The sequence below is a fragment of the Salinivibrio sp. ML323 genome, from assembly GCF_001995745.1.
Lineage (GTDB): Bacteria > Pseudomonadota > Gammaproteobacteria > Enterobacterales > Vibrionaceae > Salinivibrio > Salinivibrio kushneri.
Map to the genome: position 1 here is coordinate 1 of NZ_MUES01000010.1, position 57,671 is coordinate 57,671.

Annotated in this window: 47 protein-coding genes, 1 tRNA gene and 1 pseudogene (1 of these 49 running past the window's edge); 31 read left to right on the forward strand and 18 right to left on the reverse strand. The window is 50.8% G+C overall.

Translation table 11 applies throughout. The features are described from left to right. Positions 1-244 precede the first annotated feature (244 nt). From BZG13_RS08350 to BZG13_RS08380, 7 genes are all read left to right on the forward strand, one after another. Positions 245-1,618, forward strand: coding sequence for a multidrug transporter (locus BZG13_RS08350; protein WP_077459155.1), 1,374 nt, complete (start codon positions 245-247; stop codon positions 1,616-1,618). Between the two features lie 338 nt (positions 1,619-1,956). Further along, positions 1,957-3,639 (forward strand): dihydroxy-acid dehydratase, encoded by a 1,683-nt coding sequence (gene ilvD, locus BZG13_RS08355; protein ID WP_198533043.1) that lies wholly within the window; start codon positions 1,957-1,959, stop codon positions 3,637-3,639. 285 nt (positions 3,640-3,924) lie between these two features. Continuing rightward, a complete protein-coding gene (locus BZG13_RS08360) occupies positions 3,925-4,278 on the forward strand; it encodes a DUF805 domain-containing protein (protein ID WP_069362591.1) in 354 nt (117 codons plus the stop codon). A 128-nt stretch (positions 4,279-4,406) separates the two neighbouring features. Further along, a complete protein-coding gene (locus BZG13_RS08365) occupies positions 4,407-4,925 on the forward strand; it encodes a GrpB family protein (protein WP_077486286.1) in 519 nt (172 codons plus the stop codon). A 164-nt stretch (positions 4,926-5,089) separates the two neighbouring features. Beyond that, positions 5,090-5,176, forward strand: a tRNA-Leu gene (locus tag BZG13_RS08370). A 210-nt stretch (positions 5,177-5,386) separates the two neighbouring features. Continuing rightward, entirely contained in the window at positions 5,387-6,265 is an 879-nt protein-coding gene (locus tag BZG13_RS08375; RefSeq protein ID WP_069590163.1) for a LysR family transcriptional regulator, read from the forward strand. 138 nt (positions 6,266-6,403) lie between these two features. Continuing rightward, the gene (locus BZG13_RS08380) at positions 6,404-7,330 is read left to right on the forward strand and encodes a YeiH family protein (RefSeq protein WP_077486287.1); all 927 of its coding nucleotides are present in this window, start codon (positions 6,404-6,406) and stop codon (positions 7,328-7,330) included. 20 nt (positions 7,331-7,350) lie between these two features. Here BZG13_RS08380 and BZG13_RS15285 read toward each other — a convergent pair whose 3' ends face one another. After that, a complete protein-coding gene (locus BZG13_RS15285; RefSeq protein WP_158011282.1) occupies positions 7,351-7,497 on the reverse strand; it encodes a hypothetical protein in 147 nt (48 codons plus the stop codon). Positions 7,498-7,767: 270 nt separating this feature from the next. Here BZG13_RS15285 and BZG13_RS08385 point away from each other — a divergent pair. Continuing rightward, positions 7,768-8,400, forward strand: a pseudogene (locus BZG13_RS08385) (cation transporter); the annotation flags it as partial. Between the two features lie 321 nt (positions 8,401-8,721). Continuing rightward, entirely contained in the window at positions 8,722-9,168 is a 447-nt protein-coding gene (locus BZG13_RS08390) for a GNAT family N-acetyltransferase (RefSeq protein WP_069590169.1), read from the forward strand. A gap of 116 nt (positions 9,169-9,284) precedes the next feature. Here BZG13_RS08390 and ubiT read toward each other — a convergent pair whose 3' ends face one another. Then, entirely contained in the window at positions 9,285-9,791 is a 507-nt protein-coding gene (gene ubiT, locus BZG13_RS08395) for a ubiquinone anaerobic biosynthesis accessory factor UbiT (RefSeq protein ID WP_158009969.1), read from the reverse strand. A gap of 219 nt (positions 9,792-10,010) precedes the next feature. Between ubiT and ubiU the strand changes: the two genes are divergently transcribed. The 7 genes from ubiU to yqfB all read left to right on the forward strand — a co-directional run bounded on the left by ubiU (position 10,011) and on the right by yqfB (position 17,241). Continuing rightward, complete coding sequence (gene ubiU / locus BZG13_RS08400) at positions 10,011-11,006, forward strand: ubiquinone anaerobic biosynthesis protein UbiU (protein WP_077486290.1); 996 nt, start codon at positions 10,011-10,013, stop codon at positions 11,004-11,006. A 9-nt stretch (positions 11,007-11,015) separates the two neighbouring features. Further along, positions 11,016-11,891 (forward strand): U32 family peptidase, encoded by an 876-nt coding sequence (locus BZG13_RS08405; RefSeq protein WP_077486291.1) that lies wholly within the window; start codon positions 11,016-11,018, stop codon positions 11,889-11,891. A gap of 143 nt (positions 11,892-12,034) precedes the next feature. Next, a complete protein-coding gene (locus BZG13_RS08410) occupies positions 12,035-12,526 on the forward strand; it encodes a GNAT family N-acetyltransferase (RefSeq protein WP_077486292.1) in 492 nt (163 codons plus the stop codon). After that, positions 12,523-12,921 (forward strand): VOC family protein, encoded by a 399-nt coding sequence (locus tag BZG13_RS08415; protein ID WP_077486293.1) that lies wholly within the window; start codon positions 12,523-12,525, stop codon positions 12,919-12,921. The genes BZG13_RS08410 and BZG13_RS08415 overlap by 4 nt, the downstream gene beginning before the upstream one ends. 186 nt (positions 12,922-13,107) lie before the next feature. Beyond that, positions 13,108-15,291 carry a catalase/peroxidase HPI gene (gene katG, locus BZG13_RS08420; protein ID WP_077486294.1) on the forward strand — a complete coding sequence of 728 codons (2,184 nt, stop codon included), beginning with the start codon at positions 13,108-13,110 and terminating at the stop codon, positions 15,289-15,291. Positions 15,292-15,465: 174 nt separating this feature from the next. After that, on the forward strand, positions 15,466-16,833 hold the full coding sequence (dcuC, locus tag BZG13_RS08425) for an anaerobic C4-dicarboxylate transporter DcuC (protein WP_077486295.1): 1,368 nt from the start codon (positions 15,466-15,468) through the stop codon (positions 16,831-16,833). A 93-nt stretch (positions 16,834-16,926) separates the two neighbouring features. Further along, positions 16,927-17,241 (forward strand): N(4)-acetylcytidine aminohydrolase, encoded by a 315-nt coding sequence (yqfB, locus tag BZG13_RS08430; protein ID WP_077486296.1) that lies wholly within the window; start codon positions 16,927-16,929, stop codon positions 17,239-17,241. Between the two features lie 78 nt (positions 17,242-17,319). On the opposite strand, the gene BZG13_RS08435 is transcribed toward yqfB, so the two are convergent. From BZG13_RS08435 to budA, 3 genes are read right to left on the reverse strand one after another with little or no spacing between them, the layout of a single operon-like run. Continuing rightward, positions 17,320-18,078 carry an SDR family NAD(P)-dependent oxidoreductase gene (locus BZG13_RS08435; protein WP_077486297.1) on the reverse strand — a complete coding sequence of 253 codons (759 nt, stop codon included), beginning with the start codon at positions 18,076-18,078 and terminating at the stop codon, positions 17,320-17,322. 26 nt (positions 18,079-18,104) lie between these two features. Beyond that, complete coding sequence (alsS, locus tag BZG13_RS08440; RefSeq protein WP_077486298.1) at positions 18,105-19,787, reverse strand: acetolactate synthase AlsS; 1,683 nt, start codon at positions 19,785-19,787, stop codon at positions 18,105-18,107. Positions 19,788-19,828: 41 nt separating this feature from the next. Continuing rightward, on the reverse strand, positions 19,829-20,605 hold the full coding sequence (gene budA / locus BZG13_RS08445) for an acetolactate decarboxylase (RefSeq protein ID WP_077486299.1): 777 nt from the start codon (positions 20,603-20,605) through the stop codon (positions 19,829-19,831). A gap of 180 nt (positions 20,606-20,785) precedes the next feature. On the opposite strand from budA, the gene BZG13_RS08450 reads away from it, so the two are divergent. Then, entirely contained in the window at positions 20,786-21,679 is an 894-nt protein-coding gene (locus tag BZG13_RS08450) for a LysR family transcriptional regulator (RefSeq protein WP_077486300.1), read from the forward strand. 28 nt (positions 21,680-21,707) lie between these two features. On the opposite strand, the gene BZG13_RS08455 is transcribed toward BZG13_RS08450, so the two are convergent. From BZG13_RS08455 to BZG13_RS08475, 5 genes are all read right to left on the reverse strand, one after another. Further along, complete coding sequence (locus BZG13_RS08455) at positions 21,708-22,760, reverse strand: hypothetical protein (RefSeq protein ID WP_077486301.1); 1,053 nt, start codon at positions 22,758-22,760, stop codon at positions 21,708-21,710. A 123-nt stretch (positions 22,761-22,883) separates the two neighbouring features. Beyond that, entirely contained in the window at positions 22,884-23,933 is a 1,050-nt protein-coding gene (locus BZG13_RS08460; RefSeq protein ID WP_077486302.1) for a hypothetical protein, read from the reverse strand. A 185-nt stretch (positions 23,934-24,118) separates the two neighbouring features. Next, positions 24,119-26,566 (reverse strand): M9 family metallopeptidase, encoded by a 2,448-nt coding sequence (locus BZG13_RS08465; protein ID WP_077486303.1) that lies wholly within the window; start codon positions 26,564-26,566, stop codon positions 24,119-24,121. A 121-nt stretch (positions 26,567-26,687) separates the two neighbouring features. Continuing rightward, entirely contained in the window at positions 26,688-28,490 is a 1,803-nt protein-coding gene (locus BZG13_RS08470; RefSeq protein WP_077486304.1) for a Na/Pi cotransporter family protein, read from the reverse strand. 192 nt (positions 28,491-28,682) lie between these two features. Beyond that, positions 28,683-30,689, reverse strand: a complete 2,007-nt coding sequence (locus BZG13_RS08475) for a M4 family metallopeptidase (RefSeq protein ID WP_077486305.1) — start codon at positions 30,687-30,689, stop codon at positions 28,683-28,685. A gap of 249 nt (positions 30,690-30,938) precedes the next feature. Here BZG13_RS08475 and BZG13_RS08480 point away from each other — a divergent pair, with 249 nt between their 5' ends. From BZG13_RS08480 to udp, 5 genes are all read left to right on the forward strand, one after another. Next, positions 30,939-31,733 (forward strand): DUF2927 domain-containing protein, encoded by a 795-nt coding sequence (locus BZG13_RS08480; RefSeq protein WP_158074876.1) that lies wholly within the window; start codon positions 30,939-30,941, stop codon positions 31,731-31,733. Between the two features lie 138 nt (positions 31,734-31,871). Next, complete coding sequence (locus tag BZG13_RS08485; protein ID WP_077486307.1) at positions 31,872-32,288, forward strand: CBS domain-containing protein; 417 nt, start codon at positions 31,872-31,874, stop codon at positions 32,286-32,288. 480 nt (positions 32,289-32,768) lie between these two features. Continuing rightward, positions 32,769-33,995: a sodium/glutamate symporter gene (gltS, locus tag BZG13_RS08490; protein ID WP_077486308.1), complete on the forward strand. Its 1,227-nt coding sequence runs from the start codon at positions 32,769-32,771 to the stop codon at positions 33,993-33,995. A gap of 165 nt (positions 33,996-34,160) precedes the next feature. Next, positions 34,161-36,467: a zinc/cadmium/mercury/lead-transporting ATPase gene (locus BZG13_RS08495; protein WP_108743873.1), complete on the forward strand. Its 2,307-nt coding sequence runs from the start codon at positions 34,161-34,163 to the stop codon at positions 36,465-36,467. A 227-nt stretch (positions 36,468-36,694) separates the two neighbouring features. Continuing rightward, positions 36,695-37,456, forward strand: a complete 762-nt coding sequence (udp, locus tag BZG13_RS08505) for a uridine phosphorylase (RefSeq protein ID WP_077486310.1) — start codon at positions 36,695-36,697, stop codon at positions 37,454-37,456. Between the two features lie 104 nt (positions 37,457-37,560). Here udp and BZG13_RS08510 read toward each other — a convergent pair whose 3' ends face one another. Both BZG13_RS08510 and yccS read right to left on the reverse strand, forming a co-directional pair. Continuing rightward, complete coding sequence (locus tag BZG13_RS08510) at positions 37,561-38,730, reverse strand: Card1-like endonuclease domain-containing protein (protein ID WP_077486311.1); 1,170 nt, start codon at positions 38,728-38,730, stop codon at positions 37,561-37,563. Positions 38,731-38,974: 244 nt separating this feature from the next. Then, positions 38,975-41,233, reverse strand: coding sequence for a YccS family putative transporter (gene yccS, locus BZG13_RS08515; protein ID WP_077486312.1), 2,259 nt, complete (start codon positions 41,231-41,233; stop codon positions 38,975-38,977). A gap of 244 nt (positions 41,234-41,477) precedes the next feature. On the opposite strand from yccS, the gene helD reads away from it, so the two are divergent. Then, entirely contained in the window at positions 41,478-43,553 is a 2,076-nt protein-coding gene (gene helD, locus BZG13_RS08520; RefSeq protein WP_077486313.1) for a DNA helicase IV, read from the forward strand. Positions 43,554-43,604: 51 nt separating this feature from the next. Here the strand turns inward: helD and BZG13_RS08525 are convergent, their stop codons facing one another. Beyond that, positions 43,605-44,060 carry a methylglyoxal synthase gene (locus tag BZG13_RS08525; protein WP_077486345.1) on the reverse strand — a complete coding sequence of 152 codons (456 nt, stop codon included), beginning with the start codon at positions 44,058-44,060 and terminating at the stop codon, positions 43,605-43,607. A 317-nt stretch (positions 44,061-44,377) separates the two neighbouring features. On the opposite strand from BZG13_RS08525, the gene BZG13_RS08530 reads away from it, so the two are divergent. Continuing rightward, on the forward strand, positions 44,378-44,863 hold the full coding sequence (locus tag BZG13_RS08530; RefSeq protein ID WP_069362819.1) for a hypothetical protein: 486 nt from the start codon (positions 44,378-44,380) through the stop codon (positions 44,861-44,863). Positions 44,864-44,892: 29 nt separating this feature from the next. Continuing rightward, on the forward strand, positions 44,893-46,008 hold the full coding sequence (locus tag BZG13_RS08535) for an endonuclease/exonuclease/phosphatase family protein (RefSeq protein ID WP_077486314.1): 1,116 nt from the start codon (positions 44,893-44,895) through the stop codon (positions 46,006-46,008). Here the strand turns inward: BZG13_RS08535 and BZG13_RS08540 are convergent. Further along, on the reverse strand, positions 46,005-46,877 hold the full coding sequence (locus BZG13_RS08540) for a (2Fe-2S)-binding protein (protein WP_077486315.1): 873 nt from the start codon (positions 46,875-46,877) through the stop codon (positions 46,005-46,007). The two genes, BZG13_RS08535 and BZG13_RS08540, sit on opposite strands and share 4 nt — an antisense overlap. Before the next feature lie 180 nt (positions 46,878-47,057). Continuing rightward, a complete protein-coding gene (locus tag BZG13_RS08545; protein ID WP_077486316.1) occupies positions 47,058-47,669 on the reverse strand; it encodes a YitT family protein in 612 nt (203 codons plus the stop codon). Positions 47,670-47,898: 229 nt separating this feature from the next. On the opposite strand from BZG13_RS08545, the gene BZG13_RS08550 reads away from it, so the two are divergent. The 5 genes from BZG13_RS08550 (at position 47,899) to BZG13_RS08570 (ending at position 54,263) form a co-directional block, all read left to right on the forward strand. Beyond that, entirely contained in the window at positions 47,899-48,612 is a 714-nt protein-coding gene (locus BZG13_RS08550) for a GntR family transcriptional regulator (RefSeq protein WP_077486317.1), read from the forward strand. Positions 48,613-48,683: 71 nt separating this feature from the next. Further along, complete coding sequence (gene prpB / locus BZG13_RS08555) at positions 48,684-49,553, forward strand: methylisocitrate lyase (protein ID WP_077486318.1); 870 nt, start codon at positions 48,684-48,686, stop codon at positions 49,551-49,553. Between the two features lie 114 nt (positions 49,554-49,667). Then, positions 49,668-50,819, forward strand: coding sequence for a bifunctional 2-methylcitrate synthase/citrate synthase (prpC, locus tag BZG13_RS08560; RefSeq protein WP_077486319.1), 1,152 nt, complete (start codon positions 49,668-49,670; stop codon positions 50,817-50,819). A gap of 43 nt (positions 50,820-50,862) precedes the next feature. Continuing rightward, positions 50,863-52,314: a bifunctional 2-methylcitrate dehydratase/aconitate hydratase gene (locus BZG13_RS08565; RefSeq protein WP_077486320.1), complete on the forward strand. Its 1,452-nt coding sequence runs from the start codon at positions 50,863-50,865 to the stop codon at positions 52,312-52,314. A gap of 65 nt (positions 52,315-52,379) precedes the next feature. Beyond that, the gene (locus BZG13_RS08570) at positions 52,380-54,263 is read left to right on the forward strand and encodes a propionyl-CoA synthetase (protein ID WP_077486321.1); all 1,884 of its coding nucleotides are present in this window, start codon (positions 52,380-52,382) and stop codon (positions 54,261-54,263) included. Between the two features lie 171 nt (positions 54,264-54,434). Here BZG13_RS08570 and BZG13_RS08575 read toward each other — a convergent pair whose 3' ends face one another. Both BZG13_RS08575 and BZG13_RS08580 read right to left on the reverse strand, forming a co-directional pair. Continuing rightward, a complete protein-coding gene (locus BZG13_RS08575) occupies positions 54,435-55,622 on the reverse strand; it encodes a class I SAM-dependent methyltransferase (protein ID WP_077486322.1) in 1,188 nt (395 codons plus the stop codon). 185 nt (positions 55,623-55,807) lie between these two features. Continuing rightward, positions 55,808-57,181, reverse strand: a complete 1,374-nt coding sequence (locus tag BZG13_RS08580; protein WP_077486323.1) for a methyl-accepting chemotaxis protein — start codon at positions 57,179-57,181, stop codon at positions 55,808-55,810. Positions 57,182-57,262: 81 nt separating this feature from the next. On the opposite strand from BZG13_RS08580, the gene yccX reads away from it, so the two are divergent. Next, complete coding sequence (gene yccX, locus BZG13_RS08585; RefSeq protein ID WP_069362831.1) at positions 57,263-57,535, forward strand: acylphosphatase; 273 nt, start codon at positions 57,263-57,265, stop codon at positions 57,533-57,535. A 124-nt stretch (positions 57,536-57,659) separates the two neighbouring features. On the opposite strand, the gene BZG13_RS08590 is transcribed toward yccX, so the two are convergent. Next, on the reverse strand, positions 57,660-57,671 hold the final stretch of the coding sequence (locus BZG13_RS08590) for a TusE/DsrC/DsvC family sulfur relay protein (protein ID WP_077486324.1). 318 nt of this gene lie beyond the right edge of the window; the window shows 12 of its 330 coding nt (coding positions 319-330); the start codon falls outside the window, past its right edge; the stop codon is at positions 57,660-57,662.

A 57,671-nucleotide genomic window follows, 5' to 3' on the forward strand; every position in this document is an offset into this window, starting at 1 on the left:
GAATAAGATCTATGTCATAAAAAGGTCAAAAACATGCTCTATGTCATATTATTCGTATTAAAAATTAAGTCGTGATTGATATTTTTCTCTGCGTAATTAGTCTGAGGATGTGGTTACACGAAATGTGTAAGCAGCGGGGGAAAGCTGAAATATATTTCTCAGTTTTCAAATCGGTTTTGCACTCGACAAAACTTAATAAATCAACGAGGCAAAGCCAGTATCTTGCAGATAGCAGGAGTCTTTCATGAATAAAATGTTTAGCGTATCGACATTAGCTGCAGCTGTTTTTAGTGCGGTGGTGGCGGCGCCAGCAATGTCACAAACATTATCCTCAGAGACATCACCTTTTTTTACTGAATCTACCTTAAGTGGGAATCTCAATTTTTGGATGCGATCCCGTGATCGCGCAGGTACAGATGCCAACGGCAACGATACGGCCAAAGAAACCAACCTTGACCATGGCTCTATCTATGCAAATCTTGCCTTTAACTCAGGCTATGCTGCGGAAGTGGTTGGACTTGATTTGATGGCCTTTAGTACCTTTGATATGTGGCAAAACGGTAGCCCGGACCACGAAATGAACTTTTGGGGCGTGAATAACCCCTTTGATAAAGAGCCAGATGATAGCGAATGCACGGGCGCATGGGACGATGTGTGCACGGATAATGGTGTATCTCTGGCTACTGCGGCGGCTAAGTTTAAATTTGGCGAAAACGTAACGGCGAAGCTGGGTTATTTTCAGCCTTCAGTACCAAGCACGATTGGTATTAACTGGTCGTTTGCGCCGGGCACTCATGTGGGTGGGGAGTTAGGTCTGAGTGTCGATAATCTTGATCTGGGCCTTGTGGTCTCCGAGCGCTATAAAGCGCCTTGGTTTAAAGAAACCTATGAATTTCAAACGACCGATGGTGAAGACGCTGGTACCGCCTATTCGTTAGGGGCGCGGTATACATTGGATAATGATGTTTCTATCGATGCGGCTTATGGGGCTTTAAGTGACGGTGACCGTTGGAATGCCCATCTCAAAGTCAAAGGCACCACTGAGGGTGGCGTGTATTGGTCGCCGCAACTTTATGTGGTCGATGATGATGAGCAATATGATAGCACGGCATTCCAGCTAGCGATGCTTACCAGTATGTCATCGGGGCAGTACTCATATCGTGCAGAGGCCACCTATACCGAAGCCGACTCCGGCGATCCTGCCAAGGTGCAAAATTTAGCGTATCGCTTGACGAGTCAATATGGTGGCTCGAACGGTACCTATGACATTTGGTGGAATAACCGCTCGGACTTTAACCACGATGAAGAATTGGCGGTATTTGGGTCGTTATCGCGTGATTTCTCGGATATTGGTGCAAAAGGCTTTAGTGCAGGCTTTAACGGCGCTTATGGCTTTGGCTCATCCGCCAAGGGATACGATGATCTAAAAGAATACTCTTATAGCCTGTTTGCGAATTACGCCATTCAAACGGGTGCACTTAAAGATGCGAAAGTAAGCTTCTACTTCACGCAGTACTTTAACGATACCGATGCGCCGAGCTGGAAAGGGTATACCAATCTCTTCCAAGACGAAGATGACTTTAAGCTAACGTTAGCGATTCCTTTCTCCATTAAGTAACGTCTTTTTTGGTACTGTCTTTTAGCTGGGCCTAGCGCTCAGCTTTTTTTATGTGCTGTGCAATCAAACTACATCAGGTTGCCAGCGCATTTGGGTGAATATCACTGGCTTTGGTTAATCGTGATCTCAAGTCAAAATGCTGCTAATTACTGGCAATGCCCACACAATATTCGACCCTTTATCTTTCCACCAAAAATCACTATGACAAAACAAGTAAAAAGTCGCACTAAGTCGCTTAACAGCATAGTATGTCGCTAGCATATTGATAGATTGGTCAGCCTTGGTAAAGTGACCCTATAATCACTAACAAATAAAACGTTGAATTAATGAGAGAGGGTATGATGAGTAAGAAGCGCCGCTATTCATCGGAAGTGGTTGATGGGGTGTCTAAAGCACCGGCTCGTGCCATGTTGCGCGCGACTGGCTTTGAAAAGCAGGATTTCTCAAAACCGCAAGTGGGCATTGCTTCGACTTGGAGCATGGTGACACCGTGCAATATGCATATCAACGAACTGGCCGATCATGCCTGCAGTGGTGTGGACGCTGATGGTGGCAAGGGCGTTATCTTTAATACCATTACCATTTCTGATGGTATTGCCAATGGTACGGAAGGTATGAAGTATTCTTTGGTCTCTCGTGAAGTGATCACGGACTCCATTGAAACGGTTGCGGCATGCCAAGGTTTTGATGGCTTGGTGACCATTGGTGGTTGCGATAAAAACATGCCCGCTTGCGTTATTGCCATGGCCCGACTTAACCGGCCTTCTATTTTTGTCTATGGCGGAACGATCAAACCGGGTGCAAATCATACCGATATCGTGTCTGTATTCGAGGCAGTGGGTCAGCATGCTAAAGGCGATATTGAATTAATAGATGTCGAAAAGATAGAGAAAACGGCCATTCCTGGCGCAGGTTCTTGTGGTGGTATGTACACCGCGAATACGATGGCATCCGCTATTGAAGCCTTGGGATTAAGTTTGCCGGGCAGTTCAGCTCAAGAAGCGATCTCACAAGATAAGCGTGCGGATTGCGAAGCGGCGGGTAAAGCGGTGGTGCGTTTAATCGAAGAGGGCATTCGCCCCTCAGACATTATGACGCGGGAAGCATTTGAAAATGCCATCACTGTGACCATTGCGCTTGGCGGTTCAACCAATGCGGTGCTGCATTTGTTGGCTATGGCGAATACGGTTAATGTAGATTTAAGCTTGGATGACTTTACACGCCTAGGGCAAAAAGTCCCTGTGCTTGCGGATTTGCGTCCAAGTGGTCAGTACATGATGTCAGAGCTTGTGGCCATTGGTGGTATTCAACCATTGATGAAGCGTCTATTGGACGCGGGTCTATTGCATGGTGATTGCTTAACGGTGACAGGAAAAACCTTGGCGGAGAACTTAGAGGAGGTTGAAGACTATCCTGATCACCAAGATATTATTCGTCCGTTTGATAATCCTATTAAGCAAACCAGTCACTTGGTGGTATTGAAAGGCAATGTCTCTCCGACGGGGGCCGTGGCAAAAATCTCGGGCAAAGAGGGTACGCAGTTTACTGGTCGTGCTCGCGTATTCCACTCTGAAGAAGAAGCCTTGCAAGCGATTTTAGATGGCAAGATCGTAAAAGGGGATGTGATTGTTATTCGCTACGAAGGACCCAAAGGGGGCCCAGGCATGCGCGAAATGTTGAGTCCAACTTCTGCCGTGATGGGGCGTGGCTTGGGTAACGACGTTGCACTGATCACGGATGGTCGCTTCTCTGGGGGGAGTCATGGTTTTGTCGTAGGCCATGTGACACCGGAAGCCATGGATGGTGGCCCCATCGCAATAATTGAAGATGGTGACACCATTTCTATTAATGCTGATGATATGTCGATTGATGTCGATTTAACGCAAGCCGAAATGAATCAGCGTTTAAGTCAGTGGCAACAGCCAGAGCCACGATACAAACGCGGCGTATTGGCAAAATATGCCAATACTGTGATTTCCGCAGCGGAAGGGGCGGTGACTGACCAAGATCTAAAACTATAAATCGTTGTTGAGTTTTACGGTTTATCACTTGGTTGCTCAGCCAGTCTTAGCGCTTCACCAAGGTTTGAATGTGCTGTGCAATCAAATTACATAAGGTTGCCAGCGCATTTTGGTGAGCAACACCGGTTTTGGTTAATCGCGCTCTCGAGTAAAAATGCTGTCAATCAGTGATAAGGCTCTCAAGCTGATGATAAAGCGGTCGGATGTCTTATCGTTGAAATAGTACTGGCTGGAGCCTCGTTCTATGATACACGCGAACACTTTTTAACTAAAACAGGGTTACGTATGGAATGGTATTTAAAAGTGCTGCGTAATTATGCCACTTTTTCAGGGCGCGCCCACCGTCGCGAGTATTGGATGTTCTTTCTGATTAACTTTTGTATCTCGTTGGCGCTTAACATTGTCGCTGAAGCAACGGGATTAGTGTTGCTGAGCATTGTGTATTCATTGGCGGTACTACTGCCAACCTTAGCGGTGACATCAAGACGTTTGCATGATACCGGGCGCTCAGCATGGTGGTTGCTCATCTCACTGATCCCTATTCTCGGAATGCTTGTATTGCTGGTGCTTTGCGCGTTGGAAGGGGATCAAAATAGCAACCAATACGGTTCTAACCCCCAGCTTGCGGAAGGTGTTTAGCACGATGGAGTGACTTGCTTGCATGAGAACGGCTGTTACGACAAACACCGAGTTTGATGACAGTCGATAGCCTGCTCATGGCGAGTGACTCGGTTTTTCAGCATTCCTCTTTCCAACTTAGGTGCTACATGATTATACTCGAGCCCTACCAATTAGTTGACGCTAGTTTTTCTCCGTGGCGTCCTATTTATTTAGACGTTGCTCAGGCCCTGTCTGATCGTATCTCGACACCTGATATTGAGGTACTGCATTTTGGCTCCACGTCAGCCAAAGTAGGAGGCAAGGGGATTATTGATTTATCCATTCTCTATCGTTCCGGCGAACGCGACCATGCTGTCGCTCATCTCTATGCACTCGGTTTTCAAGATCAGCATAGTGATCAGCCTTTTCCCGAACACCGTCCTCGCAAAGATGCTTCTGTAACCTATCAAGGTGAGCGGTTTCTGATCCATGCTCACGTGATTGAAAAAGACAGTGATGAGCATCATCGCCAAATGGCGTACAAACAGTATTTGCTCGATAACCCTAGTGTACGCATTGAATATGAAAACAAAAAGCGCGCCATACTCGCTCAAGGTGTGCGTGATCAAGATGTTTACGTTAAGCACAAAGCTCCTTTTGTAAAGGGGGTTTTGGCGGAACTTTAAAGGCGCATGTGCAGCATGATTCACCTCTATCGTTCTGCCTGCTTTTCAACCATCTGAATCAAAAAGAATAAAAGGGCTATTGACCTCGGGTTAAATTTCATTAAAGTACAGTCTCGTTCGCAGCGCAGTCTGCGGACCATGGTGCTACCACGCATAACTGCGTTGCCCTGGTGGTGGAATTGGTAGACACAAGGGATTTAAAATCCCTCGGCGTTCGCGCTGTGCCGGTTCAAGTCCGGCCCGGGGCACCATAGCACTTTCATAATCCCTATCTGTATTCTATCTCGAGTAAAATAGTCTCATTCTGTCGCGCCTCAAACACAGAGAGCTTGGCGTTTTCTGATACGCAGTAGGTCGCTACGAATAATTGCATAATCGCCGATAGTTTAAGGATGCTGACAAGCGGTAATAGCGCTTTGTGTCTTTGCCGCGCTCCGGTAGGATAGCGAGAGGAGGGCGGCATGAATCTAACCCAAATTGATGCGTTTTGTGCAGTCGCAGAGACTGGCTCAGTGTCTGAAGCTGCACGTCAGCTGGATGTGAATCGTTCACGATTGAGTATGGCGATTAAAGCGCTAGAACAATCACTTAACGCTGAATTGTTCTATCGCACCGGTAACCGTCTGACACTGTCGGAAATCGGCAAAGCCGTTTACAAAGATTTCGAGAGTATATCGGTCACCGCGGCCCGCATTCGTCGCACGTGCGAGCAAGCGAACGCGGGCTTTAATGCCGAAGTGTGGATCGCGCGTGATGATGCGATCCCCGATCAACTTTGGCAGGACTGGGCGCACCAGCTAAACAAGCGCTTTACGGCGACGTCCTTCAACCTCGTATTGGCGTCGAGCGGTGATCTGGCCAATTTGGTTGAAACGCAACAAGTCGATTTTGCCTTTGGAGTAGACTACGAACGGATTGACGATCCGCGCATCAACTATCAACCGCTGGGTAAAATTCGCATGATGTCGGTGTGCAACAGTGAGCATCCATTGAGTCGATTGCGTCGAGTCAGTGATGATCAATTGCGTAATGCCATGCAAGCGGTAATGGTCTATCTCAATGAAAAAGACAATCCCGAGCTGCAACCTTTCTCACGCCGCTACATTGGCTTTTCCAGTTTTGAATATATGCTCAATACCATCTTACAAGAAGAAGCGTGGGGCGTGTTGCCTGAGCCGCTGATCCGGCAATACTTACGAGAACAGCGCTTAGCAGTGATCAAACATACCTATGGTTTGACCCAAGAAGACTATTGTCTATTCACCGCCTCAGGGATGGCCGAGCATCCGGGAATCCAATGGCTGAGTGATAGCATTACTAACTACTTGTTTGATTTCTAAATACGCGGCTCGATAAGTGGTTTTTCAATAGGTTGCCATACAGGTTAAGCAAAACTTAACCTAGGTTAAAAAGTTTAAGATTTTCTGAACACCTACCGAGCGCTACAATGCCGTCACTGATTTTTACTGAGCATAATTATGACCGCATACACGCGTTATCTTCCTTTTTCATTGGCTGTGTTAGCCTGTTTAACCCCTTGGGTAAGCTCGCCGATCGCTCTGGTGCTGGGCTTTTTGTTAACCTCCTTGGGCTGGGTACCAAGCGCAATCCCCCTCACCAAAATCACCAAAAAATTGCTGGCTTATTCGATTGTGGGTCTAGGGTTTGGTATCCCACTGCAAGAGGCACTCGCCGTGACAGGCGATGGGATAGGGCTGATTATTGCCACCATTGCAGGCACGCTGGTTTTTGGCACATTACTGGCCAAACTGATGGGACTGGATAAAAAGACCGGTCACCTGATTGCCTCAGGCACTGCGATTTGTGGCGGCAGTGCAATCGCAGCTGTCTCGCCCGCTATCAACGCAGATGATAAAGAAATTGGTTTGGCGTTAGGCACGGTGTTTGTGTTGAATTCATTGGCGCTGTTTGTGTTTCCTATGGTAGGACATGCGCTGGGGCTAGATCAGCACACGTTTGGAACCTGGGCGGCAATCGCGATTCATGATACGTCATCGGTGGTGGGCGCGGCGTCCGCTTATGGTGAGCAAGCACTAACGACCGCGACCACCCTCAAACTTGCGCGCGCATTATGGATTGTGCCTGTGGCGTTTGTCAGTGCACTCATGTTTCGCAGTCACGCTAAAAAAATCACGATTCCGTACTTTATCGTTTTCTATTGTCTGGCGATTGGTATCAGTGATGTCTTTGTCCAAGCGCAACCTATCTATGAAGTGATTTTCGCCATTTCAAAGCAAGTATTAGTGGTGTGTTTATTCTTAATCGGCTGCAGTATTTCTGTTACCCAGCTACGCAAGGCAGGCCCTAAGCCTTTACTGTTTGGTGTTGCGCTGTGGGTGATTATCTCCTGTACATCGCTTGCTTGGCTGCTGCTCGCTGCCTAGTCTCCATCGTTGCCTCAGGTTCACTCATGCGGCGTGTCCTGAGGTAAACGTAATACCGCGACCAACAGAAACGCACTGAGTGCCGCACCAAACTGCCACCATCCTGTGCTGGTTATCGCGAGGAAAAGCTGCAAGCCAATTGCCGCGAGTAACACGCCTTTTCTCATCTTCTTAGTCCATAAAGAATCTAAATTTAGATTTAGTATGCGTAAAAGTTATATACAAGCAAAATGCGATTTAGCGCTATCTCATAACTAAAATTTGTTTAGAACACTCACTGTCAGAAATATTGACAGTTATTTTTTCTTGTAAGGAATTGAAATGACATGGATTTTATTGGAATATTTACAGAGTGATGAAAATGTCAGCAAGTTCGTGTTTGTAAAGCGGCGCAGTAGCACCAAGAATATGTGCGTGTTTTCTACTTTTGGTGTTTTATGTCTCCTCAAAACGTGATCAATGAAAAGTCAGTATTAGTGTTTTCAGCCCTTCTCGCATTGGGGTTTGCCATCGCCGGCCTTGCCGTTGGATGGATTGCTGGCTCTTTAGTGATTATGTTCGACGGTATCTACTCCTTGATTAGTCTAGTGTTAACTTTGTTGTCACTGGGAGCGTCATGGTATATCCACTCGCGTTACGCAAGGCCGATCACACGTGCGCTGCTGACACCGCTTGTTGTCGCCATTAAAGGCGCCGTGATTATGCTGCTTGTGAGTTATTCTCTGTATGAAGCGGTCTCTTCCTTGGTCGAAGGCGGACGTGCGGTTAACCCGTCATTGGCGGTACTGTTTGGTATTGTCAACGTGGTGGGTTGCGGTTACGGATGGTGGATGATTGCACGTAAAAACCGGGCAGGGCAAAGCCAGTTGGTGGAGGCGGAATCGCGCCAGTGGCAAATGGACACCTTATTAAGTCTGGCGGTCACCTTGGGCTTTCTAGGTGCTTGGTTAGTGGCGCATTCACCCTGGTCGGATTATGCGGTTTATGCAGATCCTATGATGATGGTGTTGATGTCGTTCTACTTCATCAAAGTGCCATTTGTCATGGTGCGTAACGCGTTAAAAGAGCTCGCGCCTGTTACAGTAAAGTGGTATCGCACCCGCTCAATGGCGTAATCAGAACACGCCGCAATACGGACCTACCCAAACGATCCTATATCCGTGCAGGGGTCGATAGATGCTGAGGCGGCGTTTAGCCGCCTTATTTATGTCACCTTATGCACTATAACTTTTTTGATTGGCTTTCATATCAACCTAGATACTGTGACCGATTTCAACGTAGTGTGACGGTATACATTTTGTTCTTTATGCTCGTCTGTTGAGGTGTTGACAGCAGAACGTCGCGACGGCGCTTACACTGAAAAGTAACCATAGCGCTGTAGTAGAGAGAGAATGTTGCATATAGCAAAAGCGGAGTTAAATAATCTAGACGCCCTCATGGTGTTATTTGACCAGTACCAGCGCTGGCTCGCGATTCGTCCTCCGCTCAGCCAAACAAGGGCGTTTACTGAGCAACGGTTGCGCGAGCAAGATACTTGTATATTGACCGCTTCTTACCAATCCTCCATGGTGGGATTTGTCCACCTAACACCTTTGTATTCATTGGCGAGGGCGCGCCGTGGCTTAATTATTAACGATTTGTACGTGCAGCCGGATTCACGGCGACAAGGTGTCGCGCGGGCGTTAATCTCGCACGCTCTCAAGGAGGCTCGTGCCCGCCAAGCCGCTTGCTTATTGCTACAAACCCATCAAAGCAACCATGCCGCTCATCATCTTTTTGAATCTTTTGGTTTTATTTGCGACGTTAGCCAGTACTATTTTCTGGACGTAACCGATTAACGGGTGACGAAAGGAGTAGCGAATGGCGTACGATTTTGATGCCCAGACGGTCTCACTCACGCAACCTTGGTTGGCGGGTAAGCACGCTGGGCAATGAGCTCGCAGCCGCTTGTGTACTACAATGCGAGTTTAGTGAGGTAGTGATGGCTTAACGTCAGTGAGCGTGCCAGTGGTTTGGGTAGGGTGTCGATTTCGAGGCTATCAAGCAGGTTTTTCACATGCAGCCCAAGTTCGGTATCACCACTGATACTGAGTTGGCGCTGGAAAAACAGCGTATCCGGATCGCAATAGTGGGTCGCCATTTTTAAAAACGCTAACCAATCTCCCTCGATACTGGCGTCTTCTTCCCCAGACAAGCGCACCAATAATTGGTTGTCTTCGTTCAGCGACACGAACCAATTGGCGTTGAGATCGCGCAAACCAATGCGAATGGTACGGCCAGCAAGAAAGTCGAACTCTTCCTCCGCCAGCGGCACGGCAAAAGCGGTATTCATCAATTTAGTCAACACCTGGGCCTGTAGCCCTTGTGGTAACTGAGTGATCGCTTTTAGCCCTGGTGTAATCAGGTTGGGCTGAGGCAGTGGCAGGGCAAGGGGTTGTTGGGTGATTGGGTTAACGAGCATTTGGCTTTCCTTTGGTGCCAATGGTTGAATGCTACTAGAGTAGCGAGGTAGGAGGCGCTGCCATTGGATCCGAGTCAAAAATAAGAGGAGTTTTTGTGCCAACAGCGTCATTTATCGCGATTCTTATCATCATGGATAAGTGAGCTTGATACATATCAACCCCCCACATTGGCAACGCCCTTATCTTAGCCGGACAATCATAAAATGGAATGCAATGTTATGGAGCTCCTTTGTCCGGCGGGCAATATTCCGGCGGTTAAAAAAGCGATCGAACATGGCGCCGATGCGGTGTATGTTGGCTTAAAAGACGATACCAATGCGCGCCATTTTGCGGGGCTGAACTTCACCGATAGCAAATTGCAGCGCGCCAGTCAGTATGTACATGACCACGGCAAAGACTTGCACGTTGCCATTAATACCTTTGCCCATCCTGATGGTTGGCGCCGTTGGCAATATGCGATTGATAGCGCCGCCGGAAATGGCGCTGATGCGCTGATCCTCGCTGACATGGCCTGTTTAGATTACGCCGCCAGCACCTATCCCGATTTGGATATACACCTTTCCGTGCAAGCATCCGCCACTAACGCTGGGGCGATCCGCTTCTATCAGCAGCAATATGGCGTTAAACGGGTGGTATTGCCGCGGGTGCTGTCTATTCATCAGGTTAAACAACTGGCACGCGATACCGATGTCGATTTAGAGGTATTTGCCTTCGGCAGCCTGTGCATTATGGCTGAAGGGCGCTGTTATTTATCGTCTTATCTTACCGGCCAATCGCCCAATACCGTGGGCGCTTGCTCACCGGCAGCATTCGTGCGCTGGCAAGATACTGAGCATGGGTTGGAGTCGCGCTTAAATGGCGTCTTGATTGATCGGTACCAAGCCGATGAAAAAGCGGGGTATCCCACCCTGTGCAAAGGTCGTTTCTGTGTCGATGGCAACCGCTATCACGCACTGGAAGAGCCCACCAGTTTGAACACCTTAAGTGTCCTGCCTGAGCTTTATCGCGCCGGGATCAAATCGGTCAAAATCGAAGGTCGTCAGCGCAGCCCTGCGTATGTGGAGCAAGTTGCACGGGTATGGCGTCAAGCGATTGATCGCTGTGTCGCAGACCCTGATGCGTTTGATATTGCACCGGATTGGGCTCATTCGCTCGATAGCCTTTCTGAAGGGGTGCAAACCAGTTTGGGTGCTTACCATCGCAAATGGCAATAAGGAATTATGATGCAATTTTCTCTCGGGCCAATCCTGTATTACTGGCCCAAGGCTGAGGTTGAAGCCTTTTATCAAGCGGCGGCAGACAGCCAAGCCGATGTGATTTATCTCGGCGAAACCGTCTGTGCTAAGCGGCGAGAGCTGAAAACCAAAGACTGGATCGGGCTCGCGCGTGAGCTGGCTGAGTCTGGTAAACAAGTGGTGCTCTCGACCATGGCGCTGATTGAAGCGCCCTCAGAGCTGACCATGCTAAAACGCTACTGTGACAATGATGATATTCGCATTGAAGCGAATGACGTGAGTGCGGTGCAATTTTTAAGCGAGCGTCGACAGCCCTTTGTGGTGGGGGCGGCCATCAATTGCTATAACCCGCAAACATTAAAGCAATTTGTCGACTTAGGCATGACACGCTGGGTGATGCCGGTGGAGCTTTCGCGCGATTGGTTGGTGAATATGTTGAACGGCTGTGATGCACTGGGTATTCGCGACCAGTTTGAGGTGGAGGTGACTGGCTATGGTTACTTACCACTGGCTTATTCGGCACGCTGTTTTACTGCACGCTCAGAAAACCGTGCCAAAGATGACTGCGAGCTGTGCTGCCTCAACTACCCCAATGGACGGTTAACGGAATCCCAAGAGGGTCAAGCCGTATTTGTGCTGAACGGCATTCAAACCCAGTCTGGGCAGTGCACCAATCTCATTAACGATTTACCGTCGATGCAAGGGCTGGTGGATGTGGTGCGGTTAAGCCCACTGTCGCTTGACACCTTGCACTGGGTAGACAAATTCCGTGCTAACCAAGCAGGCAATAATCCGCAACCGCTCAACCACGATTGCAACGGCTATTGGCACCACTTGGCAGGCATGACACAAATCATCGAGTAGTTGACGTTTCCTTTCAAGGGTGTGGGTAGAGTCACTGCATCAGTCTGATTTATCGGCCAGTATCTAGTGTTGTAGTTTGACTAAACAATTGCATCAGGCGGTTGAGAGCCAGAACACCCCAAGACTTGAAAAGGAACACAAGGATGCAAGTGAGACGTGCCTCGGTTGAGGACTTGGATGCCATCTTCGCCCTGAATGTACAAATTGGTGACATGCATCATCAACATGCGCCGCATCTGTTTGCAACGCCTGACCCAAGTGGTCGGGCGTTTTTGCAGCAAGCACTGCAAGAAGAGGATAAGTACTTCTGGGTGGCAGAGCATCAACACAACGTGATTGGCTTTTTGTCGGCAAGGCTGGAGTCGTTTGAACATATTCCTCATCTGGTCGACGATCCCATGTGTCATGTGAATACCATCGTGGTTGATCGTGATGCTCGTGGAACCGGGGCGGGCAAAGCGTTAATGGCTGCGTGTACCCAATGGGCGAAAGACAATCATGCCACTGTGATAAAACTAGAAGTGATGACGTTTAATCAGGATGCACAGGCGTTTTATCAAGCGCTGGGGTTTACCCCAGACTCTATCACCATGATGCAAAGATTGAATTGCAAGCCGGAGGAGCCAGCACAATGATTGATAAAGATACCGTGATGCGGGTGGCACGACCCACTGACAATTTGGCCGATATTACCAACATGTATTGTGATGGGCTGGGGTTTGAGCTATTGGCGACGTTTTCTGGCCATAATGATTTTGATGGTGCCATTATTGGTCACCCACACCACAACTATCATCTTGAATTTACGCATCATCGCGGCACGCATGTCGGTCCAGCGCCCTCACAAGAGAATTTACTGGTTTTTTATTTGCCGGATCACGCCGCATGGCAGGCTGCCTGTCAACAAATTGAAGCCGCTGGGTTTAAACCTGTGCCGAGCTACAATAGCTACTGGGATAAAGACGGCTGCACCTTTGAAGATCTGGATGGTTATCGTGTGGTGCTTCAAAATCGCGAATGGGCATGGTGAATGTGAGTTAGCGCGTCGCTCATAAGTTATTGGCTATTAACATTATTGGCATAACAGATTAGCGCTTTGTGTGATTATCTATTAACGTTACTCATGTTTAGTTAGCAATAACTAATGATAGCGTCAGTGCGGTCTAGTCWGGTGTTTTAGCGTTCGCACTGATGGATAAAACATAAGGAGAAAGCAATGTCTCAGCAACGCTCAACGTCGGGCGGTCAATGCCCCGTGATGCATGGTGGCGCAACATCGGAAGAGATGGCACACAAAACCTGGTGGCCCAACGCACTTAACCTCGACATTCTTCATCAGCACGACACAAAATCAACGCCGTTTGATAACGATTTTGATTACCCGTCAGCCCTAAAAACACTCGATATTGACGCACTTAAAAATGACGTTAAGTCGCTACTTACCGACAGTCAGTCATGGTGGCCTGCCGACTGGGGACATTATGGCGGTTTGATGATTCGCATGGCGTGGCACTCCGCGGGGAGCTATCGCATTGCCGACGGCCGCGGTGGCGGTGCGACCGGTAATCAACGTTTTGCGCCTTTAAACTCATGGCCGGATAACGCCAACCTCGATAAGGCCCGTCGCCTTCTATGGCCGATTAAGAAAAAATACGGCAACAAAATTAGTTGGGCAGATTTGATCTTGCTCGCGGGCACGCTGGCGTATGAATCGATGGGGCTAAAAACCTACGGGTTTGCGTTTGGGCGTGAAGACATTTGGCATCCAGAGAAGGATACTTATTGGGGCGCAGAAAAAGAATGGTTGGCCCCAAGTGATGCAGAGAACAGCCGTTACTCTGGCGCACGCGATCTCGAAAATCCACTTGCCGCAGTGATGATGGGGCTGATTTATGTTAACCCTGAAGGGGTAGATGGCAACCCAGATCCGCTCAAAACTGCCCATGATATGCGTGTCACGTTTGAGCGCATGGCGATGAATGATGAAGAAACCGTCGCGCTAACTGCCGGTGGCCATACCGTGGGTAAATGTCACGGCAATGGCGATGCGAGCGTATTAGGACCTGAGCCTGAAGCGGCCGACGTTGATGAGCAAGGCTTAGGCTGGAATAACCACCAAGCGCGCGGCATTGGTCGCGATACGGTCACCAGTGGCATTGAAGGGGCTTGGACTACCCATCCCACGCAATGGGATAACGGCTACTTTTATCTCCTGTTTAACTATGAGTGGGAATTGAAGAAAAGCCCTGCGGGTGCCTGGCAGTGGGAGCCTATCGACATCAAAGAAGAAGATAAACCTGTTGATGTTGAAGACCCCTCGATTCGTCGTAACCCCATCATGACCGATGCCGATATGGCACTCAAAATGGACCCGGCCTATCGCAAAATCTCTGAACGCTTTTATCAAGACCCTGACTACCTGGCAGACGTCTTTGCTAAAGCCTGGTTTAAACTCACGCACCGCGATATGGGGCCCAAGTCACGTTACATCGGCCCAGATGTGCCGAGTGAAGACTTGATTTGGCAAGATCCCGTGCCTGCAGGACGTACCGATTATGACGTGGCAGCGGTAAAAGCAGATATTGCCAATAGTGACCTGACGTTGGCAGAGAAAGTGACCACCGCATGGGATAGCGCACGGACTTATCGCCAATCCGATAAGCGGGGTGGGGCGAACGGCGCGCGGATCCGCCTAGCACCGCAAAAAGATTGGCTCGGGAACGAGCCGGAGCGTTTGGCGAAGGTAGTCAACGTGCTGAGCAATATTGCCCAGAAGCACCAGATTAGTTTGGCCGATACCATCGTGCTGGCAGGCAACCAAGGCATCGAAGAAGCGGCAAAASCGGCTGGCGTCCCCGTCGACGTCCCCTTCGCACCTGGCCGCGGTGATGCGACCATGGAGCAAACCGATATTGCTTCGTTTGAGGTGTTAGAACCGGTTGCAGATGGATTCCGTAACTGGTTGAAAAAGGACTACACCGTTCAGCCTGAAGAGTTACTGCTCGACCGTGCCCAATTGATGGGACTCACAGCCCCAGAAATGACGGTACTGCTGGGAGGGATGCGCGTGCTTGGCACCAATCATGGCGGTACGCAGGAAGGTGTGTTGACTGACCGTGTGGGTCAGCTAAGTCATGACTTTTTCGTCAACTTGACGGACATGGCGTACCAATGGAAACCTGTTGGCCGCAACCGCTATGAAATCATTGCACGCGATTCTGGCGCAGTGAAGTGGACGGCAAGTCGCGTCGACTTAGTGTTTGGCTCTAACGCCATTTTACGCGCCTATGCAGAGTTCTACGCGCAAGATGATAACCAAACCAAGTTTGTGCACGATTTTGTTGCAGCGTGGGTGAAGGTGATGAACGCTGATCGTTTTGATCTGGTCGCTAAGCAATGATTTAATCGTTACAAATTGTGATCACCAAGCCGCCTTTCATTGATAGGCGGCTTTTTATTTGTCTTAAATCAAGTCAGGGCTTGGTTGTTGTCGTGCTACAGGCAGGGTTTTAGTACAGTGAGCTGAGTAAATTCCATCCAATTCTTTTATCTTTACCATCTGGCGGAGTGAATTATGCTAGAGCTTCTCATTGGGCTAGTTGTAACCGTGGCTGTGGGTTACTTCATTGTCAAAGGTTATCGTCCTGCAAGCACTTTGCTGACTGCAGGGATTATATTGCTGATCATCACAGGGATATTAGGGCACAGTGTTCTGCCGGCTAAATTAACGTCGACGGGCAATCTTTTTACTGATTCGCTGGAATATGTGAAATACATGCTGCAATACCGTGGTGGCGGCCTCGGGATGCAAATCATGTTGCTGTGTGGTTTTGCRGCCTATATGTCGCATATTGGTGCCAACAACGTGGTGGTGAAGCAGTTCTCTAAGCCGTTGTCGGTGATCAAGTCGCCCTATGTGTTGTTGGTTGCAGCCTATATTGTCGCTTGTTTGATGTCACTGGCGGTCAGCTCTGCAACTGGCTTAGGTGTGCTTTTAATGGCTACCTTATTCCCGATGATGACTGCGATGGGCATTTCTCGTCCCGCCGCGACAGCAGTGTGCGCGTCTCCTGCAGCGATTATACTTTCACCCACCTCGGGCGATGTGGTGATTGCAGCGGAAAAAGCAGGCTTACCGCTCCACGTGTTTGCGGTCGAAACCGTATTGCCGGTCTCTATTTGTGCGATTATTGTGATGGCCGCCGCGGCGTACTTTTGGAATAAATACCTGGATAACAAAGAAAACACGCCGATGGAGCGTGTGGACGTCTCCGAGATAGAAACTCACGCGCCAGGTTATTACGCCGCCTTACCTTTTCTGCCTATCATTGGGGTGTTTTTATTTAACGGTGAAACCATTCCGGGTCTCTATCTAGATATCTACACCATTGTGGTGCTCTCTATCTTTTTAGGTGCGCTCGTCGACTTCGCCACCAAACGTTTTAATGGTCGCAAAACGTTAGAAGATCTGGACGCGTGTTATGAAGGGATGGCGGATGCCTTTAAAGGCGTGGTGATGCTGTTAGTCGCTGCAGGGGTATTTGCACAAGGCCTTATGTCAATTGGTGCGATTGACAACTTATTGGGCCTGGCGGAAAGTGCGGGCGCAGGCGGTATCGCGCTGATGTTGTTGCTAACCCTGCTCACTGTAGCGGCTGCGATTGCGACTGGATCAGGCAATGCGCCTTTCTATGCGTTTGTTGAATTAGCACCGTCTTTGGCAGCGAAAATGGGCCTCAATCCGGCATTTTTGATTATCCCTATGCTGCAAGCCTCTAACTTAGGCCGAACCATATCGCCGGTGTCTGGAGTGATCGTGGCGACCTCAGGGATGGCAAAACTCAGCCCGTTTGAGGTGGTTAAACGCACCTCGGTGCCGGTGCTTTGCGGGTTAATTACTGTGATTATTGGCACCCTTGTATTGGTGCCGATGATGGCGTAGCGTCGCAAGGCATGAAACGCTCGCGTGCAAGTGTTCGCGGGCGTTTTTAATCGTATCGCACCATAGACCAATACAGTTTTGGAAGAAAGCAACATGACTGCCCCGACCAAAATCACCTTTTTCTCCACCTTAACGCCCATGGTGGCCGCTGGTGTTAAAACCATCACCATTCGCGATGAGTCCGAAAGTCACTATCAACCTGGTTCGCGCGTCGCGGTACATCAGCTAGAAACTGATCATTATGTATGTGACATTATGATCGACAGCGTTGCTCCGCTAGCGTTCGAGGACATTAATGCCCGTCATGCTGAACAAGAGGGGATGTCACTTACCGAGCTGAAGGCGCTGATTTTGCAAATCTACCCAGCGCGTCCCCCGTTGTTTGTGATTGATTTCCACCTTGCTTAAACACCCGCTATTTTACTGAGCGGCTCGCCTATAAAAAACGCCCGATAATACGGGCGTTTGACTACTATGAGTGGTTGATTAAACAATTTTGGGTTGGCCGTCTGATGCTGTTGCACCACCGTCTACGGGCAAATTGACACCAGAGATAAACGACGCATCGTCACTGACTAGAAATGCCACGGCAGAAGCAACCTCTTCAGGTTCTGCTGGGCGTCCCAGAGCGATACGCTCATTAAACTTTTCTCGAACTGAGTCAGGCCAGCCATTGGTCATGTTGGTTTTAACCAAGCTTGGACAGACCGCATTGACACGTACTCCTTGTAAACCGTGGTCCAGTGCCATGGCACGCGTTAGATTCGCGACAGCGCCTTTTGCAGCACAGTAAAAAGCCGCGCCCCAATCACCGCCTAAACCCGATACGGAGGCCGTGTTTACCATAGAGCCTTTTGTTTTAATCAATTCAGGCATTGCATATTTTGCGCAAAAGACTACGCCATCAATATCAACACCAGACACTTTTTCCCAATCGGCTAGAGTGCCGTCAATCACCGAGCCAGGAGTATGCACCCCAGCGTTATTGATCAGCATATCTAACTGACCAAAGTGAGACACCACTTCTTGAATCATGGCTTCTACCGCTTTTGGATCTGACACATCGACAGAGAGTTTCAAGACGCGATCAGCATCGTATTTTGCTGCTGTGTCATCTAGAGCTGTCTTGTTCCAGTCTGCAATGGCCACTTTGGCGCCTTCTTGATAGAGGCGGTCGGTAATCGCTGCACCAATACCGTTGGCTGCGCCAGTAATTAACGCCACTTTTTGGTTAATACCTTTCATTGTGTTCTCCGTTTTTGTCTATTGAATTAAGCAAATACCGGATCCATGCTGCCGGCTTCTCGGGGGGCCATTAGCTTAAAGTTGTCGCTGTAGTCCACGGGAATAGCGATAACAGCTGGGCCTTGGGTATCCATGGCTTGTTTCAGTTGAGTGACTAAATCTTCTTGTCGTGTGACCGCAAAGCCTTTAGCGCCGAAGGACTCGGCATAGGCTTTAAAATCAATCGGGCCAAATTTCACACCGGAGAAGCGCTGATATTTTTTGACTTCTTGCATCTCTACCATGTTGTAGGCGTTGTCCACCCAGACAATGTGTAACAAGTTGCATTTGAGGCGGACTGCCGTTTCTAGCTCCATACTCGATTGCATAAATCCACCGTCTCCGGACACGGACACCACTTTACGGTCGGGGTTGAGCAAGCTCGCACCAATCCCCCAAGGAAGGGCGACGCCCATGGTTTGTTGACCGTTCGAGACCAACAATTGACGGGAACGGAAGCAGTTGAGGTAACGGGCAATCCAAATGTGGAAACTGCCCATGTCTAAGCACAAGGTGGTGTCTGGCGTGATCACATCCTGCATCGCCTTGATCAAATGCAGTGGATGCATGGCGAAATCTTGGTGTGAACGACTGTATGCTCGAATGGCTTGGCGCTGGTGGGCGACTTCTTCCAGCAGATCGACCGTCGAGGCGGGCATCAACCACTGATGGTCGAGCTGCTCGGTAAGCGCATTAAGGGTTGGCTCAATTTGGCCAACAAGCTCGACACTGGGGCGGTAATAGTGCTCAATTTCTGCAGGGGCCACATCAATATGGACAATATCGGTGTGTTGGGTGTTCCAAAGCTCTGGGTCATACTCAATCGGGCCAAAACCAATGGTGACGATCAGATCAGCGTTCGCTAACAAAAGATCGCCCGGTTGATTATTAAATAAGCCGACCCGACCCGCAAAGCGCTGATAGTAGGTGATGTCGACGGTGCCAGCGGCCTGGTAGGTCCCGATGACCGGAAGCTGAGTACGATTGAGTAGGGCGCGAATGGCTGCCGCATTTTCGGGGCGGCTGGCTTGCAAGCCGAGTAAAAATACTGGATTACGCGCCGCTTTGATTTTGTTTGCCGCTTCGCGGATAGAGCGTGTATCGGCCACGCCTAGCGGGGCAGGAAATGAGGGGGCGAGTACGCCACTGTCGACCGGTTGGTTAAGAATATCCATAGGTAAACTGACAAACGCGGCACCCGGGCGACCGCTTTCCGCTGCACGAAAAGCGTTGGCAAGGATTTCAGAGGTCGCTGAACCGGCTTGGACTTCGGCACTGTATTTGGTAACCGAATTGAAAATGCTGACGGTATCTAGGCTTTGGTGGGTTTGTTTTTGTTGATCGGCACGTTTCACCGCACCACCTAAAGCAACCACAGGATCGCCTTCAGAATTAGCAGTCGCCAGTCCAGTCACCAGGTTCGTGCAGCCCGGGCCGGACGTTGCCATGGTGACGCCCGCTTTACCGGTTAAGCGGCCAATAACACCGGCCATAAAGGCGCCATTCGCCTCATGGCGGACCGGGATCATTTTGATATTGGTATCTTCAATCGCATCAAAGAGGCGATCAATTTTTGCGCCCGGTATACCAAAAATATACTCGACGCCTTGGCGTTCTAAGTGGGTTGCGACCAGTTGTGCGCCTGTGTCCCAATGCGTTGTTGTTGTCATGTTGGGCTCCTCGTGAGGTTAGCTCCCTATGGGAGGTGATATTATTTTTCTGCTTGTTCGATAGCGGCGTGAATATTGTCTGGTGTTAAGTTCGCGCCCAAAAATTCCGCATTGGTGGGGAGGTCAATCACCAACTTGGAGACGCGGCCGATTTGCAAGGTGCCGCATGCCAACTCGTAGTCTTGGACATGGCCGCCGCCTGCGCGAGTGTCAGTGATAAAGTGCTCGTGATAGCCTGCAACATTGATGCCCTGGGTATATTGCGGGCTACGGAAACCAGCAATTACGCCATTAACGTGATCAAAACGAAATTCTGGTTGGGCATCGATGGCCTCGAGCATGGGCTTGTATGGTGGTGTTTGCTTGGGCACGGTGCGCGTACGCACATGCTCGAAGGCGCCATCAATTCGAACGGCACAGAACAGGTTGTCACTTGGCACCAGTGTGTCGATTACGTCGTGCAGCTCTTGGCGCGACATGGGATGATCAAACTGTTGTGTAATGTCTGGTTTGAAAAAGGTCATAACGGCGAATGGTGTTTTTTGCTCAGGATCCGCGCGCCTTGCCGAACCATCGCCGCGTAGTTGAAAAATCGTCTGATCAAAGGCGATGAGTTCACCGTCCAATTGGTTAAAGGTCCCTAGGCCAAAGTCGCCATGTTCGAGCAGGTCGGCCATGGTGGTCTCGCCCTCATACACGCCATCAATCAAGGCACTCATCAATGAGGTTTGATAAATCTCACCTTCTCCTGTTTGTTGGTGATGCTTGAGATAGGCGGCGGCGACATGTTCTGCACAGTGGCAGGTTTGGGTGCTCATAAAGCGTCCTTATAAACCGAAGTCAGTTAGGTTAAAACCGAATCTTGATGATGCGAGGTTGAAGAAAGAGACACCAATACAAATAACGTTGGTTTTGATATCTAAAAGATATGGCACATGGAAAACGTGGTAAGATATTGAATCCAAACAGTTAATAATGCGCAGCATTAAGGCATGACGATGGAGTTTAGGTATTTACGGTATTTCGTCACAGTGGCCGAGTGTCAGCACTTTACGCGCGCGGCTGAGAAACTGGGTATTGCTCAGCCGCCACTGAGCCAGCAAATTAAAAAGCTAGAACAAGAGATAGGTGTGCCCTTATTAGAGCGCCTACCGCGAGGTGTGTCGTTGACACCAGCAGGAGCGGTGCTTTATCAAGATGCGGTAAAAATTCTCAGTCAGTTAGATCAAGCCGTGCAGCGCACAAAGCAGGTTGCCCGCGGGGAACGTAATCAAATACGCCTCGGTTTTGCCAGCTCGACGGTCGTCAGCCAACAAGTGTTAGCGCTGGTGCGAGGGTTACAAGAACATCATCCCGATATCGACTTTCAGCCGGTCGAGCAGCCCATGCCATCATTAGTGGAGACACTTCGTCAACAAGAGGTGGATTTAGCTTTCTTACGTTTGCCTTGTTATGCCAGTGAACATGTGGCGCATACCGCCTTATTTGATGATCCCTTTAAACTGGTTGTCGCGGCTGACCATCCTCTCGCGACATGTCACAGCGTGACGTTGTCACAGCTCGGCAATGATCCGATCATTCTCTTCCCTCGTGATATCGGGCCTGGGCTCCATGACGCGTTATCTGATGCATTAAAAAGCGCAGGATTGACACCATCTTCTGCATCGCTTGCGCCACAACTCCATTCCGCAACCGCAATGGTATCCGCGGGTTTTGGCGTGGCCTTGGTTCCCGCTTCGCTAACCACCCAGTTGAGCGACCACGTGTCAGTGCTGTCGCTGGTACAGATGCCTTTGAGTAGCCAAGTGGTGCTGGCTTGGCAACGCACGAATACTGCCCAAGTGGTGCGTCGCTGTATTGCAACGGCACGCGAATGGGCGAATGCTCAATAAGCCACCCAGATCGTCATCGTGTTCAACGCTAACGCGCGGCGTGTTGTAAAAACTCGAGTTGCATCCGCTCTTGCTCGGACATTTGATAGGGCTCGTCGGATAATTGTCCGGTATCGAAAGTACCGAGTGAATAATAGTCTTGTGGGCTGATGCCAAATTGTGCCCGTTCACCGGGATAACCGGACATTCGCTCAATGACCACGTCTTTCAGTTGCCATTCATCGCCATAGCCACGCATTGCGGCTTTGAACGCGCGTAGCGCCAGAGTTTGCTCTCCTTCACTGAGGCGTGTCTTACTGGTTAATGCCGCAACGGGTTGATCGTCAGCAGTAAATAGATTGGCACGTACTCGGTAAATACCGCTTTTGTCGATATCCAAAACCAGTGGTATCACCATATCTGGCCCGCGGCCGAAAACCGGCTTCACCCCTTTCACTTCCGCAATAGGTTGATAAAGACGAAAGTCGGCAGTGAGCACGTCGTCGCCCCCATTAAAATTGAGAGCCGCTTTGAGGCGAAGCTCAATGGGCCAGTCAGCTTTGGGTTCAATGTTCCACTGTGTCTCTGTCACATTGAAGCGGGTCAATTCCCGATTAGCCTCGACATCAATGACTGACACAGTCGCGTGATTAAAAGAGGCCGGGGTGATCAGTGAGGCTTGAATGTTTTCCGGATAAAAGTAGCGGTATTGGTTGAGCTTTAATGCTGCTTTTACCGAGCCATCGAGGATCGGCATCGGCGTCGAGACATATCGATTCCAGTGTAGATAAGGGCTTTGCTTCGATGGAATAGGGATCGAATAGGAGGGGTGCTGGATTTGCTCTGCATAGTCGGCCGCAATGTAGCTCAGTGTCGGTGCCATCGAGGTTTGCTCGATATCGGGTTCTTCTGGACGATATTGCGCATTTCGAGGGGTAGACGCTGGCGTCGATGGCTCGTATTCGGCAACGTCGGGCGATGGCTGTTGAATGCTCTGTTCAGCAGTCATTTTGGTGGGCGGCGCGCCGGGAGTATCAAGCCATAGGTAGGCAGTAATGCCAATGGATACGACCAAGGTTACTGCGAGTAGCAGTCGAGTCATAGTAGCCCCTAATTAATGTGTTACAGGCACGGTAGCACAGGAAAGAAAAGCGAATCAGTCGTCCTACTGCCCTTGTATCGATGAAAGGGCAGCTTTGTTAATGACGTCACAGTGTATCCGAAATTATTGTGGAAGAGCATGGACCAGCTCTGACAAGGTGTCACGGTCTGAATCACGGACAAAGCGGTATTTCTTGCCGAACCAGCCATCTTCGTCAACGGTCTCGACGGCGATACGAGACTGATCGCCGAGCACAAGCTCTGGATCGGTTGCCGTCACTTTCCCCTTGTGCCAAGGGTTAAAGATAGTGAGATGGCTGTATTTGTCGCCCATCAACAGTGGATAGTGCGAGGGCATAAAACGTCTAACCCCTTTGTGGACATAATCTAACTGGCCGTCGAACTCAATCGCGGTCGAACAGCTATCAAATGCATCGGCATCGGCAGCGCCACAGGCGGAGTGTGCGGCAACCACTCCATCATCACTGCCTGGAATAAAGGGAGATGTCGCCCCCAAGAAGTCAGAGCCATTTCCGACAAAACGAATACGCGGTACGCGGTTATCAGGCCACATCGCGAGTTGTCGCGCGTTGGCCACTTTCAAGTCGTTCAGTACGCCGATATTGCCTTTGCTGGGGAGTTGTCCCATCCATAGTGACACGGCTTTTTTCATGGCATGATTGAGCCAACCGCCGCCTTCGGTAACATTCACCGCGATATTGGCCAACTCAACGCCGCCACCCGCACCGGCGAAGTCAAAGGTACCGACAATATTAAGAGGTTCGAGCCCTGCGTTGGTCAGCCAGTTTTCTTGATTATCTAACAGGTAGCGCGCGACCAAGTCGCCGGTAGAGTGGGTGACTAAAAGGCAGCCGGACAGACAGGTTTCTTGCTCTGAAAGCGTTTTTAATGCAGGCCATAGATAATCTGAGGCAATCTTTCCTTCGATGCGTTCGTGGGCGGGCCAATCGATACGGGCATCGGCGTACTGCAGCCAGTAATCTTGCCAGTAGTCTGAGCCATCTTGCGCGACCTGATCGTGATCGGGGCGGCTTTGCAGTTGATCAGGCTGAAAGCCGTGAATCAGTACCACCTTATACGAGCCGATCGCGGCGAAGGCCGAAGCGGAAAATATGGCCGCCAGCATGAGTAATGCGCGATATATATTTTTCATTGTTTTAGCCAACTTGTTTTGAGTAAACACTCAATATTATATAGCGTATTGTGCAATAAGTGCCATAATCATTAGGTCAATAATCACAAAGTTAAACGCAATCGTGTCGCAGTATATAAAAAAGCGCCACTCGGTGGTGGCGCTTGATACCATGGCGCTTAACGCTTAACGCTTAACGCTTAACGCTAACGAAAATAAACACGCACATCGGTTTGGCTTCGGCTTCCATCGCCCGTGAGCAGTAGGTGCAGACGTTGCTGATCACGTAAATCGACCTCGATATACTGGTTGCTGCCCGGCACGTCTGAAACGGCTTGATTTTGCGCTTGCGTTGGCCAGTAATCCTCGGCGGCGAATACGCTCAGATCGCCCGCGTCACCGTCCGCCATGACCCACACTTGCGCTTTGGTTGCGCCTTCAGGCACATCGGCATATAGGTAGCGACGTTGATAGACGCTGATGCTATTGGGACTCGCGGCGTTAAGCTGAGCCGGGCGCAAGTCATCGGTGCCAGCTGGCGTTTCAGGCTGTGGTTCTGGCGTTGGCTCGGGTTGCACTTGGCCTTCCGCATTCACTTTGACGGTGACATCGGTAAAGTCACCACGCCCGGTGACACTTAAGGTATAGCGGCCTGGCTCTACATCGTTAAGGGTCACGGTTTCATTACTTGTCTGGTTCCACTCGGTGGCGTCAAAATCGTAATAGTGCGCTTGACGATCTTTCGCCACGTAGAGATCGGCATTGCCCTGTCCTTCAATGCTAAATGTCAGCGCGCTAGCAGGTTGGGTAAGGTCAATTTGATACAGGTGCTCACTGTAGGCTTGTCCCCTAATGGTAACGGTTTGACCTAGAGACAGGGTTGTGACGTCTGATTGTTCTGGCTCTGGCTCTGGCTCGGGATCAGGATCTGGATGAGGCGGCTCGCCGCTATCTGAACTATCCAGCGTGGTCAGCCATTGTGAAAATGCGGGACCATACTGTTCACCATAATCCTTTACCAAGTTCGACCATTTTTCAAAGTGTCCAGCTCGGCCGGCTGCGAGCAACGCATTGACAGCTTCTGGGTGCTTTTCAAACAAGAAGCGTACCGCCAAATATCCCCAGCGATAAACGCGGTTCACATCGTGCTGATAGGTAGTGGCAAATACGTCACTGAGTGAATAGCGGCCTTCTTTGCCCAAGCGTATGGCGTCGGCATAGTCATCGCCATGGGCCATGTATTCAGCAAAGCCTTCTAGCCACCATACGGTGTGGCCGTGGCGAAGTACGTCGTTAAAGTCGCCATACATATTAAAGCGCCCATCGAGATAATGAACATACTCGTGCTCGAGGTTCCAAATCGAAAGCGATTGACCATTATCATTGCGGTAAGCGATAAAACGGGCTTGGTTGTCTGGATCGGCAGGATTTCCTTCTAGGTATTGGCCGCCATTATCGGTCGAGTTACCAAACAAAAAGGCTGAATAGGTTTTGTAGTCCGATGGGTTATCAAACACCACGACTTCAACGCTGTCGTTCAGATCGTCGGCGACCGCTTGATAACCTGAGTTCACGGTTTGATGAAAGGCCACTTCTTTATCGTGCAGGCTTTCACATGCCTGCTGCGATTGCGCTTGTGTCATGCTTTGTGAACGAATAATGGCCGGGCCGTCACATTGATGGCGATAAGGCACCACTTTGGCTTCCAGTGTTGCTTTGGCATCAGACAAACCTAATTCCGTCACCTTGTCGGGGGCGTAAGCATCCACCATTTCTGCCATGCCCACCCATACGGCGTCGTTTTTGCCGCCTAGCGGGAAACGCGGTAATAGGTCACGATAATGGCTAATCACACGATCTCGCACGCTGGCTTGGGGGGCCATCAATAGCCGTCCCATTTCGCGGACAGTGTTTGATACCAATAACGCCCCATGGTCGCTATTGGATAGCTGAGGATGATTGACAACGAACTGATAAAGGCGGTCAATCAAGGAGAGATCGGCGGCGAGCACATCGTAAAAGGCTTGACGAGACTGGTGACCCGCCATGGCGCGGAAAAGGTTGTTGAGCGCATCGGCGTAACGGCGGTCGTCTAGGCGGTCTGGGTTGAGGTTTTCCAGCAGTTGAATTTGTAGGTCCAAAGTTTGCGGTAAGCGCTTGATGCTGTCGGCCATCAGCGTTAAGCCATGCAAGGCATCGGCTTGGGCGCGACCTTTTGCCGTGGCGTAAGGCGAGCGTAAAAATGCATTGATGGTATCCGCGAGGCGATCGTCTAGCGCATCAGAAAAATCAGCGTTCGCTTTGTCACCGTAGAAGCGTACATAGTAGGCCGCGCGTACGTACTCGGCTAAATTAGCAATTTGGCGAGCTTGGCTGTCATCACCCTGATAATGGGTAATGGTCTGCGATAAACGCTGTGCCACTTTACCTACAAAGGCTTCTTGGTAGAGATTGTTATATCGAATAGACGCGGTGTCATACCAGCTGGTAAAGCAACCGCGTTCAGCACTCATAATCGCTTCGATAGGTGCATTACTGGCCGCCAAATCGGCAATATCACATTGAGCGCTAGCCCATGCACTGGTGCTGCTAAAGGCGGCAAGCGCAATGAGTGCCGATAGCGGTTTGGGTCGGGAAGGAAATAGTGTATACATTTCAAGCTCCTAGATGTTTTTAGGCGGAGCCGTTATAACTATTTTCCCGACACTATGGGCTTAATAAGCCTAAAAATTAGGGCTTGGTTCCGTTTTCTCTTAAAAATTTGCCAGTAATGTATCATTGCGAGTCTTTTTCGCGCAGGTGTAATTTGGCGATACGTTTTGTCACTGTATACACACGTTTCAAAGACTCAGTCCACTCCATCTCAATGCTGAATAGCTGTAGACGGTTGGCATCATGCTCGATCAAGCGCTCGGCTTGGTGAGCCAACACTTTATCTAATAGGGCGTTGAGCGCACGTTTGGTGTGCAGTACTTGTTTCGCGCGGTTATTATCGCCACGCCGAATGGCATTCACACTATCTAGCAGTGCGTGAGTGACTTTATCTTGAATCGTATCAAGGGTCTCCCGCATCTCATCGCTGATATCGATCTCGGCATGCAGTGATTTATCCATGATAGGAACCAAAGTGTCCTCAATCAGGTCAGCAATGCTCTCGAGTTTATCAGTCATGCTAATCAGGGTGATCTGTCGGTCACTCTGTGCTTGTGTGAGTGGCTCTTTACGCAATCGACCGAGATAAAAAAGCACATGTCCGTGCAAAATATCGACTTGATGCTCAAGCTCGTCGATTTTTTCTAATGCATGAGTCGCCGCATCTCGCTCTTGCTGGGAGGCTAATTGAGAAGTGAGAGGGGGGAGCGTATTCATCATATTGCAAACCCGGCGTCCGATGCGGCCAATTTCGAGCTGGGCTTGATCCATGGCGATATCGGGTGTCATCAGCAGCTCTTTAGAGAGATATTTGGGTGAAACACTCGGGCGTTCACTTGGGACAGGCTTAGGTTTTTTGGGGATGATTTTCTTGGCGAGCCAAACAAACCCGCCGACAAACGGCAACATGACCAATGTATTGACGACGTTGAATAGGGTGTTGGCATTGGCAATTTGGCGAGGCAATTCCGCGCCTAAGCGCTCAACCCCCGTGAGGTCAGGATGACTTGGCGACAGTGCGACGCTCCAATCACTCAACACACTGATCAATGGAAGCCATACCAACACCCCGATAATGTTAAACAGAATATGTACGCTGGCGGTTTGTTTAGCCTCTCGCGATTTCCCAATCGCGGCGAGAAGAGCGGTCACACAGGTGCCGACGTTGGCACCCATCGCTAATGCGATCCCGCCCTCAAGGGAGATAAAGCCTTGCCCCGCGAGGACGATGACAATCCCGGTTGTGGCAGATGAAGACTGCACTAGCGCGGTAAACAGGGCCGCCAGTAGAATGGCAAAAAAAGGATTGTGCATTTTCGCCATGGTATCAATAAACGGCTGATAATCGCGCAGCGGTGACATTGCCTCACTCATCACGTTCATCCCCGTAAAGATCAATCCCAACCCGAATAGCATTTTACCGTATTGCTTGGTTTTATCGGCCTTGGCGGTAAATTGAATAAAAAAGCCGGCGGCCACCATCAAATAGGCGGCTTGAGTGATTTTAAAGGCGACAATTTGGGCGGTAATGGTTGTCCCGATATTGGCACCCATGATCACGCCTGTTGCTTGCGCGAGCGACATTAACCCCGCAGAAATAAACCCGATGAGCAGCACAGTCGTGACAGAGGAAGACTGAATGGTTGCGGTCACCCCGGCCCCTGTGAAGACACCGGCGACTCGGTTAGTGGTGAGTTTGGCTAACAAGGCTTTAAGTCGGCTTCCAGCGGCGTTTTTTAGTGCTTTGGACATTTTATCCATGCCGTATAAAAACAGCGCCAGGCCACCGAGCAGCCCCATTAACATTGTGAGGGTATGGAGCGAAGACGCGTCCGTGTTCGCTGCCCATGTGAGGGAGGGCAGCAAAAATAAGAGGGTGGCCAAAAAGCGCCACTGCCAAGTATGACTCAACGCGGTTAGTCGCATTTATCGCCTCTACGTTGCTAGATTATGACCAATAATCATTAACATAGATGCAATAAAACTGTAATGCGAGTGGCGCAGTGACGTTAGGTGAGGCATTGACGGGAAGAATCGCTAGGGGATCACACTCTTAGAGTAACGTGAGACGGTGTTAACTCAAATAAAGCGGCCGACAAAAGGTCGGCCGCAGAGCACTTAGCTTTGGCAGCTGCCTTGATACTGCCAAACCCATTGGTTAGTGAAAGGGTCTATGCCCCAGTTGTCTTGCGTGGCCTGGAATAGATGCCCTTGATACTGAACGGTGACGCCTGCTGGATAATAGTTGTATCCACCCCAAGTCGGCATATTGGTACAGCGGTTGGTCTCAACCCCGCGATCGTCAAGGCGTGCTAATACGTTGGTCGCATAGTCACGCGCCCCCACCACTGTGACGTACAGATCCATGCCCTGAATTTGGCTAAAGCCACAGTACTCTTCGTTGCCTGCATTGGTTGAGGCGCAATCGTTGTCATTGACAGTTGCAGGGCGACCTACCGCGGCATATAAGTCTACTTCGCCGTGACCACGATAGGTTTGTAGCCAAACGGTGCCGCGAGGCGCATTTTTTACCACGAACTGGTAACCAGCGCCCGCACGCCCTTGGATTTGCACGGGCTGATCGAGCGTCAGCGGCAAAATCTCTGGTTCAGGTTGTGGTTCTGGGTCTGGCTTAGGGTTTCCTTCCGTCCCTTGGCAGCCCTGAGTTTGAATGCCCACTTCGGCAAAGGCCTGACTCACTGCACCCGCTGGGTAGTTAAGATCTTTAGCGGCTTCGCAAACCCCATTCGCACCTTGTTGGAAACTGGAATTCGGACGCCAATAAAGCTGATTCGCTGTCGCAAATGCTTTAAAGGCCTTTTTGATATTCCATTGGTCGCTGGTGGCGAGATGGTAAAACGCTTTGTTGTAAATCCCCGAGCTTAAGTGGACATCAATGCCTTGATAGTAACGGTCAACGTGACCAATAGAGCGACCGTCTTTACTGGGGTTAATGAAATAACGCATGGCTTCGCTATGCTTCATCACGTCTTCACCCATTTTCCAGTTAAACTCACCAAACACGTACTGTCCCAGAGCCGCTGCGGCGACATCCGAGAATGATTCATTCATCCCACCGGACATACCGCGATATTCGAGCCCTGAATTTTGTTCAGTAAAACCGTGGCTGACCTCATGGGCAATAACATCCCAAGTAGTAAGCGGATACATGCTGCGATTACCGTCACCAAAGGTCATTTGTCGTCCGTCCCAAAAGGCATTACCGTAACCTTGACCGTAGTGGACGCGCATAGTGAGTTTCTGTTGAATCGGACGTACACCGAGCCAGTCTTGGTACATATCAAATACTTTCTGACCAAAAAACTGCGCATCATTCATTGGCGCATAAGCACCGTTGACTTGACGGTAGGTGTTTTGTGGGCAATTAAACTGATGAACCTCTCCGCCCCATTCGCGGTTATTCATGTTTAATGTCACCACGTTGGGGCTATCCATTTGGCAGTAGCGGTTGACCTCAAAACTGCCTAGCTGGGTATTGGGACCGAAATTAAATCGGCCGCTCTTTTGGTTACCGCCGGGGCCACCCGCCTCTAGGTGCGCGATGCCCTCCCAGCTGTCAAGGATATCGCCAGACTTCGCATCAATAATTTTGATTGGACGCGATGGGTGACCATCGTCGCTGGCGAGGTAGTCGACTTTGTAGACCAGGCGGGCTGTTTGTTGTTTATCCAGCCAGACCAAAAGCTCTGTGTTTGCATCCGCTTGGTGAAAATGCTGACTGCCTTGGTGAGTCTGGCCTTGTGCAATCGCGATAGCCTGCTGTTGATTAATCATGGGGAGTGTACCACCGATATCTTGTTCGATATCAGTGACAACGTCACCTTTAACGCTGGGCGCAAAGCCGCGTGCGGCGGTATTTTCAACCACCGAATAACCGTAAACGGGAACGCCATGATGTAGCTGCTGCTTGCGCACTAAGGCTTTGTTGCCCACTTGTAGGCGTGACTTTTCACGAAAGCTTAATGCTGGCGATGAGGCCACCATCGTGCGAGGTTGATCATCATTTAATGCCGCGCTCAAATCTAAGCTTGAGGCGTCGACCACATTGGCAGCCTGAGCAGGTATCGCTAATGGAAGGGTTAAAGCGAGTAGCGTTTTACGCATAGTGTCCTCTTCATACTACAACGAGTTAAAAATCCTTGGTTACTATCCATCGTGTGCGTCTCAAGCGGGTTTTTGAGCGGTGATAATGAGGATTTGGTTCAAAAAGTGTCTAGAAAAGTGGAACTGKTGTTCGATTTTTACGTTATGTGCATAAAATAAAAGACAGCGCTAGCGTGTGTTAAAAAATGATTTAAGCGTTGTAATTTCGTGACTATGCTAGCTAGGGGATTCGATATTGGGAGTAATGCTGTGAGTCACTTATACTCGCGCCTTTTTCTGCGGGCAGTATTATTAGGCTTTTGCCTAACCGTGACGCCTGTGATGGCAAACCAACAGGCTTGGCAGTCGCCTGATTATATTGTTGAGGCATTTTATCGTATCGCATTTCAGAGCGAGTATGTGCAAGGTGAACAAGGCGTCCGCAAGTGGGATGGCCCGATCCGCTATCATGTGGCGCATCCGATCAGTGCGAGCCAGTTACACGACGACCTTGTCACATATCATGTTGCACATCTGGAGACGCTAACCGGGATCGACTTTATCCCAACGCCGACTTCGCAGCGTGCCAATCTAACGATTATGTTCACCAATCATGAACGYTTTTTAGATGATGCGCGCAAACAGTTTAACAATGCCGATGTCTCACCATTACATGATGCCGTGTGTGCGGCTAACTTTCGAATCAATCAAGATGGCGCGATTCATCATGCAGCGGTTGTTATTCCCGTTGATTTAGCACGCTCCAAAGGGAAACTCGTGGCCTGTGTGGTGGAGGAGCTGACACAAATTATGGGGCTGCCTAATGACGATGATCGGGTTTTCCCATCGATTTTTAATGACCGCACGCCACAACAGCTTTTGACTGGGCTAGATGGCTTATTGCTCAGGCTGTTATACCTCGACGAAATAGAAGCCGGGCAAGATTGGCAGACGGCACAGACCATCATTCAGCCAGTCGTTGAACAGTGGGCAAGTGACGGCACCATTGACAATGCACACCGCAGTGTCAAAACCGGTGAGCTTTATCGTTTACTGGGCTGGTAGCCGAGCGATTAACGCTATTCGTTTTCCATTGATTTGCTCAATAACACAAATTGTTTAAAGTGATTTAGACATTTCGCCATCTTCGACAACACTTAAAGGACAGGACAGCAAATTGTCATGACGGTCAAGGGAGGCGACATGGAGTCGATCACTGTTAAAGATTATATGAACAAACGCCCGGTAACCTTTTCACCGGATATGCCGCTTTCTAGTGCACTGGAAAAACTGCTTCGTAGTCAGCAAACGGGTGGGCCTGTGGTAGATGCCAATAAGCGGTTGGTCGGGTTTATCTCCGAGCAAGACATGCTGCAGCAGTTGCTACGTGACAGCTATCATTGCCAAGATTCACACGCCGTGGCGGATTGTATGACCAGCAACGCGTTGGCGGTTGAACCCGAGGACAGTATTATTAAGCTTGCGGAAATGATGGCACCCACCAAGCCTAAACTGTACCCGGTGGTCGACGAGGGCAAGTTGGTGGGTATTATCACCCGTCGAGATGTCTTAAGAGCGATCAGTATGCAAATGGGTGAATGTCTGACCCATCCAGTCTGAGGTTTTTCATTACGCGCACCTTACTATTTGGGTAAGGGGCGCTTATTTGCTATCGCCACCAACATGGCATCACCTTTCTTGTTTCCCCTCCCATACTGACGGCTGTCCTTCCGCGCGTTGTGGCTGGCCGCGTACAAAGATCGAACGAATTGTGGTTATTTTTCATTCAGTTTTATGTGCTGGTCAATCAATTTTAATCCTGCTTATTTAAGTAGTTACTTGCCACGGGGCAACATATAGTTCGATTATTAGTGCTTGTTTTGCGTTTTTCTGCTATTGTGCCGCCCGTTGGTAGCGGGCAGTTATCGCGAGGTTGAGGCGTACAAAAGCCCAAGCGCGGCAGCAAAACGATAAGCAGGATGCTGGAGTATCGTGACGTGTGGCTAACCCGTATTGACGTCAATGTGAATGTAAATGAGGTAACACAAAGGTCAAATTAAACAATCAGGGAGGATGAGGTGAGAGAAACAAAGAGGTTATATGTATCAACTCAATTCAATTGGTGCGCTAGAATCATTCCTGATTGCCATCGGTGTCCTTTTTTTAGGCCATTTTGTTAATTCAAAAACGCCCGCATTAAGAAAATTTAATATCCCAGAGCCGATTGTGGGCGGGTTAATTATTGCGTGTGTTATTTCTATATTACACTACAACGGTATTGATTTTAAATTTAGCTTGCCGTTAAAAGATACGTTTATGCTGATGTTTTTTGCGACCGTTGGTCTGGCAGCAAATTATAAACAATTAGTAAAAGGCGGCTTAAAGGTATTTTGGTTTCTTGCCATCGCTTCTGTGTACATCATTATACAAAACGCTATTGGTGTCAGTTTTGCGTCGATGCTTGGTTTAGATCCATTGATGGGGCTGGTCGCTGGATCGATTACCCTGTCTGGCGGGCACGGAACCGGCGCGGCTTGGGCCCAGATCTTGACCGATGAATATGGTATTCAAAGTACCCTGGAAATTGCAATGGCGTCGGCAACACTCGGTCTGGTGATTGGTGGTATTATTGGTAGCCCAGTTGCCCAGCGTTTGATTAATAAACATCAGCTTGAGTCTGAATATGGACGTGGTACCACAACACACGAAAAATATCCCGAGCTTGTCACGTACAATGAAAATGAAGAAGATAAAGTGACAGCGAAGAAAGTCATTGAAGTCTTATTTATTTTACTGCTGTGTATTACGGGGGCTCGCCATTTATCTGAATGGGTGTGCGGGTTTAATATTGAATGGCTAATGGTGCCTGACTTTGTTTATGCTCTCTTCTTGGGTGTAATAGTCACCAATACGCTTGAGGTTTTTAAACTCAGAAAGCTAGAGTCAGAAACCGTGGATATGGTCGGCACTGTCTCTCTCTCATTATTTCTAGCGATGGCGCTAATGACGTTGAAGCTATGGAACATTCTCGATTTAGCAGTCCCATTTTTAATTATTCTGGCGATTCAATCGGTGGTTATCGGCTTATTTAGTTACTACGTCACGTTCAAGTTGATGGGGAGTAATTATACAGGGGCCGTGATTGCTGGTGGACATTGTGGTTTTGGCCTCGGCGCTACCCCGACCGCGGTGATGAATATGGGCTCAATCGTGAATCGTTTCGGCCCCGCGCCTCAAGCCTTTATGGTGGTGCCGATTGTGGGGGCTTTCTTTATCGATATCGTCAACCTGCTAATTTTACAGGGCTATATTTTTATTATCCAATAGGATCATTGCGCTCAGCTATCATTGCTGAGCGCATTTTTTCTGCTGTCGCGCAGCGTTTGGCAAACTCAATGAGCGTTGTTTTTATAAGCGCTTGACTCTGGAGTGGGCTCCAACCCTTATACTGACCACAAGTTAATGACACACCGACCAAAGAAGGAGTCGATTATGTGTAAGCATTGTGGACATCACCACTGTCATCAACCGCATCACCAAACGGTGTCTCCGTCTACGCAAACGGTAACGAATACCTGCCAAGCGTCGAGCTGCTGTTCCAGTCACCAAGAGGGTGAGGGTAGTGCGGGCGATGATGACCCCGACAGGCGACAAACCTCGTGTCACCATACCTGCCAGAGTGCGCCCTCGGCGTCATCTCCTCAGTTATCCTCCATCACCCATGAGTGGGTGGTTACGGGCATGGATTGCCCAAGCTGTGCCGCTAAACTTGAAAAAGCAATTCATGCCACGCCGGGTGTAGAGAGCGCACAAGTGCTGTTTGCCACTGAAAAGCTACGAGTCGCTTTAGCGCACGATGCCTCAACGGAGACGCAATCGGCCATTGAGCAAGCGGCTAAAAAAGCCGGTTTTCCGCTCGTCACCTTGGATCAAACCGCCACTGTGCCTTCTGGTTGGCAAGAATGGCGCGATGACGCCCTGCTGTTTGGTTTAATTGGCATTATGCTGGTCGCTTGGGGGCTGCATTATTGGTCGGCTTCTTTATCCGATTGGCTGTTTACTGCTGCGACTGTAGTTGGTCTCGCTCCCATCGTGCTTAAAGCGGGTCGATTGGCGCGTCAAGTATCGCCGTTTTCGATAGAAACCTTGATGAGTATTGCGGCCATCGGTGCGTTATATCTTGGAGAGACCACCGAAGCGGCAATGGTATTAGTGTTGTTTCTCATTGGCGAGCGGTTAGAAGGGTATGCCTCTACACGTGCCCGCGATGGCATTCAGTCGCTGATGGCATTGGTGCCAGAAACTGTGACGCGAATTGATAGCGACGGTTCACGTGAGACCGTGGCGGCCAGTGATCTACAGCCAGGTGACCGGATTGAAATTAGTGCTGGTGAGCGACTCCCCGCGGATGGGCAGCTAATGGACGCTGCGGCGAGCTTTGATCAGAGTGCACTGACAGGCGAACCGATCCCTGTCGATATCGAAGCGGGTGATACCGTGATGGCGGGCAGCCTTGCAACCGATAAAACCGTACAGCTGACCGTGACATCCGCACAGGGCGAAAATGCCATTGACCGTATTTTGCGCCTTATTGAGCAGGCCGAGTCGAAAAAAGCGCCGATAGAACGGTTTATCGATAAATTCAGCCGCTGGTACACGCCGGCAATGATTGGGCTAGCCGCGCTAGTTGTGGTGATTCCCCCCCTGTTCTTTGCCGCCAGCTGGCAAGAGTGGTTATATCGAGGCTTAGCACTGTTATTGATCGCCTGTCCATGTGCGCTCGTGATTTCGACACCTGCGGCGATTACCTCTGGACTGGCCACCGCAGCCCGCCGTGGCGCTTTGATCAAAGGTGGGGCAGCACTGGAAACACTGGCGAGCGTCAATGCCGTCTCTTTGGATAAAACCGGCACGCTCACTGAGGGTAAACCAATGGTGACCGATGTGCGCGCGTGGCAGGGTGAGGAAACGGCGCTACTGGAAGCGGCGACCGCCATCGAGCGTGGTAGCCATCACCCATTGGCAAAATCTTTGGTCATGTATAGTGCCGAGCGCGGCCTATCAGTGCCGGATGCCTCGCATATCCAGGCGAATGCCGGTCGCGGTGTGCAAGGCGTGGTTGAGGGACAAGCCGTCCGGCTGGTTGCGTTAGACAAGGTGGGTGAGTCGACGTTAAATCATGCGCAATATCAAGAGGCCAAATCGGTGGCCGAGCGCGGGGTGACGGTTGCGGTTGTGCTGATTGACGAGCAACCACAAGGGATGATCGGCTGGCGAGATACACTGCGACAGGATGCGCGAGAAGCCATCGAGCAATTGCGTGCGATGGGTATTCAGCCTGTGATGCTGACGGGTGATAACCCGACCTCGGCGGCGGAAATAGCCAATGAGTTGGGCATTGATTACCGCGCGGGACTATTGCCGGAGAATAAGGTTGAGGCGGTAGAAACGCTGGCGGAGCAATACCGCATCGCAATGGTTGGTGATGGCATCAATGATGCACCGGCCATGAAAGCATCGCACGTCGGGGTGGCAATGGGAAGTGGTACCGATGTGGCGTTAGAAACGGCCGAGGCGGCATTGAGTCATAACCGACTGGTCGAGTTACCCAGAGTCCTGCAACTGGCGCGCGCGACCCAAGCGAATGTGCGGCAAAACATCACCATTGCATTAGGGCTTAAAGGGGTGTTTTTAGTGACCAGTGTACTCGGTATCACGGGACTTTGGGTCGCGGTGCTGGCTGACAGCGGTGCTACCGCGCTGGTCACGCTGAATGCGCTACGTTTACTTCGTGACTAGCGCTTAAAAACAGGGCAAAGGCTGTCTGCTTTTGCCTTTATAAAGTGATAGCGATCTCTAAATTCTGAAATCTGTAATATCCAATATAGTAATAGGTCGATGATGGTCACACAAAAGGTGGCAAATTTGGGTATCCTAAACGCATAACCAATAACGAGTTCGGGCCTCATCAGCAAGGCCCACATTAATTCTAATGCGGATAAATGCATCCAGCGAGGAGACGAATGATGTCTGATACCCCTGTATTTCACCTTGGCGTAACAAAAGCGGATCTTCAAGGCGCAACCACGGCGATTATTCCTGGCGACCCGGCGCGCGTTGAAAAAATTGCTAACTTGATGGAAAACCCAACGTTTCTCGCCTCGCAGCGTGAATATGCCTTGTATCTTGGTTGGCTCGATGGCAAATCAGTGGTGGTTTGCTCAACGGGTATCGGTGGCCCATCGACCTCTATCGCGGTTGAAGAGTTGGCACAACTTGGTGTGGGCACCTTCTTGCGTGTAGGCACCACCGGGGCGATTCAGCCGGACATTAATGTCGGCGATATGATTGTCACCACCGGCTCTGTACGCCTTGACGGCGCAAGCAGCCACTTTGCGCCAATGGAATTCCCAGCGGTGGCTGATTTTGACGTCGCTACGGCCATGAAAGCCGCCGTTGATGACGACGGCGCCACGGTTCACACAGGCGTGACGGCATCCAGTGATACCTTCTACCCAGGTCAAGAGCGTTACGATACCTTTAGCGGCCGTGTAGTGCGTCGCTTCCAGGGTTCAATGCAAGAATGGCAAGACATGGGTGTGCTGAATTTTGAGATGGAATCAGCCACCTTGCTGACCATGTGTGCTAGCTCTGGCTTGCGTGCAGGTTGTGTGGCCGGTGTGATTATCAACCGTACACAAAAAGAGACCCCAGATCACGCGACCTTGAAAGAGACGGAAGCGCGCTCAATTAAAGTGGTGGTTGAGGCAGCACGTAAGCTCCTGTAAACAAGCGAGACATCGTTATCCTACTAAAACGCGGTGCCCGAGGGCACCGCGTTTTTTATTGCCGACAAGGTTGTCGAACGTGTCGTATCGCCTTGCGTAAGCGATTAACTTGTTCTTACTTCGATAGTACCGCCAGCCGCAATAAACCAATCGTAAAGATGGGTGCGTAAGTTGGCCAGCTGGTCAGGGCCGATCAAAGCTAAACCCAGATCTGTACCCCGCGTAATATCGTGATGACGTAATGGTCTAAAGCTGACCAGCATCGCACGTGCTTGCAAGCCACCCAGTAAATCGCGCAAAGACTCTAATTTATACAGGGTGTCATCACCGTCGCTAGACATGCCCTTTGTCTTGCACTCAATGATATGAAGCTTATTGTTAACCACCATGGCGACATCCAACTCATTGCGGACTTCTCGCTCGCCAATTTGGCGATAAACCTGCATAGAAAGCGCACTGTCTTGGATAGTCGGTAATTCTTTTTGGATAGAAGTGACCGTGTGGTGCACGTAGCTTTCCAGCCATTCTCCGTTGGCAAAACGTCGGGCTTCCTCACAGCTAAAAGTGAGCACACCATTTTCGTAGTGCGCTAATCCCGCATCCGATAAATCGTCGAGCAGCATCCCGAGTTCGCGATAGCCTTGCTGTTTTTCGCTCAATGCAACATCCAGGCACTGTTCTTTTCGGCAAGTGGTCGCTAAGTAATTTAAAGTGGCTAAGCCTGGACCTAATTCATACGCATTGCTCGCCCATTTTTCTCCTAACCGATAAATATCATTGGTGAGACAGCCGGTTTCCTCTTCATCGTGATCTGCGCAACGGGCACCAAAAATCGTCATGTACTCGGTCAAACTAATATGATCTTCGACCTGTTGCTGTGGAAGACCGTCGGGGTAGAGCCAGCATAATTCGTCGCTGTAGGGCTCTATCACATAACAGGGCCAGTGGTAAGTTCTAAACACTTCGTAAGCAGACAATAATTGGTGGCGTAGGCCACAGCTCGCATTAAAAAGGATGTCTTCAGAAGAGTGACTGAGCTGCTCGGCAAGACGTTTTACCTGACTTTTCACCTCGCGGATATTGATATCATCCGAGATTTCAAAAAACTCGGTTTCAATCCCCTTGGGCGCCAGCACACGCGTTAAACGCTCAAATTCCAGATCTTGCTCCAGCGTGCCAATGAGTATCAGCTTACTGACAGGCAATTGCTGATGCAAAACAGGGGTAACGAGACGGACAGGGTCAGAGTCGATGATTCCTACATGAATAGCCATAATTGCTCCAGGCGGGCTATGAGGCGGCATAAGGCCGCTTAATTATCGGTATAGTTGCCAGCCTCAACAGGTGGCGTAACTATTAATATCCGGCCTCGCGGTCAGGCTTTCAACCACTCGCTGAGTAAATAAGTGTAATTTTACACAGCGCTGACGTGATACCCGTTCTATTAACCCCGCAATAACCCGCCCCTTCTTCGTGACAGTGCCGCGCTAACCTTTGTGTAGCCGCTTTGCTTCCCTTCTAGGTGCGACTTTGCTTAAGTGCTTGCTGACGCAAGGTCTCGGTTAAACTATTTAGCTCAGGCAACATGCGTTGAATTAAGTGTAGCTGTTGTAGCACCATGCTGAGTGGGGCGTTATCAACAGGCACGTAAGTAGGAGACTGTGACTCGATGGTGGCATTGGCGTGGTGCTCATCAATGCTCACTGGCTCGCCCGTGGGTGTCTTGGTGCCGGTTGAGGGCACTTGTGCGGGTAACGCTGTAGGCAATGCTTGCCCCAAGCGCTCAGTCAACGTGTTGAGGGATTGATGAATCTCACGATGGAGCTGCGCCATCTTTTGATGATTAACCTCATCATCCATCCGGCTGCGATGCGCGCCCAGGGCGGAAATATAACTGAGCATGGCGTTGTTCAAGCACAAAAACCGGAAGGTCTCTTCAATATTGGTGCGATAGCGTCCAGGCTCCACCAGCATGTTACTGATCGCGGTGGTCAGCTCGGCATCGGCATTGTGGGCATGTCGACGCGCGATCCGATAGGCAAGGTTGTCCCGCTTACCCACTCGGTATTGCGCAATCACATGAGCCAAGTAGTCACGGTTAGCTTGCAGCGCTTCAGTCATGATCCCGCGCAAGCGGTGGGCTTGCCAGTCGGGTAGTACATAACGGACGGCGGCGACCGCAATCAAACAGCCAATCACGGTATCGCCAAGGCGAGGAAGAATAACCGCGAAACCTTGGCCAAATTGGCTAAAGCACATCAGCACCAGCAGGGTAATAAATAAAGTGGCGAGCGTGTATTGCACGGTACGAAAGGCGAAAAACAGCACCCCAGTGATCACCATTAACGCCAATTGACTGCTGGGATCAGGGAAAAGGTAGAGTGCGGGCACTCCCAAGAGTAAACCGGCGACCGTCCCTAAAATGCGCTCTTTCAACTTACTGCGCGTCGCAGAGTAGTTGGTCTGACACACAAATTGAATGGTCATCAAAATCCAAAAGCCGTGCTCTAACGAGAGCCCTTGGATCAGTGCATAACCGGTCAGCAGTGATAAGGACAAACGCACCGCATGACGGAAACGCAGTGATTTAATCGTGAGCTGCCGGCGAATGCGGTAAGCCATTTCCCCTAACGAGTGTGCATCCGGGTCGGCCAGTTCACTTTCTTGGAGGTTGTCCGTGCTGGCTAAGTGGCTCAAGCTGGCCAGTTGTTGTTCCACTGTCTCCAAGTTTTTGTAGAGAAAATCGAGTTGCTGCAGCAGCGCGAGGCGAGTGCTGTCTTGCTCCTCTTGTGCCGACAAATAGGCCATCGACTGTTTGATTGCCATGAGGGCTTGGTGGCCTGTTTTCGGGTGATGGTAGTGTGTACCGATCGACATCGCTTGCGCAACATCCCGGCAGGCTTGCGCTTGCGCGTTTAATAAGGCTTCAAAGCGAAAGAGGATATCGGAATGAAAAAAATGCGCCGCCAGATCCTGGTAACGATAATGGGATGAACTCACACGTTCGTGAATATCTTGGGCAATGAAATAGGTTTGTAGCAAGGTTTGATGCCGCTTTGTGAGTCGACCGCGTCGAGCACGGGCCAGTAATGACGCTTTCGCTTGATTGAGCGCGGCCACCACTTGCGCATTTTGGTTGGCGGCAGCAATACGCGTCGGTTGCGGAACCAACTCGGCGACCGGATGGAACAAACTGGACTTGGTTTCCATATAAGTGGCGGTTTGACGAAACACCGCAGCCAATCGGTGCTGAACCGGGCGGTGAGGCCATATCATGATCCAAGCCAGCGACAACAGCCCATACCAGAGCGCCCCAGATAACAGCATCATCGGCTGTAACCACATATCACTGCCTTGCTCCATCCCCAGCATGGTGTAAACCGCCAAAAGTAACGAGGCAAAGGCGATGGTGCCATAGCGCTCACCGATCGCGCCCAGCATGATAAAGCCAAAGCTGGAGGTCGTCAGGCCAATCGCGAATAGCCAAGGGGTGTCGTACAGTAGCTCGACCGAGAAGGCCGCGACGGTAAAGCAAACAAGGGTGACACCGAGCGCACGCAACCGCCCCCAAAAATGATCATCCACTTCCGCCAATGCCGAGGCAATGACACCGAGCACCAGTGGCGTCACAATATCTGTGCGTCCGGCGTATCCCGCGTACAACGCCACACCCATCAGGGCAATAAGGACGCGAATACTGTCATTAATACGATGGTTCGCCCAATACTCACGCACGGCGAGCGGCAGGAAAGGTAAACGTGGCAGAGAAAAAGGCATAAATAAGGATGACCGGCCAACAATGTTGGCAAGATAGCAGAAATGGAACCAGAAACTAAGCCTCAATGAGGGATTTTCTCGGGGAATAAGAAAAGGGTTGCGGCAGGTCAATTTCGTGTTGTCAGCGCACTGCGTAGGCAGTGGCATCGCGCTAGTAAATTGATTTATCGAGCATTGAGAAGTAGCATGCCAAGCATCTTTTTAGGGCACAACGCGTGCGCTATTCGCTGAATAACGTTGAGATATGAAACTTACAGCCAATCGCTGGGCACAATGGCTTGTTTACGGCGATCATTACAGCTTGCAGCTTGAAGATGATGGCTTACTGCTCGAATCTCGTCATCATCGACAATACATTCCTTTCTCGGCATGGGATGGGCAGCTAACGGTATCGCGTGGGTTGCTGTGGGGGACGATTTCGCTGACCGGTTATACCGATGAGGGTGACCCATTGCCATTCGAGGTCTTTGGCTTGCCATGGGATCACGCCCAACAAGCGGGACAAACGATTTACCGCCACTATCAAGCCTATATCGCCCGTTATCAAAAACGGCTAGCGATGATTCAGCCGAGTTTGTTGGCCGAGTTTGATGCACTGGTGAATGCGCCAGGTTATGCGCGTGTCACACAATTACGCAGCGCCCGACAAACGGTATTGAATAAGCTGGAAGGCGAGGGGATCCCTGCCTCGTTCTTGGCCAATTTGGACGAAAGCCTTGCTACCACACTATCGCCTGTGCTGCAGGCCGACTCAAGCTGGCTGAAAGCCCGCAATCAACAGTGGCAAGCGGCGATGCTTAACCAGTGGCAAACCTGGTTTGATACCATTGAATCGTCGCCATTGAATGCCGGGCAGCGCGAGGCCGTGCTTACCGATGAATCCCATACCCTAGTGGTGGCGGGTCCTGGCAGCGGCAAAACCAGCGTATTGGTGGCACGCGCCGCGTATTTAATTGAAAGTGGTCAAGCCAAGCCTGAGCAGCTTTTGTTGCTGGCCTTTGGTCGTGATGCTGCGACAGAGCTTAAAACGCGGATAAAGACCAAAACGGGCCATGAGGTGAATGTCACCACCTTTCATGGCTTTGCCCGTCAGCAACTTGCCGAGCACCAAGGACAGGCCCCGGTTATTTCGCCGCTCGCCAGTGATGAGACCGCCAAAGCGGCGTGGCTGACCCAAACACTTGCCGAACAGTGGCAACAGCCCACTACCCGCAAACGCTGGGACAAATTACATCAGCAGCAAACACTGCCGCTTGATGATAACGCTGAACTGACTGCGTGTGCCCATGACAGCCGGTTGCACACCTGGGTTTGGTCGCGTCTTTCACGGGTGATCCAAGCCAATACCACCAAGCGTGGTCTGACCGATAAACTGGCAAGCTTTGAGGAGCTGGCTGCCTTAAAAGATGAACTGGCGGTGATTTGGCCGTTGTACCAAGCCTACAAACAGGCGCTAAAAGCGGAGCAGGCGGTTGATTTTGACGGCTTGATCGCAAAAGCCACCAAGTTGTTTCAGCAGCGAAAATTCGTCACGCCTATTCAGTTTGTGAWGGTCGATGAGTATCAAGACATCTCCCCGGCACGGTTGGCGATGCTCGAGGCACTGTGTCACGGTAAAACGGACAGTGAAACCCAATCACCACGCGCCTCCTTGTATGCGGTGGGGGATGATTGGCAAGCCATTTATCGCTTTGCCGGTGCCGACGTCAGTTTAACCACCGAGTTTGCACAGCGTTTCGGTGACAGTGAAATTTGCTGGCTGACCACCTGCTATCGCTATCCGTCTACCTTGGGGGATGTGGCGCAGCAGTTCATCGAACAAAACCCCAAGCAGCTGAGCAAACAATTGGATTATGCGCGCGATAAGGCATCGGCGAAAACGCCCAAAACGATCAAGGTGATCACGGACGATAAGATAGAAAAGACACTGGTAAGCCTTGCCAAAAAGGACGCTAAAGCCGAGAAAGCAGTGAGTGTGATGCTGATAGGTCGCACGCATGCCATTTGTCCTGACGCGCTAGAAAACTGGCAAAATGCTTATCCGTCATTGGCGCTTCGCTATACCACCGCACATGCTAGCAAGGGCCAAGAAGCCCACTATGTGTTTATCCTCGGCATGGATGAAGGGGTATTTCCCGCCAAGCCGCGCTCGCTTTCACTCGGTGAGGCATTGTTAGGAAAAAATGAAGAACCGATTGATCACGCGGAAGAACGGCGACTGTTTTATGTCGCCCTGACGCGCGCGCAAAAACAAGTGTGGCTAGTACACCAAAAAGGTCATGCCTCATCATTTGTTGAGGAGCTCAAAGGGTATCTCTAGAAGGAGTATAACCCACACTGTCAGCGAACGACTCACAGCGTGGGGCAAGCACTACAAACGCTCGTCTAAATAGGCTTGATAATCAGGGATTTGAACATCCACCTCTTGGCCAAATAGCGGCGACGTGATCAGAAAGCGTGCGGTTGAGCGATTGGTGGCAACGGGAATATTCCAAACCGTGCTTACGCGGAGTAGCGCTTTGACATCCGGATCGTGTGGCACGGCATTGAGCGGATCCCAAAAGAAAATCATCGCATCAATTTTTTGTTCAGAAATCATCGCCCCGAGTTGCTGGTCACCCCCCATGGGGCCGCTGATTAACGGGGTGATTTTTAACCCGGTTTCTCGCGCAAGAATATGCCCGGTGGTGCCGGTGGCATACAGCTCATGCTGACTCAGTATCTCTTTATTTTCTTGTACCCACTCGCTCAAGGCGTTTTTGTAGTGATCGTGCGCCACTAACGCGACCTGTTTACGCGCAAGCATGGTCCGAGACGTTTGCTTCATACCCATTATCCCTCGTTAACAAGGTGGTTGTTATCAAACTGCCCACCGCAGCATTTACCGAAGCCTAAATCAATCCGGCGATGAAATATAGCGCCTAACTGACAAACTCCGACGGTCACTTGTCAGAATTATCACATTATCAATAAAAAAATAGCCAAGCACATGAAATAAAATCTATTTTTTCACCCACTTGTTAATCAAGCACGCAAAAGTAGCGCGACAACCCATCCAAGTAGCAACAAAAAGGCTACAGTTAGGTAATCAGGCAATGGAAGTGCCTAGTCATGCAGGAGTGTTTATGAGCAAGGAGTACGCGTATGTGGGTGACACTGGATTTTGAAGCATCCGGTTTGTCGTTAGTGTCTTACCCGATTGAGGTCGGGTACGTGTTACCAAGTGGTGACAGCCATAGTTTTTTGATTGACCCTTCCACCGCCAGTGGACACTGGCACCACTGGGACAATGAAGCTGAAACCCGAATTCATGGGATCTCGCGTGAACGTCTTTTTAGCGAAGGGATCAGTGTTCTTGAAGTATGCCAGCATCTCAACCAGACCCTCGCGCCTTTTGAACATGTATTGTGCGATAGCCAATGGGATCTGTTCTGGATGGGGCGACTTTATAAAGCCTGCTATATGCGTCCTTCATTCACCTTAATGGAGGTGAATCAATGGCTAAAAAAGCACAGCGATCTGGATCGGCGCGATTTTAGTCGCGAAATGGAGGCACTGGGGCCGACGCCGCATCGAGCAGAGGACGATGCGCGGCAAATTCGTCGCGCCCTCGATAGCTTGTTAAAATAGCTCGCCTTTTAGCTTACTCGTGGGATGTCATGACAACACCTTTTACCCTTAGGTTCGCGCAATTCAACCTCTCTCTAGCCGGGCGTCAGGCTGGTGACATTAAAGCAAAGATGCTAGCGCCTGCCCCCAGCCGACAAATTAAAAATCTCGCCGCAACCTTACAGCGGGTGCGTCCAGATGTGGTGGTGCTTTGCGAATTCGATCATCCAGGCGATGGCGGTGATGATGGGGCGATCGCTGCATTTTGTGAGCGTCACTTGGCCGAATCGCAATACGGTGACACGCCGATTGATTATCCGTATCGCTATTTACCCGCCACCAACACGGGGTTAAAACTCACGGTGCCGGTCAGTGAGCATCAACGCTTAAATCGTGCCCAGCAATGCCATGGCTTTGGTGACTATCATGGGCAATTTGGTTATGTGATTTTATCGCGTTACCCCATCGAAGACGATGCGATTCGCACGTGGCAAGACTTCGCGTGGTATCAGCTTCCTCAGCATCAAATTCCCGCGGAGTACTACACCGAACAGGCACAAACGGCGTTACGCCTCGCCTCGAAAAACTTGGTGTCAGTGCCGATTTTGGTTGGTGATAAACGAATACAGGTGGTGGCGTGTCATCCCACACCGCCGGTGTTTGATGGGCCAGAAAAGCGTAACTGGCGGCGCAACAGTGATGAAATTCACCAACTGATTGGCCTTTTGGATAATGCCGATTGGCTGGTGGACGACAAGGGCGCTCACGGCGGGCTTTCTCCTGAGACACCGTTTGTGGTGATTGGCGATTTAAATGCGGATCCGAGCTATGGTGATGGGGACAAGCAAGCCATTGGCGCCTTGCTTCACCATCCGCGGGTGCATCCAGAGGTTGCAGTTGGGGCGCAGGTACCAAAAAGTGACGCGGCACAGTTTCATGCGTTCCGCTTTATCGAAGGGAAAGGGCGGCCAGTCGCGACCCATAACGGTGGGTTACGCCTCGATTACGTCCTACCTTCGCGAGAGCTAGCGGTGCAAGCCTCTGGCGTATTTTGGCCGGCGTCTGATGATGCCGACTACCCACTGATTTGTGATAAAAACGGCCAAGAAAACGCCCGTGCTCACTCCGATCATCGTCTTGTCTGGGTCGATGTGGCACTGAGTTAGCGAGGCTGCGAGTCCAGCGCCACGTCTTCACGCTGACACGCGACTTCCGCGAGGCGTTTAGCTTGTTCGTCCGGCTTTAAAAAGCAGCAGGTTGAGCAATAACTGTGATCATCGACGGTAAAGATCCGGCAGCAGCCGCCGCGCAAACGGAAGCTGTGGGTTTGCAGCACAGTTTGGGTGTCATTCGGATCGTAGACGGTGACATCGTGAAAGCTACTGCGCTTGCTATAAAGTGGGGTGCCGCGTTGATGGACGATCGACAGCGCGGCTTCACGCGCGGCCTGCTCACAATCACGATGTTTACCCACCATCAAAAAGGCAATACAGATTGAATCGGCAACCACTTTCCAAAGTGGCCCTTCACGCATACTACTTTGCTCGGCAACCGCATCGACGATCGGCGAAAAGTGGCGTAACAACGCGCCGTGCAAAATAGCCTGCCAATCTTCTGCCGCTGGCTGTTTCCAGCCAATCAAGGCATTGAGGTAAAAATGTGGCTTGTGATAAACCAGCTCCTCGCCACTCGGTTTGGTGACGCGTGTAGGCTGGTATTTGACCTGCCAATTATCTAGATCTAGCGAGGGGAGTTGTCCGCCCAGTAGCCAGCTGGCCAGCACGGGCAGCAAAAACTCATAGGCATAAGCGCCGATAAAGAGCGTGCCTTGGGCGCGGTTATCTGCGTCGCCATAGGTGGCGTTGACGGCGGAAAAACACTGCGTCAATCCGTGCTCAGTCGTGAGCTGTTCTTGAAGTGACGTGCCCACTACATCATCAGGGATCACAGACAAGCCTAAAACAGAAGGGAAAGGGGCGAGTGCAACCGTGGTGGGCAGGCTTAACACATCAACGCTAGGATCGGCCGCGTTCATCAACACTCCTTTATGATAGGCGATCAAAACGCGAAATTTAGCATGTGCAGCAATCAATTGTAAGAGTGATTCGCATTTAGGCGTGCGAGCGGCGACGATGGCACGAATAACACGCCAAACTTGAGTGGATAGAGTTTGAGGGAAAAGAGGCGAAAACCCGCCTCTCAACACTCACCGCCATTATGCGGTTGAAGGAGGCTGGACTTGATAGCGTCCAGGCTTGTGATTCATCGCCAGCACGAGATTGGTGGTAATCGCTGCGGCGACAGATAAGGCAATCAGCCATGGGTCAACGATCATCAGCGACAACACCACAATCGAGCAATCCAGTGCCATTTGTACTTTGCCGGCGCGGATGCCAAACCGTTGCTGTAAGAACAATGCCAAGGTGTTAAACCCACCCAAACTACACTGATGGCGGAACATCACTAACATGCCCATGCCAATTAACCCACCGCCAAACAGCGCCGCATACACAGGGTGGATGCTATTAATGGTTAATACGGCGCTTAGATGATCCGCACCGAATGAGACGATACTGACCGCAACCAAGGTACTTAAGGTAAAGCGTTTACCCATTTGGGTGTAGGCGAGCCAATAAAAAGGCAGGTTAATTACGAAGAAAAGCTCACCAAAACTGAAGTCAGTGACTCGTTGTAAAAACAGCGCCAACCCAGCAGTGCCGCCGGTCAGTAATCCCACTTGGTTGAAAAAGAAGATGCCGAGTGACACCAAACTGCTACCGATAAGCAGCGCGAGTGCGTTTTCACGCTTGGAATGATTTCTATCCATATTTGCGTTCTATCCCTATTAAAACGACCGCTACACCATACGCTGTTGGTTGAATAGGTCGAGTCAAACGCCTGTTTGATAACAAGTGAATAACAATCCAATGCGTACATTATCATTTACGTTGTGGTTTTGATCACGATAAAAAGGCGCCGCTACAGACCAAAGTCTAATCTACATTGTCTACAATCTTATTCTATTCTGGCTTTATTAAAGTTTTTAGGCGGTTTTTATGTCTTTATTGTCGACAAATGACCAGGTTCTCGATCAGCACACGCATTCGGTGCCAGCTGAGTCACGTGAGCCCACCAAGTCAGCCAGCCTGACTGAACAGCTTATCGAGGCGATTGTCACCGGCACCTATCCAGCCGGCACCAAAGTATCGGAAGCGGGGTTAGCTGCTGCATTTGGCGTCAGCCGAGGGCCACTGCGCGAGGCGATGATGCGGGTCGAAGCCTTGGGATTGGTCGAGCGGGTGCCTCATGTGGGCGCGAGAGTCGTGACACTCACCCATCGCCAATTGGCTGAGATTTACGCGGTGCGAGAAGCGTTAGAGGGCATGGCCGCAAGACTGGCGTGTGCGCACATCACCGATGCGGAAATTGAGCAGCTCAGTGCGGTGCTCGACACCCACCATGTCTATATCGAGCGGGTGGAGGGGGCGGCCTACTTTCATCAACAAGGCGACTTTGATTTTCACTATTGCATCATCAAAGCCAGCCATAACCACAAACTGATCAATCTGTTGTGTGGTGAGTTGTACCACCTATTGCGAATGTATCGATTTCAATCGCCCCGGGCGCATTCTCGCCCCCAGCAAGCGCTGCAAGAGCACATGCAAATTTTAGCGGCAATTCGTGAGCGCGATGCCGAGTTGGCCGAAATGCTGATGCGTCGTCATATTCAGCGCAGCCGCCAACTGATTGAACAGCAAATAGCAGATTGAATAGCAACTGACGAATTAAAAATAGTGCGGTGGTGAGCCCCGCTAAGCCACGAATTTACAAGGAGAATACGATGAGTGCAGGTGCACGTTTTCGCCAAGCGGTGCGCAGCAATATTCCGCTGCAAGTCGTCGGCACCATTAACCCCTATTGCGCCATGATGGCAGAGCGAGTAGGGCATCAAGCCATTTACCTGTCAGGAGGCGGGATTGCTAATGCCTCTTATGGCTTACCGGATTTGGGGATCACCACGCTTAACGATGTGTTGGAAGATGTCCGCCGGATCACCGCAGCAACCGATGTGCCCTTGCTGGTGGACATTGATACCGGTTTTGGCGGTGCGCTCAATATTGCTCGCACTATTCGTGAAATGGAACGAGCCGGCGCGGGGGCGGTGCATATGGAAGATCAAGTGGCGCAAAAGCGCTGCGGTCATCGTCCCAACAAAGAAATTGTCAGCCAAGCTGAAATGGTCGACCGCATTAAAGCGGCGGTGGACGCGCGCACCGATCCTGAGTTTGTGATCATGGCGCGCACCGATGCCTTGGCAGTGGAAGGCATGGACAGTGCTGTTGCCCGCGCCAGAGCGTACGTAGAAGCAGGGGCGGACATGATTTTCCCCGAAGCCATGCAAACGCTCGAACAGTACCAAGCCTTTGTCGAGCAAGTGCAAGTGCCGGTACTGGCCAATATCACCGAGTTTGGGCAAACCCCACTGTTTACCAGCCAAGAGCTGGCGAGTGTGGGAGTCAGCATGGTGCTGTATCCACTCTCTGCGTTTCGCGCCATGAACCAAGCCGCCCTCAATGTGTATCAACACCTACTGGATGATGGCCACCAAAAAAACGTGGTCGACACCATGCAAACCCGTGATGCGCTCTATGACTTCTTGGGGTATCACGCCTACGAAGAGCAATTGGATCGCCTATTTGGAAAAGAGTGATCACGGACGCACACCCACGGTGTGAAAACGTCGGTTACACCACTGGAATTATCATCACGTTCACGGATTCATGCAGCGGTTGAATCTGATGGCATCAAAGGAAAGGAGCCAATCATGACACATGTCGCCGTCGCACCTAACGAGAAACCAACCTCTGGCGCAGGCCTGCGTGGCCAAAGTGCCGGCACCACCGCCTTGTGTACGGTCGGGCAAACCGGCACTGGATTAACCTATCGTGGTTATGACATTACCGATTTAGCCAATCACGCCCAATTTGAGGAAGTGGCTTACCTGCTACTCAAAGGCCAACTCCCCAATCGCCAAGTGCTCGCTGACTACACAGAAACCTTGGTGGGTAAGCGGGGATTACCTGACGCCTTAAAGGCCGTGCTGGAGCGAATTCCTGCTAATGCGCACCCCATGGATGTAATGCGTACTGGTTGCTCGATGCTGGGGAACTTGGATCAAGAAACCGACTTTAGTGAGCAAGCAGATAAAACCGATACCCTGTTGGCAATGTTGCCGGCCATTATCTGCTATTGGTACCGCTATTCGCATGATGGCGTGCGGGTCGATACCTATCAGCCTGAGGTGAAAAGCATTGGTGGCTACTTCCTCAAAATGCTGACTGATGAAACTCCGTCGTCACTGCATGAATCTGTGATGCATTGCTCACTGGTGCTGTATGCCGAGCATGAGTTCAATGCCTCGACCTTTACTGCCCGTGTGTGCGCCTCCACTTTGTCCGATTTGCACTCTTGCATTACCGCGGCCATCGGCAGTTTGCGCGGCCCATTGCATGGCGGTGCCAATGAAGCGGCGATGGCGATGCTAGAACAATGGCGCACGCCTGACGAAGCTGAAGCAGGGCTAATGCAAATGCTCGCCAATAAAGACAAAGTGATGGGCTTTGGCCATGCGATTTACCGTGAATCAGACCCCCGCAATGCGCTTATTAAGCATTGGTCGAAACAGCTGGCGCAGAACGCACCAGACGCTTGGCTTTATGATGTGTCTAAGCGGGTTGAGCAGGTGATGAAGCGCGAAAAAGGCTTGTTCCCCAATGCCGATTTTTATCATGCGTCGGCCTACCACTTTATGGGGATCCCGACCAAATTGTTTACCCCGATTTTTGTGATGAGCCGAGTAACGGGCTGGGCGGCGCATGTGTTTGAGCAGCGCGCCAATAACCGCATTATTCGCCCCAGTGCCGATTACGACGGCCCTGAACACCAGGATTGGCTACCTATCGATCAGCGCCCCTAATCGGCGCGCATTCACCCGATTGAAATTACAGAAGGAATTGACCATGAGCAACAACGTAGAACTGAACCAGCGCCCGGATCCCGATGCGTTATTGGTGCAAATTGCCGATTATGTCGATAGCACGCCGATTGCCTCGGCAGAAGCCTACAACACCGCGCGTAACTGCCTGATAGATACCCTAGGCTGTGGCTTGCTGGCGCTACGTTTCCCTGAATGCACCAAACACCTGGGTCCACTGGTGCCGGGGACGACTGTGCAACATGGTGCGCGTGTGCCGGGCACCTCCCACGAGCTTGATCCGGTCACTGCCGCGTTTAACATCGGGTGTGTTATTCGCTGGCTCGATTTTAACGATACTTGGCTCGCCGCCGAGTGGGGCCATCCGTCCGATAACCTAGGTGGCATTTTGGCCACTGCCGATTATTTAAGCCGTGTGGCCGTGTCCGAAGGCAAACCGCCGCTTACCATGCGCGATGTGCTGACTGCGATGATCAAAGCGCATGAGATCCAAGGCGTGCTTGCTCTTGAAAATAGCTTTAACCGCGTCGGGCTCGATCACGTTTTACTGGTGCGCGTGGCGTCGACGGCGGTGGTCACCAAAATGCTGGGTGGTAATCGTGACCAGATCATTGATGCCGTTTCACAAGCGTGGGTCGATGGTTGTGCGCTGCGCACCTACCGCCATGCGCCGAACGCCGGGTCACGCAAATCGTGGGCGGCGGGCGATGCCACCTCCCGTGCGGTGCGCTTGGCGATGATCACCATGAAAGGTGAAATGGGCTTGCCGTCGGTGCTCAGCGCACCTAAGTGGGGTTATTACGATGTGCTATTTAACGGCAACGCTTTTAGTGTCAAACAAGACTTTGCCAGCTATGTGATGGAAAACGTGCTGTTCAAGATCTCCTTCCCAGCAGAGTTTCATGCCCAAACTGCGGTAGAAGCGGCGGTGACCTTGCATTCACAGATGAAAGACCGCGTGGATGAGATTGAACGTATTGAAATCACCACCCATGAATCGGCCATTCGCATCATTTCTAAAGAAGGGGAGTTGGCTAATCCGGCTGACCGTGACCACTGCCTGCAATACATGGTGGCAGTACCGCTGCTATACGGCAATCTAGTGGCCGAGCACTATGAAGACGCTTTCCATCACGCCGATCCGCGTATTGATGCGCTACGGCAAAAAATGGTGATCAAAGAAGACCCACGCTATAGCGCGGAATACCTAGAAGCCGACAAGCGCTCGATTGCCAATGCGATCCAAATCTTCTTTACCGATGGCAGCCACACTGAACAAGTCGCGGTGGAATATCCGATTGGTCATCGCCGTCGCCGCGAGGAAGGGATCCCTGTGCTGGAGCAAAAATTCCGCTCCAACTTGGTAACTCGGTTCCCGCAAGCACAGAGCGATAAAATTGCCGCCTTATGTAACGACCAGGCCGCGCTGGAGAAAACCCCGGTGCACGAATTTATGTCGCTGTTTGTGATTAACTAAGCACGTTCTCAACACGTTGCTTGCTAACTCATCGCTCGCTGATCGCGGGCGATAAGGAGCCGCTTATGCAAGAAGCCAGTTATCAACACCACGCGGATTGGGCTAGCCGTGATCCCGAGGGATTTTGGCAGGCACAGGCCAAACAGCTCGATTGGTTTACCTTTCCTCAAACCATGCTTAGCAAAGACGACAATGGCATTGAGCGCTGGTTTGCCGATGGCACTATGAACACCGCGTATATGGCACTCGATGCCCATGTCGAACAAGGCCGGGGCGAGCAAACCGCGCTGATTTACGACTCACCGGTTACCGATAAAAAAACCACCTACACCTATGCGGCGCTGCGTGACTATGTGGCGAAAGTGGCGGGCATGCTGGCAGGGCTAGGGGTTGAAAAAGGCGATCGCGTGGTGATTTATATGCCCATGATCCCAGAAGCAACCGTAGCGATGCTCGCGTGTGCACGGCTTGGTGCTATTCATTCGGTGGTGTTTGGTGGCTTTGCCCCGAACGAGCTGGCGGTACGGATTGAAGATGCGGAGCCCAAAGCGGTGCTCACCGCCTCATGCGGGATTGAAGGCGAGAAAACCTTGGCGTATAAGCCGATGGTTGATCAAGCCATCATGGACAGCCGCTACAAACCCGACCATGTGGTGGTCTATCAACGTGCAATGTGCCGCGCCAATTTAGACAACCCGCGTGATGCCGACTGGGCAGCGTTATTGGCTGAAGCAAAGCCTGCAGCACCGGTGCCCGTCAATGCTACGGATCCCTTATATATCCTCTATACCTCCGGTACCACGGGTAAACCCAAAGGCGTAGTACGTGACAATGGCGGCCACGCGGTGGCGATGAAGTACAGCATGAGCGCGATTTATAACGTCAAACCCGGTGAAGTGTTTTGGGCCGCGTCGGATGTCGGCTGGGTAGTGGGGCACTCGTATATTGTGTATGCCCCTTTGCTACACGGCTGCACCACGGTGATGTTTGAAGGCAAGCCAGTCGGTACACCGGATGCGGGAGCGTTTTGGCGCGTGTGTGATGAGTATAACGTCAGCATCTTATTCTCGGCGCCTACCGCCTTTCGGGCGATTAAAAAACAAGATCCAAACGGTGATCACCTTGCGCGCTATCCAATGACATCCTTACGCACGGTGTTTATGGCGGGCGAACGGCTTGATCCACCGACATTGGAATGGGTGGAAGAAAAGACCCAGCGACCCGTGGTGGATCACTGGTGGCAAACCGAAACTGGCTGGGCGATTGCAGGCAATCCATTAGGGTTAACCTGCTTTGCGACCAAGCCCGGCTCGGCAACCATGCCAAGCCCTGGCTATCAAGTGCAGATCCTTGATGAAATGGGCGAACTGGCGGCGCCAAACCAGCAAGGATACATTGCCGTAAAGCGCCCTCTGCCACCTAGCTGCCTGCCGACGGTGTGGCGCAACCACGATCGTTTTGAAGCCGGCTACCTCAGCCAGTTCCCCGGCTATTATGTTTCCGGTGATGGGGGTTACATGGATGAAGATGGCTACGTGTTTGTGATGGGACGGATTGATGATGTGATTAACGTCGCAGGTCACCGTTTATCGACCGGCGAAATGGAAGAGGTGTTAGGCAGCCATGAAGCGGTCGCCGAATGTGCGGTGGTGGGCATGCACGATGAGCTTAAAGGCCAATTGCCGCTCGGCTTAGTGGTGCTGAAAGACGGCTTTGTCTCAGTGAGTGGCGAGATAGAACGGGAATTGGTGCAGCGTGTGCGTGACAGAATTGGCGCAATTGCTTGCTTTAAACAAGCAGTTATCGTCGATAAGTTACCCAAAACACGCTCAGGTAAAATCTTGCGCCGAATTATTCGCCAAATGGCGGATGGCGAGTCGTATCAAGTCCCCTCGACCATTGATGACCCTAGCAGTTTGGAGGCGATTGCCTCGGCGTTGTCATCGTAAGCTTTGTTATTCAAGCTTTATTATTTAGGCCTTGTTATTCAGGGCTTGCTATTTAGAGCTTGTCATTTTGGAGCTTGTCATTCTGAGCGTGACAATAGGTGCGACAACGCGTGGTATCACAGCAATACCACGCGTTAAGATAAGAGCGCGCTTATTGAGTGATGCGCGGGCTTATTGAATCAAACACGCAAACCCTTTGAGGTAGAAACCTTCTGGATAAGCACTGTGAGTGGGGTGATCCGCGGCTTGTGCAAAGCGTTCGATAAACTGCACGTTTTTACCCGCATCTAATGCCGCGTCCGCCAAGATCTTTTGGAATAACCCTGAGTCCATTAGCCCTGAACATGAATAACTGAGCAGCACACCGCCTGGGTTTAGCAGCTGCATGGCGAGCATATTGATATCTTTATAACCGCGGCATGCGCCGGTCAGTTGTGATTTCGATTCGGCAAACTTGGGCGGGTCCATCACAATGACGTCAAACCGTTCGCCTTGTTCGCGATAAGTGCGCAGCAGCTTGAACACATCGGCATTGACAAATTCCGCGCGGGTAAGATCAAAGCCGTTACGTTCGGCATTGGCTTTGGCTCTATCGAGCGCCGGCTGCGACACATCGACATTGATAATCTGTTTGGCATTACCTTTTTGCGCATACAAGCCAAAGCCGCCCGTATAGCAAAAGCAGTTCAGTACACGTTTGCCATCCATGTATTTCACCGCTTGTTCGCGACTATCACGCTGGTCGAGATAAAAACCGGTTTTGTGGCCATTGGTAATATCAACCTCAATTGCCACGCCATTTTCTTCGATGATGACGGACGCAGGCGGCTCCTCACCGTGCAGTACACCCACACGAGGCTTGAGACCTTCTTTTTTACGAATGGCCACATCCGAGCGCTCGTAGATATGACAATCTGGGAACTCGGTACGCAGGGCGGTGACCAGATTATCACGCTGGGCATCCGCGCCGGCGCTGAGCAATTGGCATACCAAGTAGTTATCGTACTTGTCGACAGTGATGCCGGGGACACCGTCTGACTCGGCGGCCAATAGACGGTAACCGGTTAAGCTATCACGCTCGGCGAGCATGGTACGCAGTGGCTTAGCCGCACGAATACGGGCGAGGAAAAAGTCACTGTCGATGACGGTTTTCTCAAAGCACCACATGCGTACCCGAATTTGTGATTGCGGCGAGAATGCCCCTAGGCCTAAAAATTCGCCTTGATGATCACAAACAGTGACAGTGTCACCTGATCCGGGCTTGCCTTCAACGCGGGTGATTCCTCGCGAGAAAATCCAAGGATGGCGGCGTTTGATTGATTTATCGCGGCCTTTGGCGAGATACACAGTGGCAGTCATGATGGTTCCTAACAATGGGTGGTGCAAAACACGTCAAAATGCTGAGTGAAGCACCTGCATCATGACGTGACTTGCGGATAAAGCAAAAAGGGCGGGTATTGTCGAGCAAGGCTGACAGCATTGCAATAAAAACGCGCCCAGAGTAGGGCGCGCGATAAGGGGAATGATGGAATCAAACCATGGCGTTAGGTGCGAAGCCCTGCCACTAAGGTTTTAAGCTGGTGGGCTTGTGCGCCAAGTTCGCTCACTTCGGTAGCGGAATCACGCAGCATTTGGGCAACCTGGGTAGACTGGCTGCGTACTTGCTCCACATCTTGCGAAATCGTACCCGCAACATTACCTTGCTGCTCAGCAGCGGCGGCAATTTCGGTGCTGCGATCGGCAATGGTGCCACTGCGCTCAGCGATTTGGCTGATCTCCGTATCAATCTCTTGCACCGCCGCTTCACTGGACGACGCATTTTCAACTGTGCCTTCCATCACCCGGCGCAGCTCCGCGGTATGCGTTTGCAGTGACTCAATCATCGACTGAATATCTACCGTGGACTCTTGGGTGCGACTGGCCAGTGTGCGTACTTCATCGGCCACCACGGCAAAGCCGCGGCCTTGCTCACCGGCACGTGCCGCTTCAATTGCGGCGTTAAGGGCCAACAAGTTGGTTTGTTCACTGATGCCATTGATGGTGGTTACCACGGTACCAATTTGCTCGGCGTTTTTGCTCAGCTCGCTGACTTTATCCGCCGCTTGGGCAATTTCAGCGGCAAGGCCGTTAATCGCGCTCATGGTTTGTTGAACTTGCTGACGTCCCTGGTTTGCAGCCTCGGTGGCCTCTTGCGTTTGGGTCGAGGTGTCCGTGGCATGGCTGGCTACTTCGCGAATCGAGCCGGCCATTTCTTCGGTGGCACTGGCCAGTGAATCAAGATACTGGCGCTGACTCTCACCCAAGGCTTCACTTTCATCGCTCCGCTGTTGCAGACTGGAGGACAGACCATCCATCATTTCCGCGCTTTCCTGGATCGCCTTCACCAAGTTTTGCTCGCGCTCGAGCACTTTATCGATAGTAACGGCAATTTGGCTAAACTCATCACGAACAGGGATAAAGTTCATCCGGTAACTTAGCTCACCATCTGCTAGCTTTAATAAAGCTTGGTTCATGGTGTACATCGCACCGCCAATAAAGGTCATGATGTAGTAAATCAGCACCGCAATCACCAGCACCATACCAAGGAGCAGGCTCCAATCGGTGGCGCTCATATGGCTAAACAGCGAGCCGTCGACTTGGTAGGCAAGCTCATTGCCATTAAAGGTAAAACCGGTTTGCTGGTTATTGAGTAAGGTTTGCACCTCGCCTTTCGGGAGGTCGTATTTTTCAACCATGGCTTGAATGGCTTGACCTTCCGCTTCCATTTTGTGTGCCACACGGGTATCCGAAGCAGCATCCAAGGTAAGCGCAATCACAACCATTGCGAGCAAGGGGAGGAAAAAGATAAGGTAAAATTTTTCTTGTAGCCGAAGGTGGATAAAGTATTTATCAATCCATCGAAACGCAACTTCTTTCATGACGCCATCCTGTCAAACGACTTGTCTCATGTAGCGTTATACAGGTGTCGTTTTGCAATGGGAATATAGCAGAGGTGACAGATGTCTCAAAAATGTGTCAAAGCCTATGTCACAGGTCACGTTCAGGGGGTTGGCTTTCGTTATCACACCGCCCATGAAGCGTTAAAGCTTTCATTGACCGGATACGCGAAAAATCTGCCGGATGGTCGCGTTGAGGTATTGGCCTGTGGCCGCGAGGAGTCAGTGGACGCGTTAATGACGTGGTTAGATAAAGGGCCACCGACAGCAGGCGTCGATCAGGTTGACAAAGAAGGAGCGGAATGGCGCGCCGTTGATGGGTTCGCCATCTTATAGCGTCTTAATAACAGGTCTCAATAATAGGTCTCAATAACATAGAGCCTAGTGCCAATCGTTACATGCGCCGCGAGGGTGTGGCGGCGCTTGATTTATCGGCCTCGGGACTTGTCGGCCTCGATCACTAGAGGCATTT

Excerpts from the sequence above, each read along its gene's own strand:
- BZG13_RS08435 (WP_077486297.1), bottom strand. The coding sequence starts at position 18,078 with ATGAAAGGTATTAACCAAAAAGTGGCGTTAATTACTGGCGCAGCCAAC.
- BZG13_RS08410 (WP_077486292.1), top strand. The coding sequence starts at position 12,035 with ATGCAAGTGAGACGTGCCTCGGTTGAGGACTTGGATGCCATCTTCGCC.
- BZG13_RS08550 (WP_077486317.1), top strand. The coding sequence starts at position 47,899 with ATGTCTTTATTGTCGACAAATGACCAGGTTCTCGATCAGCACACGCAT.
- BZG13_RS08530 (WP_069362819.1), top strand. The coding sequence starts at position 44,378 with ATGTGGGTGACACTGGATTTTGAAGCATCCGGTTTGTCGTTAGTGTCT.
- udp (WP_077486310.1), top strand. The coding sequence starts at position 36,695 with ATGTCTGATACCCCTGTATTTCACCTTGGCGTAACAAAAGCGGATCTT.
- BZG13_RS08375 (WP_069590163.1), top strand. The coding sequence starts at position 5,387 with ATGAATCTAACCCAAATTGATGCGTTTTGTGCAGTCGCAGAGACTGGC.
- BZG13_RS08575 (WP_077486322.1), bottom strand. The coding sequence starts at position 55,622 with ATGACTGCCACTGTGTATCTCGCCAAAGGCCGCGATAAATCAATCAAA.
- BZG13_RS08380 (WP_077486287.1), top strand. The coding sequence starts at position 6,404 with ATGACCGCATACACGCGTTATCTTCCTTTTTCATTGGCTGTGTTAGCC.
- BZG13_RS08565 (WP_077486320.1), top strand. The coding sequence starts at position 50,863 with ATGAGCAACAACGTAGAACTGAACCAGCGCCCGGATCCCGATGCGTTA.
- BZG13_RS08485 (WP_077486307.1), top strand. The coding sequence starts at position 31,872 with ATGGAGTCGATCACTGTTAAAGATTATATGAACAAACGCCCGGTAACC.
- ubiU (WP_077486290.1), top strand. The coding sequence starts at position 10,011 with ATGGAGCTCCTTTGTCCGGCGGGCAATATTCCGGCGGTTAAAAAAGCG.
- budA (WP_077486299.1), bottom strand. The coding sequence starts at position 20,605 with ATGAGCACCCAAACCTGCCACTGTGCAGAACATGTCGCCGCCGCCTAT.
- yccS (WP_077486312.1), bottom strand. The coding sequence starts at position 41,233 with ATGCCTTTTTCTCTGCCACGTTTACCTTTCCTGCCGCTCGCCGTGCGT.
- BZG13_RS15285 (WP_158011282.1), bottom strand. The coding sequence starts at position 7,497 with ATGAGAAAAGGCGTGTTACTCGCGGCAATTGGCTTGCAGCTTTTCCTC.
- BZG13_RS08495 (WP_108743873.1), top strand. The coding sequence starts at position 34,161 with ATGTGTAAGCATTGTGGACATCACCACTGTCATCAACCGCATCACCAA.
- BZG13_RS08460 (WP_077486302.1), bottom strand. The coding sequence starts at position 23,933 with ATGAAAAATATATATCGCGCATTACTCATGCTGGCGGCCATATTTTCC.
- BZG13_RS08510 (WP_077486311.1), bottom strand. The coding sequence starts at position 38,730 with ATGGCTATTCATGTAGGAATCATCGACTCTGACCCTGTCCGTCTCGTT.
- BZG13_RS08390 (WP_069590169.1), top strand. The coding sequence starts at position 8,722 with ATGTTGCATATAGCAAAAGCGGAGTTAAATAATCTAGACGCCCTCATG.
- BZG13_RS08365 (WP_077486286.1), top strand. The coding sequence starts at position 4,407 with ATGATTATACTCGAGCCCTACCAATTAGTTGACGCTAGTTTTTCTCCG.
- ubiT (WP_158009969.1), bottom strand. The coding sequence starts at position 9,791 with ATGCTCGTTAACCCAATCACCCAACAACCCCTTGCCCTGCCACTGCCT.
- BZG13_RS08350 (WP_077459155.1), top strand. The coding sequence starts at position 245 with ATGAATAAAATGTTTAGCGTATCGACATTAGCTGCAGCTGTTTTTAGT.
- BZG13_RS08360 (WP_069362591.1), top strand. The coding sequence starts at position 3,925 with ATGGAATGGTATTTAAAAGTGCTGCGTAATTATGCCACTTTTTCAGGG.
- BZG13_RS08540 (WP_077486315.1), bottom strand. The coding sequence starts at position 46,877 with ATGAACGCGGCCGATCCTAGCGTTGATGTGTTAAGCCTGCCCACCACG.
- BZG13_RS08570 (WP_077486321.1), top strand. The coding sequence starts at position 52,380 with ATGCAAGAAGCCAGTTATCAACACCACGCGGATTGGGCTAGCCGTGAT.
- BZG13_RS08545 (WP_077486316.1), bottom strand. The coding sequence starts at position 47,669 with ATGGATAGAAATCATTCCAAGCGTGAAAACGCACTCGCGCTGCTTATC.
- prpB (WP_077486318.1), top strand. The coding sequence starts at position 48,684 with ATGAGTGCAGGTGCACGTTTTCGCCAAGCGGTGCGCAGCAATATTCCG.
- gltS (WP_077486308.1), top strand. The coding sequence starts at position 32,769 with ATGTATCAACTCAATTCAATTGGTGCGCTAGAATCATTCCTGATTGCC.
- BZG13_RS08535 (WP_077486314.1), top strand. The coding sequence starts at position 44,893 with ATGACAACACCTTTTACCCTTAGGTTCGCGCAATTCAACCTCTCTCTA.
- yccX (WP_069362831.1), top strand. The coding sequence starts at position 57,263 with ATGTCTCAAAAATGTGTCAAAGCCTATGTCACAGGTCACGTTCAGGGG.
- BZG13_RS08470 (WP_077486304.1), bottom strand. The coding sequence starts at position 28,490 with ATGCGACTAACCGCGTTGAGTCATACTTGGCAGTGGCGCTTTTTGGCC.
- alsS (WP_077486298.1), bottom strand. The coding sequence starts at position 19,787 with ATGACAACAACAACGCATTGGGACACAGGCGCACAACTGGTCGCAACC.
- BZG13_RS08525 (WP_077486345.1), bottom strand. The coding sequence starts at position 44,060 with ATGAAGCAAACGTCTCGGACCATGCTTGCGCGTAAACAGGTCGCGTTA.
- BZG13_RS08450 (WP_077486300.1), top strand. The coding sequence starts at position 20,786 with ATGGAGTTTAGGTATTTACGGTATTTCGTCACAGTGGCCGAGTGTCAG.
- ilvD (WP_198533043.1), top strand. The coding sequence starts at position 1,957 with ATGATGAGTAAGAAGCGCCGCTATTCATCGGAAGTGGTTGATGGGGTG.
- BZG13_RS08475 (WP_077486305.1), bottom strand. The coding sequence starts at position 30,689 with ATGCGTAAAACGCTACTCGCTTTAACCCTTCCATTAGCGATACCTGCT.
- prpC (WP_077486319.1), top strand. The coding sequence starts at position 49,668 with ATGACACATGTCGCCGTCGCACCTAACGAGAAACCAACCTCTGGCGCA.
- BZG13_RS08455 (WP_077486301.1), bottom strand. The coding sequence starts at position 22,760 with ATGACTCGACTGCTACTCGCAGTAACCTTGGTCGTATCCATTGGCATT.
- BZG13_RS08405 (WP_077486291.1), top strand. The coding sequence starts at position 11,016 with ATGCAATTTTCTCTCGGGCCAATCCTGTATTACTGGCCCAAGGCTGAG.
- BZG13_RS08580 (WP_077486323.1), bottom strand. The coding sequence starts at position 57,181 with ATGAAAGAAGTTGCGTTTCGATGGATTGATAAATACTTTATCCACCTT.
- BZG13_RS08415 (WP_077486293.1), top strand. The coding sequence starts at position 12,523 with ATGATTGATAAAGATACCGTGATGCGGGTGGCACGACCCACTGACAAT.
- BZG13_RS08465 (WP_077486303.1), bottom strand. The coding sequence starts at position 26,566 with ATGTATACACTATTTCCTTCCCGACCCAAACCGCTATCGGCACTCATT.
- yqfB (WP_077486296.1), top strand. The coding sequence starts at position 16,927 with ATGACTGCCCCGACCAAAATCACCTTTTTCTCCACCTTAACGCCCATG.